The following is a 55,498-nucleotide window of genomic DNA, read 5'->3' as shown; positions in this document are numbered from 1 at the left end:
GACATAATCTGTGGGCGATACTGGGTTCGAACCAGTGACCTCTTCGGTGTGAACGAAGCGCGCTACCACTGCGCCAATCGCCCTTGCGGGAGTTGCCTTTGAACTGCTGCAACGTCTAAAGATGCTAGCCCACAATCGCCCCTCGTCAAAACCGGACACCGGCAACTCGCCGCAGGCAGCCCGATTGGACGAACTCCGATTCGTCCTATAGAGTTTTTCTTCGTTGGAAAGCGGCCGAACGCCGCATAAACGCCAACATGCGGACGTAGCTCAGCTGGCTAGAGCACCACCTTGCCAAGGTGGATGTCGCGGGTTCGAATCCCGTCGTCCGCTCGCAAGTCACTGTTTTTCCGGCCCTCAAAAGCTGGTCACGGTGGGGTGGCCGAGAGGCGAGGCAGCGGCCTGCAAAGCCGTATACGCGGGTTCGAATCCCGTCCCCACCTCCACGGTTACATGCAACACCCATTTATGGGCGCGATTGGCGCAGCGGTAGCGCGCTTCCCTGACACGGAAGAGGTCACTGGTTCGATCCCAGTATCGCGCACGAGGTTCAACACCTTGTGTCTCACACGAATGTTGGACATCCATTTGCGGACGTAGCTCAGCTGGCTAGAGCACCACCTTGCCAAGGTGGATGTCGCGGGTTCGAATCCCGTCGTCCGCTCTCCTGTACTGCAACGGCACCGGTTATCCTGAGCCAGGGCAGTATCAGGCGCGATTGGCGCAGCGGTAGCGCGCTTCCCTGACACGGAAGAGGTCACTGGTTCGATCCCAGTATCGCGCACGGACAACCCTGGTTGTCTTGTTTTGCGGACGTAGCTCAGCTGGCTAGAGCACCACCTTGCCAAGGTGGATGTCGCGGGTTCGAATCCCGTCGTCCGCTCGGATAAAAAAATACACGCAGAAGGAGCAGGCCAATACGGCCTGCTCCTTCTGCCTTAACCGCCCTCTGGCTGCTATCCCGCGTCGCTGGCCTGGCCTTGGCGATGTCCGTCAGTCGGCTTACTATTGGACGGAACGGGAAACGTCTGGTTTCCCCAGTGGAAGGAGGTGATCCGTGTCTGCATTTGACGAGCTCAAGGGCAAGGCCGGACTGCTGAAGGATAAGGCTGCCGAGTTTGTTGGGGAGAACTCCGACAAGGTCAAGGGCGGCATCGATAAGGCAGGGGACTTCGTCGATCAGAAAACCGGCGGAAAGTATTCTGACAAGATCGACGGTATCCAGGGCAAGGCCTCCGAAGCGGTAGATAATCTCGACCGCAAGCAGGGTCCCGACACTGGAAACCCGCCCGGACAGACTCCTCCGGCCGTCTAAAAGGCCCGAGCACGGCAAAAAGGCCCTGGTTCCGCTTGAGCGGGACCAGGGCCTTCGTCGTATTTGCCGGTTTCCTGCCGGAGAATCTAGGAGGCTTCTCCGGTCTGGCCTTCACGGGCCAGCGCGGTGAGGCGGGAAACGGCACGGAAGTACTTCTTCATGTACCCGCCGGCCATCATTTCCTTGGTGAAGAGCTGGTCGAACGGCACGCCGCTGGCAAGGATCGGAACGTCCTTGTCATAGAGGCGGTCAGCGAGGACCACAAAGCGCAGAGCCACGGACTGCTCCGAGATGGTGTGCACGTTGTGCCAGGCCACGGCGTCGATTCCGTCGATCAGCTGGCGGTAGCGGCTTGGGTGCACGTTGGCCAGGTGGTTGACCAGATCCGCGAAGTCGTCTTCCGCAACGGTCTTGCCGTTGAACTCTGCCGCAATCCGCTCCGCCATGCCGGCGTCGTCCAGCGGCGGCGGGGACTCCGGCAGGCCGCGGTGGCGGTAATCCTCGCCGTCGATCCGTACGACGTCGAACTGGTCCGCCAGAACCTGAATTTCGCGCTGGAAGTCCACGGCCGCAAAGCGGCCTTCGCCCAGGGAACCGGGCAGGGTGTTGGACGTCGCCGCCAGCTTGACGCCGGCGTCGGACAGTTCCCGCATGAGCCGGGACATCAGCACCGTGTCTCCGGGATCATCGAGCTCGAATTCATCGATGCAGACCAGTTTGTAGGCCGAGAGCGCTTCAACCGTCTTGCGGAAGGACAGGGCGCCCACGAGGTTCGTGTACTCCACGAAGGTGCCAAAGGCCTTGGGCCCCTCGACCGCGTGGAAAAGCGAGGCAAGGAGGTGGGTCTTCCCGACGCCGAATCCGCCGTCGAGGTAGAAACCGGCCTTCGTCTCGGGCTTCTTGGCGCCGAACAGCTTGCGGAAGCCACTGGGAGCGGGAGCGTCCACACTCTGCGCGAAGGCACGCATCGCTGCGACGGCCTCCGCCTGGGAAGGCTGCGACGGGTCGGGAATGTAACTGTCGAAAGAGACTTCACCGAACCTGGGCGAGGGGAAGAAGCCCTGAAGGAGTTCGTCCGTGGAAACCTGGGGAGTCCGCTTAGTCAGCTGCTCCACTTGTCCTGCTGCGCCCAAACCATCCATCCGATTCTGCTAGGGGTACCGGCATTTGCTGCCGTAGCAACGATACGCCACTGCAGACGGTGAGCAGTCCTCAAGGAAGTTTTGGGACGTGCACATCGTTAGGCTTGGTAGTAAACCCGCCGTCTTACCTAAAGGGGAACACCCATGCCGCTGCCTGCAGATCCGAATCCGAAGTTCGCCGACTACGCCCATCCGGAAAAGCTCGTGTCCACCGACTGGCTGGCCGGGCACCTGGATTCCCCGGACCTGGTGGTGCTGGAGTCCAACGAGGACATCCTGCTCTACGACACCGGCCACATCCCCGGTGCCCGCAAGATCGACTGGCACACGGACCTGAACGACGCCGATACCCGGGACTTCGTTGACGGCGCTGCTTTCGCGAAGCTGATGGGCGAGAAGGGCGTCAGCCGCGACTCCACCGTGGTGATCTACGGAGACAAGAGCAACTGGTGGGCCGCCTACGCCCTGTGGGTGTTCACGCTCTTCGGCCATGAAGACGTGCGGCTGCTCGACGGCGGCCGGGACAAGTGGATTGCCGAAGGCCGCGAAATGACCACCGAGAAACCGCAGGTCACCGCAACTGACTACCCCGTCGTCGAACGCCGGGACGAGCCGGTGCGCGCCTACCTCACCGACGTGCTGGGACACCTGGGCAACGGGCCGCTGATCGATGTCCGCTCCCCCGCCGAATACACCGGCGAACGCACCCACATGCCCGACTACATGGACGAAGGCGCCATGAAGGGCGGCCACATCCCGACTGCTGTGTCCGTTCCCTGGGGCAAGGCAGCTGCAGAAGACGGCACCTTCCGCAGCCGCACCGAACTGGATGCGCTATACGGCGAAGCCGGCCTCAAGGCGGGCGACGACGTCGTTGCCTACTGTCGGATTGGCGAACGTTCCAGCCATACTTGGTTTGTGCTTAAGCACCTGCTCGGCTTCGAATCAGTCCGCAATTACGACGGGTCATGGACCGAATGGGGCAACGCGGTGCGCGTGCCGATCGTCCGGGGCGCTGAGCCCGGTGCCGCCCCTGCTTCGCACTAGAGACCTGCCAGCAATCCACAACCGAAAGTACTTGGTTTATGAGCACCCCCATTCCCTCCTCAGCTGATCCGGCCGTACCGGAGCAGCTGCAGGAGATCGTTGACGACTTCCAGGCCATGACCGAGGCGGAGCGGCTTGAACTGCTGCTTGAGTTTTCCCGGTCACTGCCGGAGCTGCCTTCCCGTCTGGCAGACCATCCGGAAATGCTGGAGCAGGTAGTTGAATGCCAGTCCCCGCTGTTTCTGACGGTTGAGGTGGGCGACTCTCCGGAGCATCCGGTGGAGCTGTTCTTCTCCGCTCCCCCGGAAGCGCCGACCACGCGAGGCTTTGCCAGTGTGCTGCATGAAGGCCTGAACGGACTGTCTGCCGCCGAGATCCTGGCGGTTCCGGCTGATGTTCCGGACCGGCTTGGACTGACCCGGGCCATCACTCCACTGCGGATGCGCGGAATGTCGGCCATGCTGGGCCGCATCAAGCGGAAGGTCGCCGAGCAGGTTGCTGCCGGTTCCGCTGACGCGTCCGCCGCAGGACTGGCGAGGTAGGCCATGGCCGGCAGCAGCAGGAAAGGCGGGCACGGAGCGACGCCGGCCACCCAGGCACTGGATGCTGCCGGCGTCGCCTACCGGACCCTGAGCTACCACCACGACGCGTCCACTCCGTCCTACGGGCTGGAGGCGGCCGAGAAGCTCGGCGTCGCTCCGGAAGCGGTCTTCAAGACACTCATGGTTTCGCTGGGGAACCGCCTTGCGGTAGCTATGGTTCCGGTGGAAGCCATGCTCGATCTGAAGAAGGTCGCCTCCATGCTCGGCGTGCGGAAAGTTTCCCTTGCCGACAAGGCCGAGGCCGAGCGCCGCACCGGATACGTGGTGGGCGGCATCTCCCCGCTGGGGCAGCGGCACCACTCCCCTGCCGTGATCGACTCAAGTGCCGAAGCTCTCGACATGATCTACGTTTCCGGCGGCCGTCGGGGTTTTGAGATTGAACTCTCTCCCTTCGACCTCATCCGCCTCACCGAAGCGCAGACCGGTGCGATTGCGGTCTACAAGAACTAGTCGCTTGCGCTAGGAACGAACCTTTTGGATGAACTGCTCGGTGCGTTCGAGCAGCTTACGGATCCGTTCGGCCTTGACCAGTTCAGGGTCCGGGTGAATCGGCGTCGGGAGAACCTCTGCCCGTACGTTCCGTGAGCAGCTGAACGCGCTGTGGATGAGGGTTCCCACCGAGTTGCCGTTCTTTCCGGCAGCGCCTGCCTTCGGAGCGACGAAGAGGTAGACGTCGTCGTTGTCTTCGAGATCCTCGCAGAGGGCGCACATCGCTTTCCGGCCTGCTGAGACCAGATCGGGTGCGCGGAGCAGGATGGTTGTGGGCTTTCCGGCGGACTCGGTAACCAGGTAGGCGCGCTGCGGCATCTTGTGGTCCCGCCAGCCGTACTGGTCAATGTTCTCCCAGTCGATCTCGTCAAAGTCCGCGGGGAAGTTCACGGCGGCTGTCTGGGACTTGCTGGCGTTGATGAAGGACTTCCGGATGGCAGCTTGGGTTAGGGCTTTCATGTTCAGGCTTTCGTTTCGGGTGGCTCGTTTGAGCACTGGTGCAGGCGGATTGGCTTGTGGCTGGCTGCCGTGAGTGGCTCGAGCGGGACCGGCTGGCATAACAGAGCCGGGTAGCGCTGGGCGAGCTGGTTAGGGTCCGTATGGGCTGCGGCACGCCGTCCGTGGCAGGCCCCCATCGTGGGCGGGCGCACGACAGCTGCTAAGGCCAAACCTGCGTCTTCATTGGGCGGATGCTACAAGCGTGCCGCACAGCAGGGCCTGCGGCCCACCAGCCCTTCCGCTGCGCTTGCGCAGCCGGGTACCGAAACGATCATGCGAAAAAGCGTAACAGGTCTGCATTGTCCAAATGGCCGCCGGGTCCCCTACGGCCGGGTTCCCTTTATCCCAGTTTCCTGAAGCCGAGCTCCCGGCAGCGGCGGAGCCGTGGAGGTGTAAGTGTGGCCGGTTGGTGTGGTGATCCGGACCTTGTGCCGGCTGACGGGGTCGGTACGGGGTGTGGGCCTGGCTACGGTTGGTCGGGCCGGTGTCGGGGTCGATGCCGAACCATTGCCCGGAGGCGTGGTCCTGATGGTGGTGGCGTTCCAGCCGGGTGCTTCTTTGGCGTGGTTGCAGGCTTCGCAGAGTCCCTGTCCGTTGGTGTAGCTGGTGGGTCCGCCTTCCGCGTGGGGCTGGATGTGGTCGATGTGCCGGATCGGTGCGTCGCACCAGGGTGTGCGGCAGGTTTGGTCCCGGGTGCGGATCATCCGTGCCAGGCCTGCAGGGAAGGTTCGGGCCTTGGATTCCATGGCGGTCAGTTCCCCGGACACCGGGTCCAGGTACAGGCGTCGTAGGCTGACCAAGGACAGTTCTGCCGGTGGAGCTACCAGGCCGGCGGGTTCCGGATCTGGGAACCGTGCATTGTCTGTCGGCGGTTCGCTGGATGCCGCTGCACCAGGCGGCGGTTCGGTGAACAACCCTGCGCCGGATGGGGACTGGCGGCCTGCGGGAGGCGGTGGAGCCGCCCGGCGGTCACCGGCACCCAGCGCGGAGCGGATCAGTTCCCGCGCCCAAGCGCCGGGGACGATCCCGTAGCCAGGGAAGTACGCCGGCTTATCTGATTGTGCTGCCGTTCGTGCCGCTGGCATCCCCGGGACACCATCCTGATCACCCCAGCCCTGATCGCCCCAGCCCCGAGCGATCCGCCCCCGAGGGGCCACAACGCCGGCGAGGAGGGTCCGGTCGGTGATCACCAGCTGCACCTCAACCGGAATCCGGTCCGCTGCCGTCTGGCCGGTGACGCGTTCAACCAGGGTGTCGGCCATGATCTGGCCCCGCCCGCGTTCGTCCCCGGCAGCCCGCAGGGAATCCGCTGCCCGGGACAATGCCGCATACACGGCAACACCCTGCGCGACCGGGAGCAGACCGGTCAGGTAGGACATCGTGTCCGGTGCCGGACGGCAGGAGACATACCGCTCCGATACTGCTTTGGCGTTGCGCCGGACCTGGGACGCCGGATCAATGGTCTGGGTGATCGAACGGATCCGGGCAATGAGTTTCCGGTCGCCGAGTCCTTCCAGGCTGGACGGGTCAGCGCAGATCAGCTCATCGACCCGGTGCCGGTCCTCCAGATCCAGGCATGCTGTTTCCCGGACTATGAGGGTTGCCCGCCATTCGCTGAGCACCCCGGAAGACAGTGCCGCCAGGGTGTGGGGCATTTCGTGGACCAGGGCCTTTCCGAATCCCAGATGCCGGCTGCCCCGGTGCGGTGAGTCCCTGCGGGCCAGGGCAACCTGAGCGCCGATACCGCGGCCGAGATGCTCAGCCGGAACACCGGCACGGGACTGAGCCCGTCGCTGGGAGGCATCAAACACCGCCGCAGCACGGGCCTGCACCGCCGCAGCAGCAGACTTCAACTCCTCCAACACCCGCATCAAATCAATGAGCTTCGAGTCTGTGGTCTCAGAAGGATCGGCATCTGCGAGCGCCGCGGCAAAGGAACGAACGGTGTCCACGCAAACCGCCCCTGGGTGGGTAACTCCCGGGTCTGGGGACTCTCCGAGAGAAGGCATGCCGGGCTCGCCGTGTATCCACTCGAGTTGTTGCTGATTGGCCTGGCCCCACACAGGTTGGTTCCACACAGGTTGGTTCCGCACATCTTGGTTCCTTGCAAGGCCCGCAGTGTCTTCGGCGACCTTGAACCGACCCAGTATGTCCCACACATTTCCGCCCGCCTCAATCCCGCTGACCACACTTTGGCAGCCACCTCCACGGCCAGTGCCAGCGATGTGGGGAATTACGCCGATTAATTCGAACATGTGTTCGAGTCTATGTTTCAATTCACCTCACGGAAAGGCCAAAGCTACGGGTTCAGATACCCGCTTCGGTAACCCCGCAACGCTCAGTTCTCCGGCATACTCACGGCCGCAGCAAGGTCACGAGTCCCTGACGAAACTGGGGATATCCCGTCCCCTGCACGCCACGGCCCAAGCCTGTGCAGGACAGGTTGCGATAGTCCTGTCCTCCCGCCGCATCGCTGAGCCTTTCCGCTCCTTGTAACCCGCCTTCCCGGGCGGCATAGGGGCCCGATCCCACGAGCTCAGGCCCCACGCCGTATGGCAGCACCATCCCGCCATCCCGCCCAGCGGTCTGGGCAACCCACTCTCAGACCGAAGCCACAAGATGCTTAGCTTCCCTCCACACACGCCGAGCCGCAGTAAACGCCGCGACAGCCATAAGGCCAAGCACTGGAAGGACCACCCATCCAACGTCCAGGAACGTACTCACCACATACACAGCGAGTGCCATCACACCAGTCGCCACAGTCAGAGTGTCCCGGGTACGCACAGCCAGAGCGAGCAGGGATGTTCCGTACACACCGCTGAACGTTGCGCTGCCCAGCGGCAGCGCCAGGAACAAGGCAGCAAAGCCAAGGAGTACGAGCGCACCGCGCTGGCGGCGCACGTTCAGGCGGCTCTCCGTCCGAGCGACAAAGAAGTATGCGCCGAAGATCAGAAGAGCGGGCAGCAGCAGGATGATGCCAAGCGAATACAGCTCCCCTGGCAGGATCCCGGAGAGCTCGACCGGTTCCCAGGGAGGACTGAATCCACCATGCCCGCTGAGTTCATTCAGCAGCGCCAGCACGGCCCCGGCACCGACTGCACGCATAAGCCAGGCGCCGGCGGCAGCATCGGCGGTCTTCCCGGCCACCGGGCCCGCTTCAGCTTCCGCGCCCGACGCACTGTTCACCCCGGCAACCGTCGCTGATGGGCGCATCGCTCCGCCAGGCGTCTCATTCACGGCTCTCCCCCCACCAGTCAGTTCCACAAAACACCAAACATGCGAATGCAGGCGCACCAGGCCGCAATCTAGCACGGGCCGGCAGCTGGCCCGACGGCGGCGCGAACGGACATTGCCAGCACCTGTACGAAGATACGGCTGACAGGACCCTCAGAGTCCAGCGATAAGGAACACCAGGGCCAGAAGCGCGGGAACAGCCTGAATCAGGGCGGGACGGAGCATACGGGAGTCCTTTAACAGCAGCACCACTCCGGCGAGCATCATCGAGGCGGCAGCAAACCCCACCAGGGAAGCACCAACGGCCACATTCCCCATACCCAGCAGCAGCACGCCAAGGACTGCACCCACCGCAAGGAAGAGGTTGTAGAAACCCTGGTTGTAGGCGAGCGCCTGGGTGTGTGCCGCCTGCTCCCCGTTCGGGATCTGGAACAGTGCCATGGTCGCGGGTGCCGTCCAGCGGATGGACTCAAGCACAAAGATGTACACATGGATTGCAGCAGCAATGAGAGCGAAGACCGATGCAGCTACGAGCATGGTTCCTCCTTGCGGTACCGGAACACGCGGCTTCTCCCATGCTCGCACCCGGCCGCGCGCCTCACAATGAGCCGTCACAAGGAGCCGCCGGAAACCCGGCGGAACGGAAAGGACGGGAATTACCGGTGCTCAGCCGGACGGCGGGTACGCCCCAGAGCGGTCTGCAGCCATCCAGTGACCGTCTCCTCCCACCGTGCAGGATCCACGTTGTATTCGCGGGTGTGCCCGCCCTGCGGGAAGCGGGCAAAGGTCACCAGGTCCGGGTTCTTCTCCGCCAGGTCCGCTGACGGCCCCACCGGAACAAACTCATCCCGCTCACTGTGCACGATCAGCACCGGAGTCCGGATCTCCTCCGCACGGGAAACCCAGTCCATGCTCCGCAGATCCAGCGGCGCGGCAAGCCCGGTCAGTGTGCGCCCGGCCGTATTGGAGATCAGCCACTGGCCCAGCCGGCCAACCTGTGCGGGAATCCGGTTCAGCCGGGCATGGTGGGCCAGGACCTCCACCCAGTTCACCACCGGACCGTCCAGCACCAGTGCGCGGATATGCCGCTTCAGCGGGGAAAGGTCGGCGGTCTGCAGTGCAATGGCACCGCCCATGGACCAGCCGAAGAGCACGACGTCGCGTGCCCCGTTCTCCAGCGCGTAGCGGATGGCGGCTTCGACGTCGCGCCATTCCGTGAGCCCCAGGCCGTACCGGCCGTCCGAGGCATAGGGGGCTTCGCCGTCGTTGCGGTAGGAAATCAGGAGGCTGGTCATCCCCGCGCTCCGGGCAGCTCCCAGACCGCGGATCGTTTCCGTGCGCTGGGCGCCGCGGCCGTGGACCATAATGGCCCAGGTCCCCGTGTCATCCAGCGAGCGCACCAGCCAGGCAGGAGCCTTGCCGTTCTCGACGTCGATCTCCACGTCCTCCTGCGGGAAGCCCGCAGCCGAGGGCGACGGGTGTGTGGCGCCTGACCACCAGCCCCGCACTGCGGTGGCGATATCACCGGAGTGGACCTGTTCGACGTCGCGCTGCACCGTACCTTCACGCGGAACGTAGGAACGGATTTCGCCGATCCGGGCGTGCCCGGCGCCGCGGTCCCAGTACAACCCGTACGTACCGGGTGCAGTGGTGTCCTCGTTCGCGGGCAGGATAACCTGCAGGCCGTCCGGGGAGTCGATGACGGCGAGGATCTCAAGGTTCTCATCCCGCTCCTTGCGCGGAGTGACGACCTGCCGCGCGAAGTAGACGGCAAGGCCCGACGTCGCCGCCAGGACCGCGGTCGAGGCCGCAACACCCATCCCCGCACCGAAGGCAGTCCATTTGACCCATGGCGCAGTCAGCCCGGAGGCGGATTCGGTGACATCGGATGCGATAAGAACCATGTCTTTATTGTTACCGACTTTCCTCCCGTGCCGGTAAACGCCGGATCAGGACATTGCGGCTGGCACCGGCACGCACAAAAGCTAGGCTGGCGGGATGAACCCAACGATTCTTGTGCTTACCGAAGAAACGCTGAACGAGGCCGACACCCGCAACCTGGGCTATCTGGCGGAGGACAACCCGGTGCGGTTCGACGTCCTGGTACCGGCCGATCCGGGGCGGAACATGCTCGTGGACGTGCTGGATAACCTGAGCCTGCTGGATTTCGCGGCCGCCTACCGCAACATTGCCGGCCCGCATCTGAGCCGGAAGCAGGAGGTCAAGGCCGCTGAACAGGAGCTCGCGGAGTCGCTGGATCTGCTGCGCGGACTGGGTTTCGACGCCGAAGGCCGGGTCACCGGCGAGAACCCGGTTGAAGCGGTGGTTGAGGAAGCCAGGCGGGTCCAGGCCCAGCAGGTGGTGGTAATCACCACTCCGCACGCGGTGGAAGACACCTTCGGTACGGACTGGGCCAACGAGGCCCAGGACCGGCTGGGCGTCCCGGTGCTGCACCTCTACTCCGGATCCACGTTCATTGGGGACTCGTAGCAGGCTTTTCAGTCCGCAAAAGGAATACGGGGGCGGGACTTATTCGCCGGCTCCGGACGTTGTGGCGAACATGAGCAATATGAACAGTGAGGCGGCAATGAACAGCACCAATGACACCGGCACGCAGTTCCCGGTCCAGAAGTCCGACGACGAGTGGCGCCGGGAGCTGACACCGGAGGAGTACCAGGTACTCCGGAAGGCGGGAACGGAGCGCCCCTACACCGGAGAGTACTGGGACACGAAGACCGAAGGCGTGTATGCCTGCCGGGCCTGCGGAGCGGAGCTATTTACCAGCAGCGAGAAGTTCGACTCGCACTGCGGCTGGCCTTCCTTCTTCGCGCCGCTGGCCGAAGGCAAGGTGCGCTACCTGCATGACCGCAGCATGGGCATGGACCGCATTGAAGTCCGCTGCGCGAACTGCGACTCCCACATGGGACACCTGTTCGAAGGCGAGGGCTTCGACACCCCCACTGATCAGAGGTACTGCATCAACTCGGTTTCCATCAAGCTGGTCCCCAAGTCCGCTGACGGGAACTAACTCCGCACAGGGACAGTTGCCGCCCGGCCATTGTGCCCCCCGGTAGCCCGCCGTACGCTCGAATAACGGGTCAAACACGTTTTCGGCCCAGCGTCCGGCGGGCTTTTCCATGCCCCCGCGCTGGACTGGACAGCCAGGAGCTGCAATGGGAACAGACCAGTATCACGAGCCGCCGTCGGAGCTGTCGGCCGAAACACGGACATTCGCGAGGATGTGCGCCAGCCTGAGCGAAGAAGCCGAAGCGATCGGCTGGTACGTGCAGCGCATCTCCGTAGAGCCGGACGAAGCTTCCCGGGCGATCATGCAGGACTCCCTCGGCGAGGAGTTCAAGCACTTCTCGATGGAACTTGAGTTCCTGCTCCGCAAAACCCCCGAATGGCGCGAAATGGCCAGGGGCATCCTCTTTACCGACGGTGACATCGTCGCCCACGGCGAAGCCTCAGAGGCAGCGGCGACGGACAACGACTAGGTCCCAGCGCAGCAGCTTCTGGCTGCCGATCCCCGGAGGTGCATGAGCTTTGGCACGGCCAACCATTCTGGACCGGTTCCGTCCGGTCGGCGCACCAGGCCCCTCCGGGCCCGCGGGAGTCCCCTCGACGGACCAGGAAGGTCCCGACGCCGAGCTGCTCCCCGTCTTCGCGGCGCTCCAGCAGGACACCGACGAAGGGCGGGCCCAGGTCGAGGAGGCAGCTGCGCAGGCCCGGACGCTCCTGGCTGATGCGAGGCGGCAGGCCGACGCCGACGTGGCCCAGGCCCGGCTCGATGCAGGCTCTGTGCGTGCCCGGGCAGCCGAAGAAGTGACCCAGCAGGCCGCAGCCCGGGAGAAGGAACTGCTGGCGCAGGCGGGGAACCGTGCTGAACAGCTCAGCCAGGCAGCGCAGGAACGGCTTCCGGCACTTGCAGCGAAAATCGCCGGCTCAATTCCCCGGGACTACCTGGGCAGCGGGCAAACCCCGTGAGGTCGGACTGGGTGGCAGCAACCGTCCGTGCCAAGGCCATGGCCCGCAGGCGGGCCGGCGCCGGACTCTGCCGCGACGCCGCCGCACTGGGTTCCCTGTCCCAGGCCGTGGAGCTCTTCGAACAGACCGGCTACGGGCCGGAGCTGGTGGCGAACAGGAATACGGCCACCGGCCAGAACAGCGGCTCCGGGCCGGAGCTCGCCGCGGCCCAGCACGCAACGCGCCGCAGCGTGCTCTGGCAGCTGCGCGTCCTGGCCGGATGGCTGCCGGTCTCCGGTGCACGGATGGTCCGGGCCGCCGGGGCCGCATTCGAGCTGGCCAACATCACGGTGCTCTGCCGCCGGCTGCAGGAAGACGCCGCCGCAGAAGCCGGAACCCCGCTGCGCCGCAGCGCCGCCCTGCCTGAGTACTTTGAGCTGGGCGGGCTGGCCACCGCCTGGCCTCGGCTGTCCCGTGCCGGGAACATTCCCGAGCTGGTCGAGATGCTGCGCACCAGCCCCTGGGGAGACCCGGGCACCCCGGAGGACCTGGCGGACACCCTAAGCGTGGTCTGGATGCGCCGGCTGGCCGCAGCAGCACCCCAGACCCGCAGCTGGATGGTGGCTGGTGCAGCGCTGCTGGCGGCGCGCCGGGTGCTCGTCCGTCCCGGCACGGAGAACGATCCCGGGGCAGCAAACCGCCGCGAACCGGACAACCGGCTCAACACCCTGCTGCAGCCGATGATCGGCGGCACCTGGGCCGACGCGCAGGACCTTGCCTCCTTCCGGGCAGCGCTTCCGGCAGCAGCGGCGCCGGTGCTCGACGGCGTCGGGGAGCCCGGGGATCTCTGGCGGGCCGAAGCTGCGCTGCGGGCACGGGTCGAGGAAGATGCGTTCCGGCTGCTGCGCTCGGGACTGCCCGGACCGGATGTCGCCGTCGGCGCCGTCACCGTACTCGCCGTGGACGCCTGGCGCGTCCGCGCTGCCCTGGCCGCAGCTGCATCCGGCGGCGGAAGCGAGGTGCTTGATGCAGTGGCGTGAGACCCTCAGCCCGATCCGGATGGACCGCGTCGCGGTCATCGCTCCGGCGGACCGCACACGTGAAGCGCTTGAAGAAGTGGCCCGCAGCGCCGCAGTCGAACTGGAGCTTCCCTACACGCCCGGCGACGGGCCGGAGGAGCTGGACCGGGCGGCCGAAGCAGCGGTGGAGAACGGCGCCGTCTCCGGCCTGGTGGGCTGGGCGCCGTCGCGCCGGGTCCCGGAGCTGCAGCAGGCCCTCAGGCCGCTGGGCGCCGGTCTGGTTCCCCTGAAGACACCCCGCGGAGTCCAGCCGCCCACCCTGCTGACGGGCAACGAACGCCGCACCCGGCAGGCGCCGAAACTCTCCCGCCTGCTAGTGGACACCTACACCACGGTCCCGTACGCGGACGTCGACCCGGCGCGGCTGGCAGGACTGGCGTACGTGGTGATGTTCGGCATGATGTTCGGCGACGCCGGGCAGGGCCTGCTGCTGGTGATCGCCGGGCTGATCGTCCGCTCCGGCCGGATCGCCAGGATCCGGCGCTTCCAGCGGACCTGGCTGTTCATCTTCGGCGCCGGACTGGCTGCGGTGTTCTTCGGCGTGCTGTACGGCGAGTTCTTCGGCCCGACACACGTCATACCGGTGCTCTGGCTGGAACCGGTGGAAAACCCGATACCCCTGCTCATCGCCGCCCTGATCTTCGGCGCCGTGCTGCTGGCCCTGGCGTTCACGGTCGGCACCATCAACCGGGTCCGGGAAGGAGGCTGGGGTTATGCCCTGTACGCCCGGACCGGTCTGGCCGGAGCCCTGCTCTTCCTCGCCGTCGGAATGCTGGCCGGCGGACTGGTTGCCGGCTGGACCCCCATGGTCGTCGCCGCGGCGGTGCTGGCAGCCCTGGCACTGGTGCTCATCTTCACCGGCCTGTTCGTTGAAGCCGGCGGAGGCGGCACCGGCACCATGCAGGCCTCCGTGGAGCTGGTGGACACGGTCATCCAGCTCGCCTCCAACCTGGTGTCCTTCACCCGTCTTGCGGCGTTTGGCCTCACCCACGCGGCCCTGATGTCCATTGTCTGGCAAGGAACCACCGCCCTGTGGCATCCGGACTGGAGGGCCGTACTTGCAGTGGTGGTGTTCCTGGTCGGCAACGCGGTCACGTTCGCGCTCGAAGGGCTGGTCGCAGCGATCCAGGCGCTGCGGCTGGAGTACTACGAGCTTTTCTCCCGCATCTTCACGGACGAAGGCCGTCCGTTCAAACCCTGGAGCCCCCAGCTGCCCGAATCCGCGGCATCCGGTCCGTCCACCACTGAAAGGCAAACGCCATGAACCCCTGGTTTGCCGGCATCCCCCTGGCACTGATCATTACAGTCCTGCTGGCCGGCGGAGCGCTCTGGCTGCTCCGGCGCCGGCGCGGAGCGGGCATAAAGGTGATGCTCGGCGTGAACGGCCTGATCATGGCCGGTGCACTGGCCCTGCTGGCTGCAGCTTTCGCCGCAGCCCCGGCCTCAGCTTCCGGCGGAGCCGCAGGGACCGCGGTCTCCATGGCCACTGACGGCAGTGACAGCTCCAGCGCAGCCCTGCTCGGCGCCGCGATCGCCGTCGCCGGTTCCTCGATCGGCGCAGCCATAGCCGTGGCGTACACCGGCTCCGCCGCGCTCGCGGCCATGAGTGAGCGCCCGGAGATCTTCGGCCGCGCCATGGTGGTGGTTGGCCTGGCTGAAGGCATCGCCATCTACGGGCTGATCATTTCCATCATCCTGATCGGCCAGGCATGAGCGCCCGAACGGTCGTCGCCGCCCTGGGCGCGCCGGGGATCCTGGCCGGTTACGAACTGGCCGGCGCCCGGCTGATCCCGGCGAAGTCGGACGAGGACGTGCGGCAGGCGTGGTCGCAGCTGCCGGAGGACACCGCCGTCGTCATCCTGACCGCCGACGCCGCTGCCGCCCTCGCAGGGCACCTGGACGATCCGACGGCTCCCCTGACCGTGGCGCTGCCCGCATGAGCAGCCTTCCACGCGCCGCCGCACCGGCCCTGGTGCCGATCCGCGAAGCCATTCACGCCGGCGCCGCCGCCCAGGCCAAAACCATCCTGGATACGGCCGAACGGCAGGCTGCGGAGATCCGTGAACGCGGGCGGGCCGAGGCTGAGCAGATCCGCAGCCGTGCAGAGGCCGACGGCCGGGAAGCGGCGCGGGCCGAAGCCGTGCTGCGCTCCGCCCGGGCACGGCGGGCCGCCGGCGGCACGGTCCTGGCCCGCGAAGAGGAACTGCGCGGACAGCTGCGCCGGCAGGTCCTGGCCGAGGCAGCGAAACTCCGCGCCGACCCGCGCTACCCGGCGCTGCTGGACGCCCTGCGGGACCAGGCCCGCAGACTGCTGGGACCGGACGCGCAGGTCCAGGAAGCGGCCGCCGGCGGCATCACCGCCAGCCGCGGCTCGCGCAGTGTGGACCTGTCCCTGCCAGCCCTCAGCAACGCAGCAATGGAACGCTATGCCGGGGAGGTGCGGGACCTGTGGCAGGAGTGAACACCGGGGGAATTCCCGGCGACCAGCAGCCGGTTGAAAACAGCGCGGGCAGGATCCGCCGGGTCAGCGGACCGCTGGTCGAGATCAGCGGTCTGCCGGACCTCTCCATGCTGGAAGTGGTGGCGCTCGGGCCGGACCGGATCTCAGCGGAAACAATCGCGGTCAACGGCAATGACGCCGTCCTGCAGGCCTACGAGTACACCGGCGGGCTGAAAGCCGGCGACGCCGCCGAAGGCACCGGACACCAGCTCTCCGCGCTGCTGGGTCCGCACCTGCTGGGACAGGTCTTTGACGGCCTGCTCCGGCCGCTGTCCTCTGCGCCCCTGTGGCTCAGCGCGGACCGGGAAGACGCCGCGGAGGACCCGCAGGTCCTGGACCGGCAGTGGAAGTTCGAGCCGCAGGCCTCCGTCGGGGACACCGTAAGTCAAGGGCAGGTGCTCGGCACCGTGCCCGAAGCAGGCAGTGTCCCCTTCCGGGTAACCGTGCCCCCGGGAGTCGAAGGCGAGCTCACCTGGCTGGGCAACGGAATGCTGCGCCCGCTGGAGCTCGCCGCGGTGGTTGGCGGCACTGAGATTCACCTGGCCCAGCGCTGGCCGGTCCACCGGCCCCGCCCGGTCGCTTCCCGGCTCTCCGACGCGGTGCCCATGCACACCGGGCAGCGGGTGCTGGATCTGATGTTCCCGCTTCCCCGCGGTGCCGCTGCGGCAGTTCCGGGCGGCTTCGGCACCGGCAAGACGCTGCTGCTGCAGCAGATCGCCAAATGGTCCGACGCCGATGTGATCGTGTACGTGGGCTGCGGCGAGCGCGGCAACGAGATGGCCGACGTCCTCGACGGGCTCAGCCAGCTGGAGGATCCACGCACAGGCGGTGCCCTGCTGGAGCGGACCGTGATCATCGCCAACACCTCCAACATGCCTATGATGGCGCGGGAAGCCAGCATCAACACCGGGGTCACCGTCGCGGAGTTCTTCCGGGACATGGGCTACCACGCCGTGGTGATCGCCGACTCCACCTCCCGCTGGGCCGAGGCGCTGCGGGAGTTCGCCAACCGCAACGGGGACCTGCCGGCTGAGGAGGGCTATCCGGCGTCGCTCGCCTCGGAGCTCGCCGCATTCTACGAACGTGCCTCCCTGGCCATCACGCTGGGAGGGGAAACGGCATCGGTCACGGTCATTGGCGCCGTCTCTCCCCCGGGAGGCGACATGAGCGAACCGGTAACCACCGGCACCCAGCGGTTTGTCCGCTCACTCTGGCAGCTGGACCGGGACCTGGCGTACTCGCGGCACTATCCGGCAGTGAGCTGGCGCGGATCCTTCTCCCGGGACGCCGATGCCCTGGGACGCTGGCACGCAGCCAACGGCGACCCGGACTGGGCCTCCCGCCGCGCCCGTGCCGGGCTGATCCTGGCCGAGGCCGACCGGCTCTCCGCCCTGGCCGAAATCATCGGAGCGAACTCGCTGCCCGGCCACGAGCAGGTGGTGCTGCTGGGCGGGCGGCTGCTGCGCGACGGCGTGCTGGTGCAGAACGCGCTCAGCGCCAATGATGGCTATTCCTCTGCCGCCAAGGGCGCCGCCCTGCTGCAGGCTGTGCTGGACACGATCGACACCTGCCAGGACCTGGTGGCCCACGGAGTGCCGCCGGCCGCCGTTGATTCGTACGACTTCTCCCCGCTGCTGCGCCTGCGCGAGTCCGCCGGACCCTCCGACGCCGAGGGCGTCACCGAACGCGCCGCGGCCTTCCTGGCCGGACTGAAGGAGCTGCAATGACCGTCCCCAACCGGAACCTGGTTTCCCACCGCGACGTGCGTGAACTGCGCGGGCCGCTCATGGTGGTCGGCGATGCCGACGGCGTGGGCTGGGACGAGTTTGCCGGCGTGGACGTGGACGGCGGGCCCGAGCGGCATGCCCTGGTGCTGGAGGTCAACGGCGACCTGGCACTGCTGCAGGTCCTGGAGGGCACGGAAGGCATGCGGCTGGGGGGGATCTCGGTGCGGTTCCAGGGCCGGCCGCTGCACATCCCGGTGGGCCCCGAGTGGCTGGGCCGGGTCTGCAACGGGCGCGGCGAACCGCTCGACGGCGGTCCGCCGATTACCGCTGACACGGTGGAACCTGTGAGCGGGTGGCCGCTGAACCCGGTCTACCGGATTCCGCCCAAGGAAGCGGTGATCACCGGCGTTTCCGCCATTGATGCCCTCACCACCCTGGTCCGGGGACAGAAACTGCCGATCTTCTCGGTGGCCGGGCTGCCGCACCTGACCCTCGCTACGCAGATCGCCGCCCAGTCCCGGACCGGCGGCAAAAACTTCCGGGTGGTCTTCGCGGCCATGGGCATGACCCACGCGGACATTTCCTACATCCGGGACCGGCTGGAGGAACGCTCCGGGGCCGGGGAGCTGGTGCTGCTGCTCAATGCCGCTGATGATCCGGTGATTGAGCGGATCCTGACCCCGCGGATCGCGCTGAGCATCGCCGAGCATCTGGCGTATGAGGAAGGCAGCGACGTGCTGGTGGTCATGAGCGACATGACCAGCTACGCCGAAGCCGTCCGGGAAGTCTCCGCCGCACGGAAGGAAATCCCGGCGCGGCGCGGCTATCCCGGATACCTCTACAGCGACCTGGCGACCCTGTACGAACGCTGCGGACGGGTCCAGGGGCGGGAGGGATCCGTGACGATCGTTCCGGTGCTGACCATGCCGTCCGGGGACATGACCCATCCGGTGCCGGACCTGACCGGCTACATCACCGAGGGGCAGATCGTGCTCTCCCCGGAGGTCAGCGCGCGGGACATCTATCCCCCCGTCGATGTGCTCTCCTCCCTGTCCCGGCTGATGCGCTCCGGAGCAGGCAAGGGCCGGACCCGGGAAGACCATCTGGATGTGGCGGCACAGGTTCTCGCGGCCATGGCCCGGGCCCGGCAGGCCTCAGAGCTGGCGGAACTGGTGGGCCAGGAAGCCCTGGGTGATGCAGACCGGGCCTACATCGAGTTCCGGGCCGTGGTGGAGCAGAAACTGCTGAACCAGGGAGTGGATGAATACCGGTCCCTGGAACAGACCCTGGGCCTGGCGTGGGAGGCCCTGGGTATGCTGCCGCGGCGTGAGCTGAGCATGCTTTCCCCCGAGCTGCTGGATAAGTACCTGCCGGGACCGATTGGCGGAGCCCGGCTGTGAGCGGCAGCGGCCGGGCAGCACGGGCTGAAACCGAACGGCGGCTTGAAACAGCGCGGCGCGGAGCGGAACTGCTGGACCGCAAGCAGCAGATCCTGCGCATCGCCATCGGCAACCGGGCCGAACAGTCCGAGGAGAGCCTCCGCCGGTTCCATGAAGCGGCCGCCCGGGCAGCTCTCTGGCTGGGACGCTCACTCGCACTGGACGGGCTGGGCCGGATCAGGGAATCCGTTCCGGACACCCTCGCGGAAGCGGATATCCGCTGGGGCGGAGCGATGGGCATCTCCTTCCCGGAAGACGCCGCGGTGAACCTGCCTGGGCAGACGCCGTCCGCGGGTTCCTCGGCCCTGCTCTACGCCGCAGCCGCGCACCGGGAGGCGCTCGCCGCCGCCGTTGTCCATGCCGCAGACGCGCGGGCACTGCTGCTGGTCAGCCGGGAGCTTGCCGCGACCCGGACCCGGCAGCGCGCCGTCGAGCACCGCTGGATTCCCAAGCTGGAGGCGGAGCTGGGCCGGATCCAGCGCAGCCTCGCCGAACAGGAACTGGAGGAGAGCCTGCGCCTGCGCTGGGCTGCGGGAGCGGTCTAGGCGGAAACGTCCTCCCAGTCGAACGGCGTGATCTCCTGGTTGACCCAGTCCTGCCGCAGGATGGCGTAGGCAACCGATGCCAGCCGGGTGCCGTCCGCGGTGGGCCAGCCCTGGCGGTAATGCGCTTCCTTCAGGAACCCGGAACGCAGGAACGTCTTTCGCATCGCAATGTTGTCCTCGCGTGTCTGACCTTCGAACCGGACAATCTCCGGGAAACGGTCAAAGACCAGGGCACACAGCGCTGTCAGCACCGGCACCCCCAGCCTGCGGCCGCGAAACTCTTCCGCCAGCCGCAGGTCAAACATTGGGGTGTCTTCCTCCAGGTCATCCAGGACCACCAGACCGATCCGCTCCGCGCCGTCCTGGATCCAGAACCCAATGGACTCCTCACTCCAGAAACGGCCTCCATCCACGAGTTTGCGGGCGGACTCCGCCGAATGCTCCGGCCGAACATGGAAGGGAAAGCGGTTCGAGGTGAGGAACTGCACTACAGCCTGGGACTCGGAGGCGGACTCCACCAGGGGCACAAAACTAATAGCCATGTCCGGAGTCTAGGGAAAGCTGCAGCGTTCAGCCGAGCCGCTCGATGATTGTGACGTTGGCCTGGCCGCCGCCCTCACACATGGTCTGCAGGCCGAACCGGCCGCCGGTGCGTTCTAGCTCGTGCAGCAAAGTGGTCATCAGGCGGGCACCGGTGGCGCCGATGGGATGGCCCAGCGAGATGCCGCCGCCGTTGACGTTGACCCGGGACATGTCCGCCTCAAGCTCACGCTGCCAGGCCAGGACCACGGACGCGAAAGCCTCGTTGATCTCCACCAGGTCCATCTGGTCCAGGGACATCCCGGTGCGCTTAAGCGCGTGCCGGGTCGCTTCGATGGGGGCACTGAGCATCATAACCGGGTCGTCCCCGCGCGCCGAAATGTGGTGGATCCGTGCCCGGGGTACCAGGCCGTACCGGCGGACGGCGTCCTCGGATGCCAGCAGCAGGACGGCAGCGGCGTCGGAAATCTGCGACGACGTCGAGGCGGTGAGCTTCCCGCCCTCGCTCAGCGGCGCCAGGGACTCAATCTTCGCCCGGTTCGGAACGCGGGGCCCTTCGTCGGCAGCGAGTCCGGCCAGCGGCAGGATTTCGCGGTCAAAGCGTCCCTCGGCCTGGGCTGCGAGCGCCCGTTCATGGGAGCCGACGGCGAAGTCCTCCATCTCCGCGCGGCTCAGCCCCCAGCGGTCCACCATCATTTCCGCACCGATGAACTGTGAGATCGGCTGGGTTCCGTACCGGGCCTCCCAGCCGGCCGATCCGTCAAACGGGTTCTCGAACCCCAATTCCCGCGCAGCGGTGTTGGCGTAGGACAGCGGCACAGAGGACATGCTCTGCACCCCTCCGGCGATCACCAGATCCGCGGTTCCGCTCATCACCGCCTGCGCGGCATAGGAGATCGCCTGCTGCCCGGAGCCGCACTGGCGCTCAACGGTGGTTCCCGGAACCCGCTCGGAGAGTCCCGCTGCGAGCCACGCCGTGCGGGCTATGTCCATGGCCTGCGGGCCAACCTGGTCAATGGCGCCCAGGATCACCTCGTCGAACTCATCAGACCCGATGCCGGTTCGCCGGACCGTTTCGCCGATAACGGCCGCCGCCAGGTCTGCCGGATGCACGGCGCTCAGTCCGCCGCCGCGCCGTCCCACCGGAGTACGCAGCGCGTCGATAATGAATGCTTCAGCCATGGCCCGTCCCCTGCACCTTGATCCGCCTGTGTCCTGCACCACACTAAGCCAAAACACTGCCCGTCCGGGCTCCCTGCGGGCTCCGGGTAGAATGAAAACGCTGTGTTCGCAGCGAACCGGCTGCCATGCACCTGCAGCCCCACCCTCACACCCAAGTCTGAAAGCAGCGGAGTGTCCCAACAGGTTTCCACCACCGTCAGCGCCACCGCCTCCCGGGAAATCGTGAAGGAAGCCGCCCGCCGGCGCACCTTCGCAGTCATCTCCCACCCGGATGCCGGCAAGTCCACGCTGACCGAAGCGCTGGCCCTGCACGCCCGTGTCATCGGTACCGCAGGGGCGACCAACGGCAAGGACAACCGCCGCGAGACGGTGTCTGACTGGATGCAGATGGAGAAGGACCGCGGTATCTCCATCAGCTCCACCGCACTGCAGTTCGCGTACCGGGACACCGTCATCAACCTGCTGGACACCCCCGGCCACGCCGACTTCTCCGAGGACACCTACCGTGTCCTCGCCGCCGTCGACTGCGCCGTGATGCTGGTGGACGCAGCCAAGGGCCTTGAAACCCAGACCATGAAGCTCTTCGAAGTCTGCCGGTCCCGGAACCTGCCCATCATTACCGTGATCAACAAGTGGGACCGCCCCGGCCTGGACCCGCTGGCACTGATGGATGAAATCACCGAACGCACCGGACTGGCACCCATGCCGCTGACCTGGGCCGTGGGCATCGCCGGAGACTTCCGCGGCGTGTGGGACCGGACCAAGGACGAATACGTCCGCTTCACCCGGCAGAACTCCGGCGCGTCCCTGGCACTGGAAGAACACTTCAGCTCCCAGGACGCCGCCGCAGCTGAGGGCGATGTCTGGGACGAGTCTCTGGGCGAAGCGGAACTGGTGATCGACGGGCGTGAATTTGACCGCCAGGCCTTCCTGGACGCAAAAGCCACCCCGATCCTCTTCTCCTCGGCAGCCCTCAACTTCGGCGTCAAGCAAATCCTGGACACGCTGGTGGACCTGGCGCCCTCCGCTTCCCCGCGCGTGGACAACGACGGCGGGCAGCGGCCGGTGGACGCTCCGTTCTCCGGTTTTGTGTTCAAGGTCCAGGCCGGCATGAACAAGGCGCACCGCGACCACGTGGCCTTCATCCGCGTCTGCTCGGGCATCTTTGAACGCGGCATGGTTGTCACGCACTCCAATACCGGCAAGACCTTTGCCACCAAGTACGCCCAGCACCTGTTCGGCCGCGAGCGCGAGGTGATCGACCAGGCGTACCCGGGCGACGTCGTCGGGCTGGTCAACGCTTCGGCCCTGCGCGTCGGCGACAGCCTCTACGTGGAGGAGCCGGTCCAGTACCCGCCGATCCCGTTCTTCAGCCCCGAACACTTCCGGGTGGCCCGTTCCCAGGACCCCAGCCGGTACAAGCAGTTCCGCCGCGGCATCGACCAGCTCGAGCACGAGGGCATCATCCAGGTACTGCGCTCGGACCGCCGCGGAGACCAGGCCCCCGTGCTTGCCGCCGTCGGCCCCATGCAGTTCGAGGTGGTGGAGGACCGGATGAACCAGGACTTCAACGCCCCGATGCGCATGGAGCAGCTCTCCTACTCCATGGCCCGGCTCACCGACGCTTCGGCGGCGGAGATCCTCAGCAATGTTCACGGCGCCGAGGTCCTGCTGCGCACCGACGGCGCACATGTAGCCGTGTTCAACGACATCTGGGCACTGCGCCGGGTGGAGAAGAACCATCCGGAGGTTCCGCTGGCCGTCATCGGCACCGAGTCCCCGAACAGCCGCGGCTACTAGGAACGGATAGGGTCCGGACAAGTTTCGGCAGGACCTGTTGACCTTTACCTGCACGGCGTAGTTTTTACCCATGCAGGTAAAGCAGCCGTCCTTCACCGGAACCGCACGGCGCGCGCAGATCATCGACGCCACACTTGCGGTCATCGCCGAATCCGGCTTTGACCGCGCCTCCTTTGCCCGCATAGCGGAGCGCGCGCAGCTCTCCAGCACCCGGCTGATCTCCTATCACTTCGCCGGCAAGGCTGAACTCATCAGTGCCTGTGCCGCGCAGGTGATCGGCCGGATCGGAGAGTGGACCGGAGCAGCGGTCCATGCCGAGCGGACTGCTGCAGGCGCCCTGCATGCCTACATCACGGCGACGGTCGGTTTCATCGACCTCAACCGCGAGGCAATGACCGCGCTGACCCGAATAGTGCTCGCCGGGGCACTTGACTACACAACCGCTGACGACGCCGAAGCCGCCGCTCCGCTCGAAGGAATCCTCCGGAGCGGACAGGAGGCCGGCGAGTTCCGTTCCTTCGACCCGGCGGTGATGGCGCACGCCGTCCAGCGCAGCATCGACGGACTGCCGTTTGTACTTGAACGGGCGCCCGGGACGGACTGTGCCGCCTATGGACGCGAGCTCGCCGTGCTGTTCGAACTCGCTACCCGCGCGGGCACGCCGGACACCGCTTCACAGCAGCACTAAGGGAACTTCCATGCCGGGAGGCAGCTATGGGCAGCATCAACGCAAACCGCAGCAAACCAGCCCGGATCCTGCGAGCAGCTATTGAGTTTCTCCTTCCCGTCGCACTGTTCTACGGGCTCCGCGCGGCCGGCGTCAGCGCCTACGCGGCACTGCTGGCCGGGACCGCCGTCTCCGTCGCCGGATCATTGGTGGACCTGCTGCAGTCCCGGAAGGTTTCCCCGTTCGGCCTGTATGCCCTGACCCTGATGGTGCTAAGCACCCTGGTCTCACTGATACCGGGCGACGAACGCTTCCTGCTGGCACGGGGCGCGCTGGTCATTGGGGTCTCCGGGCTGTGGTTCCTTATCAGCGCTGCCACACGCAAGCCTCTGACCTATGTCATGACCCGGCCCATACTCGAAGGCCGGTTGGGCTGGCCGGCACAGTGGGAAAGGCTCTGGCTGCAGCTGCCGCGCTTCCGGAGGATCTGGCGGGTCACCAGCATCCTGTGGGGCCTTGGCCTGTGTGCCGACGCCGCGCTCCGGTTCGTCATGGCCTGGAACCTTCCGGTGGACGCTGTTCCGGGCCTTACGACGGCGCTGACCACGGCAACTACGGCGGCTCTGCTCGTTGTGGCCAACATTTACTACCAGGTGTCCGGAGCGGCCAGGGCATGGTCGCCGTTTTACGCCGGTGCACCCTGGGCGGCCGGGAGCTACCCGAAGGGGCGCGGGGCCAAACCCCGCGGCCCGCGGCAGAAAGCATAAGCATTGCTAATCTCATTCCGCTTTGAGACTAAGTTTGCTTGATTTGTGGCTACGCTGGGGCCATCACCTCTTCCCGGCCAGGGAGTTAGTGCAACCGGAAGGTCTCTGCTATGTCATCCACTGCTTTCTCCTCCCCCGCGGAACTGCTTGCTGCCCCCGAGGAATCAGCCGCCTGGCTGCGGCTGAAGGGCGCGGCGACCGAGTTCGCACAGTTCCAGGAGCAGGACGGTTCAGTGCCGCAGGAACACAAGGGCGCTGCCGCCGAGCTGCTGCACACCGTACGCGAAGCTGTCTCCGAACTGGCTCCGGCCTTTCCCCATGACGCGCAGTACCTGGAGCTTGTGGTCCGTGACCTGGACCGGTGGCTCGAAGCTGGCCTGGAAGTTCCGGATTTCCTCGATTCACTCATGGCCTTCCAGCCGCAGCTGAACCGCACCGACGGGCTCCTGCACCTGGTGGTATTCCCGATGTACACGCAGAACGGCTCCCGGTCCCGTCTGCTCGAAGCCGTGCTCGTCGAAGTAATCTGGCCGGACTTCATCGCCGAGCTCGAAGCCGGCGAATACTCCAACAAGCTCTTTGTGCCGATCCGCTTCCGGGACTTCACTCCCGGCTACGACACGAACTCCGCTGTCCTGTTCCCGGAAACCGTCGCCGTTCGCGAAACACCGACGTTCACGTGGGGCGCTATTTTCGCCGACCGCGAGGCGGCACGGTTCCGCCGAGTGCTCCGGGCCGCTGCGGAGATCACTTCCCTGGAGCTTCCCGACGGCGCGGCGGACATGCTTGATAACCAGGAACTCACCGAAGAAACCTTCGTGATGTGGGACCTGATCCACGACCGCACCCACATGCGCGGAGACCTGCCCTTCGATCCGTTCATGATCAAGCAGCGCATGCCCTACTTCCTGTACTCGCTGGAAGAACTGCGCTGCGACCTCACCGCCTTCCGCGAGTCGGTGAAGATCCAGAAGGACGACGACGCCGACCCCAAGGCCCGCAGCACCGCCCAGCTGGTGCAGTACGCGGTGATCTTCGACCGGATCTTCCGCTTCGCCATCACCGGCTCCCGGGTGCGCAACTACGACGGCCTCGGCGGGCAGCTGCTCTTCGCCTGGATGCACCAGCACCGCGTGCTGCACTGGACCGACGGCAAACTCAGCATCGACTGGGACGAGGCCCCCGCCGTCGTCGTCAAGCTCGGTGAGGAAATCGAAGACCTGTACTGGCGTTCCATCGACCGCCCGAAGACAGCCCACTGGCTCGCTGCGTACACTCTGGTGTCAGGCACGCTGACACCCCACCCGGCTTCCCGCTGGGCCAAGGGCCCGGATGCACTGCCGCTTGAGGGACCGCCCCGGGCACTGACGGACCAGGTGCTCGACGACGAATTCCCGCTGTCAATGTTCTATGAGGCGCTGTCGAAGAAGATGGCGCCGGTCATCGAATCCACCGCCGGAATCACGGGGAGCAGCACGTCATGAGCACAGCCGGAGCAGAGGACACCACCACACTGACGGGGCTGAGAGTCCTGGTGGCCGGAGCGTCCTCAGCTTCCGGAACAGCTGTCTGCAAAGCCCTGGCCGCCGCCGGCGCGAAGGTAGTTGCCGTCGGTTCAAGTGCCGGGCGCCTGGCCGAGGCACTGGAGGACGTCTCCGGTGTTGAACTCCGCACGTGCGATTTGAGCCGGCAGGGCGACGTCGACGGGCTCGCCCGGGACCTGCAGGACGAAGGCGGTGTGGACGGGCTGATCCACCTTGTGGGCGGCTGGCGCGGCGGCGGAACCCTGGCAGACCAGAGCGATGAGGACTGGGATTTCCTGCAGCAGAACATCCTGAGAACCCTGCGCAACGTGAGCCGAAGCTTCATTGGACAGCTGTCCGCGTCCCCGCGCGGCCGCCTGGCCATCGTGTCCTCCACAGCAGTTGAATCCCCCACCAGCGGCAACGCCGGATACGCCGCGGCCAAAGCCGCTGCCGAAGCGTGGGTGCAGGCCATCGCAGCCGAGTTCCGCGGCACCCAGGCAGCCGCCGCCGTCTTCGTCGTGAAGGCGCTGGTGAACGATGCAATGCGCGAGGCAGCGCCGGAGCGGAAGTTCCCCGGCTACACAGGCGTCGACGACCTCGCCGCAGCCTCTGTGCGGCTCTTCACCACCGACGCCGCACAGATCAACGGAAAGCGGATCAGCCTGGTGCCCCGCACCTGACCCATTTTCACCAATGACCCACCTTGAGGAATACTGACACCCGTGACTGATACTGCCTCCCTGCACGATCCTGCCCTGCGAGCCTTTGCCTCGGACAACTACTCCGGCGTTCACCCGGAAATCCTGGACGCACTCGCGGCTGCGAACCTAGGCCACCAGGTGGCCTACGGCGAAGACGTCTACACCGCCAAACTGCGCGAGGTCTTCACCGACCACTTCGGGAACCGGATGCGCGCTTTCCCCGTGTTCAACGGCACCGGAGCCAACGTCATCAGCCTGCAGTCACTGCTGCCCCGCTGGGGCGCGGTCATCTGCGCCTCCACCGCCCACATCAACGTGGATGAGAACGGCGCACCGGAACGCGTGGGCGGGATGAAGCTGCTCACCGTTCCCACCCCGGACGGCAAGCTCACTCCTGAACTGATTGACCGCGAAGCCTGGGGCTGGGGCGATGAGCACCGCGCCCAGCCGCTGGCCGTCTCCATCACCCAGTCCACCGAGCTTGGAACGCTGTACACCGTTGATGAAATCAGGGCCATTGCCGACCACATCCACGCCCGCGGCATGAAGCTGCACATGGACGGCGCCCGGCTGGGCAACGCCGCCGCCGCCCTGGGCGTACCGCTGCGGGCCATCACCGCCGACGCCGGCGTGGACATCCTCAGCCTCGGCGGAACGAAGAACGGCATGATGTACGGCGAGTGCATCGTGGCGCTTGACCCGGACGCCGCACCCGGCCTGGACTACCTGCGCAAGATGAACATGCAGCTGGCCTCCAAGATGCGTTTTGTCTCCGCGCAGTTCATTGCCCTCTACGGCACGGACCTCTGGGAGCGCTCTGCCTCCACGGCCAACGCCATGGCTGCACGGCTGCGCGCCGCAGTGGAAAAGATCGACGGCATCACCCTCACCCAGCCCACCCAGTCCAATGCCGTGTTCGCCACGCTGCCCGCCGGCGTCGCAGACAAGCTGCGGGACAAGTTCCGCTTCTACGACTGGGACCAGGCCACCGGTGAAGTGCGCTGGATGTGCACCTTCGACACCACTGAAGCTGATGTGGACGCGTTTGCAGCGGCGATTGCCGAAGAGGTTTCAGCCGTCCGCTAAACCCCCGCACTGTCGGTGCCGGTGTGCTCCTGCGTAAGCTGTAGCCACGTAACGAATAGGACACACCGGCGAGCCTGCGCATCCTGCGGGCAGGAGCGCCCGTAACCTTCGAGGGTGAGTGCGATTGGTGACCTGTCACAGGTGCCCCCTGATTTCCTGACAGCCCTGGGGGCGCTGCGCCGGGCAAAGTGCCGGCCCGAACTGCGGCTGGAAGAGATTCCGGCCCCTACACGGCTGGCCCCGTTTGCCGTTTCACTGGCGGCCGACGTGACGGCATCGGGTCCGCAGCCGGTCAACGGAACCTTCCACGGACCCGTGGGCCCGGTCCTGCCGGAAAGCCGGGAACTGGCCACCGGCCGCTTCATCCTGCTGCACGACCCGGACGGCAGCGACGTCTGGAACGGCACTTTCCGGATCGTCACGTACATCCGTGCTGAGCTGGAACCTGACATGGGCAACGACCAGATGCTCGGCTCCGTTGCGTGGACCTGGCTGGTGGATGCCCTGCAGGAACACGGCGCACAGTATTCCTCCGCCGGCGGCACCGCCACCCGCATCCTGTCCGAGAGCTACGGCACCCTCTCTGAGCGCAGCGACGCGATCGACATTGAGCTGCGTGCTTCCTGGACCCCGGCCGGTGCCGACGTGCAGGCACATCTTGAAGCCTGGTCGGACATGGTGTGCACGTTCGCCGGTTTGCCGCCGCTTCCCGACGGCGTGTCCCCGCTTCCCCGGCGGCGGCTGAACTAGGGCGGACAGGACATCTGCGAGTTCTCGATAGACTGAAGTTCTTATGACCGCGCAAACTTCCGGCAACCCCGCTTCCGAGCTGTCCGCAGACGAACCCGCTGCCGCGCCCCTTCCAGTCCTTGATGCGCCGCGCGAAGGCGTACCGCTTGTAATCGACACCTTCAGCGGGCTGGAACGTGCCGCAAAGGCCCTTGCCGCCGGCACCGGTCCCGCAGGAGTCGACGCCGAACGCGCCTCAGGCTTCCGCTACGGCCAGCGTGCCTTCCTGGTCCAAATCCGCCGTGAAGGCGCCGGCACCTGGCTGATCGACCCTGAACCGCTGCGCGACCTGAGCATTATCAACGAAGCCCTCTCCGGCGTCGAATGGATCCTGCACGCCTCCACCCAGGATCTGCCCTGCCTATCCGAGCTGGGCATGTGGCCGGACAAGCTCTTCGACACGGAACTGGCAGCGCGGCTGGCCGGCCGGCCGCGCGTGGGACTGGCCGCCGTGATCGAGAACCTGCTGGGCTTCAGCCTGGCCAAGGAGCATTCGGCAGCCGATTGGTCCACCCGGCCGCTTCCCGAGCCCTGGCTGCGCTACGCCGCACTGGACGTGGAGGTCCTGGCGGAGCTGCGTGAGGAACTGATCAAGATCCTCGAGGCAGACGGCAAGCTGGCCTTCGCTGAGGAAGAGTTCGAGGCCATCCGCACCGCTGATCCGGCGCCGCCGCGCACCGATCCCTGGCGCCGCACCTCCGGCATGCACCAGCTGCGTGACCGCCGGCAGCTGGCAGCGGTCCGCGAGCTGTGGCAGGAACGCGAGCAGCTGGCCGAGCGCCGTGACACCGCGCCGGGACGGCTGATCCCGGATGCTGCCATTGTTGCCGCGGCCAGGGCGATGCCCTCCACTGTGCCGCAGCTTCTGTCCACACCGGGATTCCACGGCCGGGCCGCCCACAAAGAGGCCCCCAGGTGGCTGCGCTGCATTGCCGCCGCCCGGGAAACCAAAGACCTCCCGCCGCTTCACATTCCCACCAATTCCCCGCCGCCGCCGCGGGTCTGGGCCAGGAATGACCCGGCAGCCGCTGCCCGCCTGCACACCGCCAAACCGCGCCTCGCCGCATTGGCGGACCGACTGAACATGCCGGTGGAGAACCTGCTGACCCCCGATCACCTGCGCCGGCTGGCCTGGCGTCCGCCGGCGGTGATCGACCTGGATACGATCACGGCTGCACTGCGCGGGCTTGGTGCACGCGAGTGGCAGATCCAGCAGACCGCCGCGGTGCTTACCGTCGCGTTCCTGGATCCTGATCCCCTGCCGGAAAAGGAAACCGAAAAGGACTAGCCAACTACTGCACCCGGTCGAGTTTGTCCGGGTTCCGCATGGCATAGACCCCGGTGATCAGCCCGTCCTCCCGTTCCAGCTGGAAGACGGTTGTCACTGTTCCCTCCTCCCGGAAGGCTACGGCGGGCAGCCCGTTCAGCTCGATGAACTCCGGCGCCGCACCGGCACCAAACTTGGAAGCCAGCCCAAGGAGCAGGGCAGCAACCTTTTCCGGCCCGTAGACCGGCCGGCGGGCTGCGCTTACCTTTCCGCCGCCGTCGGAGTGCAGCACAACGTTAGGAGCCAGCACGTCCAGCAGTGCCTGGGTCTGCCCGGTCAGCGCCGCCTCCAGGAAACGCTCGACGGCGGCACGGTGCTCGGCCTTGTCCGGCAGGGTCCGGGGAGCACCGGTCCGCACCCTTTCCCGGGCCCGGTGGACCATTTGCCGAACGGCGGCTGCTGAGGCATCGAGTACGGCGGCCACCTCCGGATATCCAAAACCGAAGACGTCCCGCAGCACCAGTGCCACACGTTCAGGCCCGCTCAGCTGCTGGAGAAGCACCAGCATGGCAGTGGACACCTCAGCCTCGGCGAGCGCAGCGGCCTCAGGATCATGGCGGGGGGGGGGGGGGCCCCCCCCCCCCCACTCCCCCTGATAATCCTCCCTGCGCCGTTCCGCGGACCGGACGGCGTTGAGCGCCTGCCGGGAGGCCGCCCGGGCCAGGTACGCCCGCGGATGCACCGGAGCCTGGGCAACCGCGGCGTAGCGCAGATACGTTTCCTGGACCACGTCCTCGGCGTCGGCCACTGATCCGGTGACGTCGTAGGCGATGGTGAAGACCATCCGGCGGTGGGCCAGGAACTCCTGCTCACGCTCTGCGTTCAGGCGGCCTGCAGGGCTGAGGTTGTTTCGGTCATCCGGGGTCCGGCCGGCCATGTGTACGCTCCGCTCCGCTTCGCTTCGCCGCGGATCCACCGAAGTGTCATGCGGCACACTACTTCTTTTAGCACCGCAGCGGTCCTCCCGTGCAGGTGGACCCTGCGCGGTGTGTAGCCGGGATGGAGGAATTGCAGGGCGCCGTCCGCCCTGCCCAGGGAGACGCATTGTGCCTGGAAACCGCTGTCATGGGCCGGCAGCGCCTCTCCCGCCAGGGCGCGGAGGATGTTCGACGCCGCCTCAGCCCCCATGGGCATGGCGGTGGCACAGGTCTGCGGAAGGTAGCCGTAGCCGGGATCGGTAATCACCGCGGCGTCGCCGGCGCCGAAGATCCTGTCCTGGCCGCGCACCCGCAGCCGCGAATCGACCGCCAGGCGGCCGCCCGCATCAACGGGCAGTCCGCTGTGCGCCGCCAGCCCGGGGACACCGAACCCGGCACACCACAGGACGGCAGCGGCGTCGGGCAGTTCCTCCGGATCAACCTGCCCGGTCTTCACCGTGACTCCGGCCCGGGCAAGGCTGCGCAGCAGGCGCGTCCGGGCGGCGGCGGAGAAGTGCGGAACCAGGGCCCCGGCGGCGTGAAGTGTCACCGGGTTCCGCGGATAGGCATGGGCAGTTTCCGCGGCCACCTCCACGGCGGTGAGGCCCCCGCCCACCACTGCAACGGGTTCGCCGGGCGCCAGGGACTGCAGCGCCTGACGGGCCGCCTGCGCACCGTTTAGGCGGTCCGGGGCGATTGCCCCGGCCGGGGCGCCTGCGTTGGCGCTGCCTACGGCGTAAACCAGCCAGTCATAGTCCAGCGGTGGGCTTGACCCCAGATGCACCCGGCGTGCAGCTGCGTCAATTTCTTCGGCTGCTGCCTCAACCAGATCCACGCCGGGGTGCAGCAGGGTGCTGAACGCCACGGTCGGATCCGTCCTGGTCCCGGCAGTGTATTCATGCAGCCTGATCCGCTGCGTAAAGCGGGAATCCGGGCTGACCAAACGGACATTCACTCCTTGTCCTGCCAGCCGGTTCGCGGCCATCACGCCGGCATACCCGGCGCCCAGGATTACTGCGTTGGTTTCCATGGGATGTTCCTCCTGCAACTGATCAGGGTGTGTTGTTCCACCCGCAGTTAAGACACCGCCGGGAGCCGTTTTGTGACGGAGGGAAGATCGGGTTTATCCGCCGCTGGCCTCTGGCTAGGCGTTTTCAGGATTTTCCTAGGAAAGTTCCGTAAGCTCATTCCTACTATGGACGATCCCTCTCATAAACCATTGCCCTCCTGTGTTCCAGATGATTTGGATCTAGGGGGGCACCCCAATTGAACGACTGGTATGAATGGCTCATGATCGGCGTCGGCTTGCTGCTGACTGTCGGTACCGGCCTCTTCGTCGCCTCCGAATTTGCCCTGGTCAACCTGGACCGCAGTGATCTGGAGGCCCGCCAGGCCGCCGGAGAGAAGCGTCTGGGTCCCACGATCAAGGCCCTGAAGATCACCTCGACCCACCTTTCGGGTGCCCAGCTGGGCATTACCCTCACCACCCTGCTCTCCGGTTACACCTTTGAACCGGCCATCAGTTCCCTGCTTCGCGGCCCGCTGACCTCGGTGGGCGTTCCCGAAGCCGTTGTTGGCGCAACGGGCACGGTAGTCGCCGTTGTCATTGCCACCCTGCTCTCCATGATCATCGGTGAACTGGTGCCCAAGAACTTTGCCCTGGCGCTGCCCAAGGCGACGGCCAAGGTGGTCGTTCCGTTCCAGGCGCTGTTCACCACCGTCTTCAAGCCGGTCATCCTGCTCTGCAACAACACTGCCAACAAGGTGATCCGTTCCTTCGGCATCGAACCCAAGGAAGAGCTTTCCGGGGCGCGCAGCGCCGAGGAACTGAGCTTCCTGGTACGCCGTTCGGCCCTTGAAGGTGTGCTGGACCAGGACCACGCCGAGCTGCTGCACCGCACACTGCGCTTTTCGGACCACACGGCTGAGGACGTTATGACCCCGCGCGTGCGGATGGTCGGCGTCCAGGCAACGGACACGGCTGAGGACATCATCGCCATTGCCGTCTCCACGGGTTATTCCCGTTTCCCCGTTCTTGGCCGGGACTCGGATGACATCCTGGGTGTGCTCCACGTCAAGCAGGCCTTTGCCCTGCCGCTTCAGGCACGGGGCAGCACAACGGCGGCAGACGTGATGGTCCCGCCGCTGCGGGTTCCCGAATCCATGGGTGTGGATTCCCTGCTGGGCATCCTGCGCAGCCAGGGACTGCAGATCGCCGTGGTGACGGACGAACACGGCGGCACCGCCGGCGTCGTCACCTTGGAAGACCTCGTGGAGGAGATTGTCGGCGAGCTGGAGGATGAACACGACCGCGCACGCGTCGGCGTCGTCCGCACCGGACGCTCGGTTACCTTCGATGCCTCGCTGCGTCCGGACGAACTCCTGGACCGCGCGGGGATCACCGTGCCGGAAGGCGAGGACTACGAAACGCTGGCCGGCTTTGTCACGCACAGCCTGGACCGGATGCCGGAGCTGGGCGATGAAGTGGAGGTCGACGACGGCGTCCTGCGCGTAGAGCGCGTTGTAGGAACGCACGTTGAGCGCCTGCGCTTCACCCCCAACCCCGGATCCGAATCCCCGCGCAGTGCGCACGACCGCCTGGTCGACACCCTGACGAAGGAAGCCATCCATGAGTGAGTATCTGCCCGGCATCATCTGGCTGTTCGTGCTTCTGGCCGTCAACGCCTTTTTCGTGGGTGCCGAATTCGCTGTCATTTCCGCCCGGCGTTCCCAGATTGAACCCAAGGCTGCCCAGGGCAGCAAGGCCGCCAAGACCACGCTGTGGGCGATGGAACACGCCACCCTGATGCTGGCCACCAGCCAGCTCGGCATTACCGTCTGCTCGCTGCTGATCCTGAACGTCTCCGAACCGGCCATCCACCACCTGCTTGAAATCCCGCTGGCGAACACACCGCTGACGCCGGAGGCCATCAGCATCACAGCGTTCATCGTGGCGCTGCTGCTGGTGACGTTCCTGCACGTGGTGGTCGGCGAGATGATCCCCAAGAACATCTCCTTCTCGGTGCCTACCCGGGCTGCGCTGCTTCTTGCTCCGCCGCTGGTGCTGGTGTCCAAGGTCTTCAAGCCGGTCATCTGGAGCCTGAACTCGATCGCCAACGGCGTGCTTCGCCTGTTCAAGGTGGAGCCGAAGGACGAGGCAACCAGCACCTACACGCTGGATGAAGTGGCCAACATCGTGGAGCAGTCCACCCGTGAGGGCGTACTGGACGACGCGACCGGCGCCCTGACCAACGCCTTCGAGTTCACCTCGAAGACGGTTGCGGATGTTGAGGTGCCCCTGGCTGAAATGGTGCTGGTTCCGGCCGAACCGACGCCGGCGGACATCCAGGCGGCGGTGGGCAGCCACGGCTACTCCCGGTACATTCTGGCCGATGCGGACGGCGGGCTGACCGGCTACCTTCACCTGAAGGACGTCATGGACCTGAATACTGCGGAGAAGTTCAATGCTCCGGTTCCGGCCAAGCGGATCCGCCGCCTCGCCTCCGCGTTCCGCGGCAGCGAGCTTGAGGACGCCCTGGATACCATGCGGCGGACCGGAGCGCACGTTGCCCGCGTGTTTGACTCCGAGGGCAACACCACCGGTGTGCTCTTCCTGGAGGACATCATCGAGGAATTGGTCGGCGAAGTTCAGGACGCCACCAGCGTCTAGCTCCTCCGTCCGGTCACAAGACCCGGAATCCGCGACTCGCGGGGTTCCGGGTCTTGCCGTATCTGCCGGAATTTGCTGGGCTGGAGGCGGCGTGCGCCACGCGGCGGCAACCCTTGCAGCTTAAGTTACTCGCTAGTAACATTGAGCGTGAGCTAATCCACATCTCAAAGAGGAGCAGTACGTGAGCCCACAGAGCCGAGCACGGCAGATCAGGGACGTAGTTTTCGTCGACGGCGTCCGCACGCCTTTCGGACGCGCCGGCGAGAAGGGCATGTACGCCGACACCCGTGCCGATGACCTGGTGGTCAAGTGCATCCGCGAACTCCTGCGCCGCAACCCTTCACTGCCGCCCGAGCGTGTGGACGAGGTAGCCATCGCAGCCACTACCCAGACCGGAGACCAGGGGCTGACCATCGGCCGTACGGCTGCCCTGCTGGCCGGGCTCCCCCGCACGGTTCCCGGCTTCGCAATCGACCGCATGTGCGCCGGCGCCATGACCGCGGTGACCACCACTGCCTCCGGCATCGGCTTCGGCGCGTACGACGTCGTCATCGCCGGCGGCGTGGAACACATGGGCCACCACCCGATGGGCTTCGATGCAGATCCCAACCCGCGCTTTGTCACCGAGCGCCTCGTGGATCCGGCTGCCCTGAACATGGGCAACACGGCAGAGAACCTGCACGACCGTTTCCCGAACATCACCAAGGAACGCACCGACGCGTACGCCGCCGCCAGCCAGGAAAAGCTCGCCAAGGCCTACGCCGGGAACCAGATCCAGCCGGACCTGGTTCCCGTTGCCACCAAAAAGGCCGGTGCCGGCTGGACCCTCAGCACGGTTGACGAAGGTCCCCGCCCGGGAACCACGGTCGAGGACCTGGCTACCCTGCGCACCCCCTTCCGCCCGCACGGCCGCGTCACCGCAGGCAACGCCTCCGGCCTGAACGACGGCGCCACCACCGCTCTCCTCGCATCCGCCGACGCCGCCGAGGAACTCGGACTGCCGGTCAAGATGCGCATGGTCGGCTACGCCTTCGCCGGCGTCGAGCCGGAGGTGATGGGCATTGGCCCGGTACCGGCCACCGAGAAGGCGCTGAAGCAGACCGGCCTCTCCATCGAGGACATCGGCCTGTTCGAAATCAATGAGGCCTTCGCTGTCCAGGTGCTCTCCTTCCTGGACCACTTCGGTATTGCCGACGACGATCCCCGGGTGAACCGCTACGGCGGTGCAATCGCAGTCGGGCACCCGCTGGCGTCCTCCGGCGTGCGCCTGATGACCCAGCTGGCCCGCCAGTTCGAGGAAGACCCCTCGGTGCGCTACGGCATGACCACCATGTGCATTGGCCTGGGCATGGGCGCCACCGTCATCTGGGAGAACCCCAACCACCCCGAGTACAACACCGAGTCCACGGAGGCTTCGAAGTAAATGACTGCCACTGATTTCAAGCGCCTCGCCGGGTTGTTCCCCAACGAGGTTGTCACCCACTCCTACGTCTCCGATGTGGAGCTGCCAGGCGGGGCCGGCACCTTCGCACTCATCACGCTGGACAACGACGTCGACCACTCCCGTCCCACCACGCTGGGCCCGAACACACTGCTGGAACTCGGCGGCGTGCTGGACACCCTCAAGGAACGCGCGGCAAAGGGCGAAATCGTCGGCGTCGGCGTCACCGGCAAGCCGCACTACCTGGTGGCCGGCGCAGACCTGTCCGCAGTGAAGACGCTCGGCGAGTACGAGGACGGCGTCGCTATGGCCGCCCTGGGCCACGACGTCTACGCCAAGCTCGGGAACCTGGGCGTTCCCAGCTTCGCCTTCATCAACGGTGTTGCCCTCGGCGGCGGCCTGGAAATCGCTCTGCAGTCCGACTACCGGACGGTCTCCACCGGTGCCGGGGCCCTGGCCCTGCCGGAGGCGTTCATTGGCCTGGTTCCGGGCTGGGGCGGCGTGTACCTGCTGCCGCGCCTGATCGGACCGGAGAACGCCGTGAAGGTCATGATCGAGAACCCGCTGAGCAACAACCGCACGCTCTCCGGTCCGGCTGCCTACAAGCTCGGTGTCGCCGATGCACTGTTCGAACCGGCCGACTTCCTGGAGCAGTCCCTCGCCTGGGCCTCCCGGGTGATCACCGGCACTGAGAACGTGAGCCGCCCCAACGCCGTCGAGCCTTCCGAGGTTGCGGACCGCTGGGACGCTGCCGTTGCAGCCGGGCGCGCTTTCGTGGAGGCACGGACCTCCAACGCCGCCCCGGCACCGGCCAAGGTGCTGGACCTGCTCGAAGCCGGCAAGACCTGGACCCGCGAGCAGTCCCGCGAAGCGGAGTGCGACGCACTGGCCGAACTGATGCAGACCCCGCAGTTCCAGTCCACCGTCTACGCGTTCCTGGATCTGGTGCAGAAGCGGGGCAAGCGCCCCGCCGGAGCCCCGGACAAGAAGCTGGCCCGTCCGGTGACCAAGGTCGGCGTCGTCGGCGCAGGCCTGATGGCCAGCCAGCTCGCCCTGCTGTTCGCCAAGCAGCTCAAGGTGCCGGTGGTCATGACGGACATCGACCAGGAGCGTGTGGACAAGGGCGTGGGCTACGTCCACGCCGAGGTGGACAAGCTGCTGGGCAAGGGACGCATCTCCCCCGACGCCGCGAACCGCACCAAGGCCCTGGTCACCGGATCCGTATCCAAGGAAGCGTTCTCGGATGCCGACTTCGTGATTGAGGCCGTGTTCGAGGAAATGTCCGTGAAGAAGCAGGTCTTCGCCGAGGTGGAGGCCGTCGTCTCCGCCGAGTGCATCCTGGCCACCAACACGTCCTCCCTGTCCGTCACCGAGATGGCAGCAGACCTGCAGCACCCCGAGCGCGTTGTGGGCTTCCACTTCTTCAACCCGGTGGCCGTGATGCCGCTGCTGGAGATCGTGCGCGCCCCGAAGACCGACGACGCTGTGCTTGCCACCGCGTTTGTCCTGGCGAAGCAGCTGAAGAAGACCGCTGTGCTGGTGAAGGATGCGGCAGCGTTTGTGGTCAACCGCATCCTGGGGCGTATGTTCGGCGAAATCACGAAGGTGTTCGACGAGGGCACCGATGCCGCCACAGCGGACAACGCACTGCGCCCCATGGGCCTGCCGATGACCCCGTTCAACCTGCTGGCCCTGGTAGGCCTGCCGGTGGGACAGCACGTGCAGGAATCCCTGCACGCTGCCTTCGGTGACCGGTTCTACGTATCGGAGAACTCGCAGAAGCTGATCGATGCCGGCATCAAGTCGCTGTGGCAGAAGGACGAGGACGGCAAGCCGTACGTGCCGCAGGAAACCCTGGACATGCTGACGTTCGGCGACTCACCGTCCACTTCCGAGGAAGTGCTGCGCCGCACGCAGGACGCCCTGGCTGAGGAAATCGGCCTGATGCTGGATGAAGGCGTGGTGGCTGGTCCGGAGGACATTGACCTCTGCGTCATCCTCGGTGCCGGCTGGCCGATGCACCTGGGCGGAATCACTCCGTACCTGGACCGGGTTGGCGCGTCGGACCGCGTGAACGGGAAGCTGTTCAACGCCGGTGCTGTTCCGGTGGCTGCTGCCTAGTTCTTCACCCGCTTCACCCCTTTTGCCCGCTTGGCACGCTTGGCCCGCTTGGCCCGCGCCGGGCGGACCGGAACGGCGGCAACGAAACTCCTTCGCTCGCAGAGCTCGCCGGAGTATTAAAGCCGCCTAACCCGGTCCGTCCGGCGCTTTTGCGTTCCCTAAGCCTTGGTGCCTGCGCGCCCCCAACGAACCTTCGGGGAGATAGCGCTGTTATGGGTCATTCTCGCCCAACCTTCGTTGAGGTAATGCTGTTCTGAACGAATCAAACCAGCATTACGTCACCGAAGGTTGCGCCGAAACGTCCCTAAAGGCCGTTATCTCCCCAGAGGATGCGGGGGTTATCGCTTTGGGCCTCTGAGGTGTTTGCCTCGGCTCGGACTGGGCAGCCCGATCGAGGGCATCTGGCGGCCCGGTGGAGCCGGCGGTATGCAAGGATGAGCGGATGAAAACGGAGCCGGGCCTGCTGCTCGAGGGTCCCCGCAGGCGGCGCCTGTGTCTTGAACTCGCGACGGAACTTGATTCCGGCGTTCGAAGCGCAGTCTTCCATCTTGGGTATGACCTGGACCCCGGCAAAGGAACCTCCACAGTCATGTTCGCCCTGTCCAGCTCCAGTTCAGACGGCGGTACACCCAGCGAGGACCCGTCCGTGGAGGGCCTGGCAACAACACTTCTATCGATCGATACGTCCAGCAACACGGACGAGAACGTCGCGCGGGCCCTGGAACGAGCTGTCGGTACGGCACGCTACTGGCAGGAGCCTGACGGTGAGGATGTGCTCGCCGGGATTCCAGCCATCGCCGACGCGCTCCGTCCGATCGCCGGGCAGGTCCTTGCCACCCATGCCGGGCAAACATGGTCGCAGGAGCATCAGGCAGGGCAATGGGCCATCGACTGGCGTTCCGCAGAGGATCCGGCACCGCCGCCCCGGAATCCGCAGGAGGTACTGAACAGGTGGGCGGAAGAAATCCGCGCCGACGAAGCGCAGGCCGCACAGGACCGCCCTGACAGTGTTTATGCCAACGTCTCCGGCAACTGGTGGTCTTTCCCCCTCGGCCTCCTCCGGACAACCGGTGCCATCCCCGCCGCCCTGAACCTTGTGGAGGACTCTATGGGCTGGCGGGAAGCAACAACCATTCCGGTCTACGCGGTCGGCCGGACTTTCGAAATCCGCACCGCCACTGACTGGAGTGCACTCTGCCGGCGCTATCCCCTGGACGTCACCGCTTCCCGCCGCCATGACTGGTTCCGCACCACCGGACGGGACGGCCCTTGGGTGATCCCGGATTGGCAGCGGGTTGCCAATGAATGGGACGCAGTACATCTGACGACTATGGGCTACCTGAACACGGCTGGCCGGGCGCTTGATGTGGACGCTGACACTGCCACAGTGCTCGCCGGGTGGGATCCCAACAGCACACTGTGGCTGACCGACGTCGTCCGGGAAGCAGAGGCTTCGCGGCAGATATGGTCCAAGGAGCCAAACAGTGAGACGTGGGTCCGGACCGCATAGCTCCCTGCCTTCAGCTAGCTCTCCCGGGCGGAGCGGCCGTGGATGAGACCTGTGGGAATTCCCAGGAAGGCAGGTTCCGGAGCGGCACAGCAGGATGACTCCACGGCAGCGGCAGGGACGGCATCCTCTGCCGGGCCGCAGCAGGATGATTCGGCTTCATCCTCAGCCGCAGGCGCATCACAGCAGCTGCCGCCGAGGTCAGTAGAGCAGACACCGGTTTCCGGCAGGACGAGCTCTACCTTGTCCGCGGCTTCCCGGTCTCCCGCCAAGGCTGCGGCAATGGAGCGGACCTGCTCGTAGCCGGTGGCCATCAGGAACGTGGGCGCCCGGCCGTAGGACTTCATGCCGACAATGTAGAAGTCTTTCTCAGGGTGGGCGAGGAGCCTGGCGCCGTGCGGCTCCACGGTGCCGCAGCTGTGGAACTCGGGGTCGATGAGCGGCCCGAGCTGTCGCGGGGCTTCCACCGCCGGATCAAGGTCCAGCCGGACCTCACGCAGCATGTCCAGGTTGGGACGGAAGCCGGTGGCGGGCACCAGCAGGTCTACGTTCAGCTGCATTTCCCCGGCCGGAGTACTTCCCACAACGGTGAAGCTGTCCGACGTCTTGAATCCGGTGATCCGGAATGAAGTGTGCAGTTCAATTCGTCCCGCTTCGACGAGGGCACGCAGCCGGGTTCCCAAAGCGCCGCGGGCGGGCAGGCCGTCCAAGTCGCCGCCACCGTAGACCCCGGCGGGCGAGCTGCTGCGGATGGCCCAGCTGATCCGGGTACCCGGCTCCAGTTCAGCCAGCTCCCCTAGTGCAAGGAGCGTATTGGCAGCAGAGTGTCCGGCGCCCACAACCAGGACATGCCTGCCCGCAAACCGGTCACGCTCACGGCCCAGAACGTCCGGAAGCGAACCCGTGATGACGCCGGCAGCGTAGGCCTCTGCTTCGCCGGCGGCAGGAAGTCCCGACTGGCCGAGCGGGTTTGGGGTGTTCCAGGTACCGGAGGCATCGATCACTGCGCGGACCCGGTAATCAGCCACACTGCCGGATGCCTCCCGGACCCGGAGGAGGAACGGAGCACTTTCCCGTCCGCCGGTTCGGGTCTTGTCCAGGCCGTCACGGGTGACGGCCAGGACTTCACTGTTCAACCGCAGGGCGGCCCTGAGTGCAGGGACGGCAGCAAGCGGGCGAAGGTACTGCTCCACGAGTTCGTTTCCGGTGGGCAGCGACTGCGCGTCCGGTTCCTGCCAGCCGGTGCCTTCCAGCAGGCGGCGGGCGGCGGCGTCGACGTCGTACTGCCACGGTGAGAACAGCCGGACGTGCCCCCAGGCGCTGACGGCGGCGACTGGTGAACTGCCAGCCTCGAAGATGACGGGATTCAGTCCGCGTTCGAGCAGGTGCGCGGCGGCAGCCAACCCCACCGGGCCGGAGCCGATGACAGCGACGGGAAGCTGGGACAATGCGGTGTCGGTCTGCGACATTGGATTCCTTAGGCGAAAGGGGTGGGTTGGGATGAGTCGCCGGCCAGCAGGTCGGCAACCAAGGCTTCGATGCGGGACCGGATGCTGTCGCGGATCGGGCGGACGGCGTCGAGGCCCTGTCCCGCGGGATCGTCGAGTTTCCAGTCTTCGTAGCGTTTTCCCGGGAAAACCGGACAGGTGTCCCCGCAGCCCATGGTGATGACGACGTCGGATTCCCGCACCGCGTCGGTGGTCAGGACCTTCGGCAGCTCGGCGGACATGTCGATGCCGTCTTCGGCCATCGCTGCAACGGCGGCCGGGTTGATCCGGTCCGCGGGCTCGGATCCGGCAGACCGGACGTCGATCCGCCCTTCGCCAAGGACCCGGAGGTAGGCGGCTGCCATCTGCGACCGGCCGGCGTTGTGGACACAGACGAACAGGACGGATGGTTTGGCTGCGGAGGTCATCGGCGTGCCTCTTCTGCCGGAGCTGCGGGTCCTGGAGCAGCAGCAGGCCAGAATTTCTTCTGCGCCCACAGGGCGACGTAGACAAGGGCTACCAGGACGGGAACTTCGATCAGCGGGCCGACGACGCCGGCCAGCGCCTGGCCGGAGGCGGCGCCGTAGGTTCCGATCGCCACGGCGATGGCGAGTTCGAAGTTGTTTCCGGCCGCGGTGAAGGCCAGCGTGGTGGTGCGCGGATAGCCCATGTTCAGAATCCGGCCGAGAAGCATGCCGGCACCGAACACCACGATGAAGTAGACCAGCAGCGGCAGGGCAACGCGTGCGACGTCGAGCGGGTTCGCGGCAATCTCGTCCCCCTGCATCGCGAACAGCACCACGATCGTGAACAGCAGCCCGTAGAGTGCCCACGGGCCGATCTTCGGCAGGAACCGGTCCTCATACCAGGCGCGCCCCCGGGCCCGTTCACCGAACGTACGGGTGAGGAATCCGGCCAGGAGCGGAATGCCGAGGAAGATGAGCACACTGAGCGTGATGGCCCAGAAGGAGAAGTCCGTGCTGGTTGTCTCCAGGCCCAGCCAGCCGGGCAGGACCTGCAGGTAGAACCAGCCCAGCGCGCCGAAGGCAAGGACCTGGAACACCGAGTTGATGGCCACCAGCACCGCCGCGGCCTCACGGTCGCCGCAGGCAAGATCGTTCCAGATCATCACCATCGCGATGCAGCGGGCCAGCCCCACAATGATCAGCCCGGTGCGGTATTCGGGCAGGTCCGGAAGGAAGATCCACGCGAGGGCAAACATAAAGGCAGGCGCCGCCACCCAGTTCAGGATCAGGGACGTGACCATGAGTTTGCGGTCAGCCACCACCTTGCCGGTCTCGCTGTAACGGACCTTCGCCAGCACCGGATACATCATCACCAGGAGCCCGACGGCGATGGGCAGGGACACGTCCACGACCTTCACGGAGTCCAGGGCGGCTCCAATACCAGGAATGAAGCGGCCCAGCAGCAGACCTGCCGCCATGGCAGCGACGATCCAGACCGGCAGGAACCGGTCAAGGGTGGAAAGCCGTGCGGCGGCGGGGTTGGGCACAGTGCTCCTCAGCGGGAAGGGGTTTGGCGCGGCCAGGAGCGGCCGGGGCCTATATCGATATCCGTCAATGTCGACTATCCCGCCTTATATCGAAGGATGTCAATCTCAGGCATAATGGTTCGGTGGACACTGCCCAGAGAGCTCCCGAGCCCGTCGCCGATGCCTGCTGCCCGTCCGTGACCCAGGAAATACTCAGCATCGAAGACGCCCAGCGGTTCGCCCAGCTGCTCAAGGCCGTGGCGGAGCCGACTCGGCTGCGCCTCGTGTCCATCATCGCCGCACAGGAGAACAAGGAGGCCTGCGTCTGCGACCTCACTGAACCCGTTGGCCTGGGACAGCCCACAGTCTCCCACCACCTGAAGATCCTGGTAGACGCCGGAATCCTGCGCCGCGAGAAGCGCGGAGTGTGGGCGTATTACGCCATCATCCCGGGGGCCCTGGAAAGGGCTGCAGCTGTCCTGTCCCCTGCTTCCTGAGCCCGGGAGACGGCGTCACACGGCCCGGATTTATCAGTAACCTTGCTAGAGTGGATGCCATGACTGCCCGCCGCCTTCTGTACACCCGTGCTTCTGCACAGGTGCTGACGGCGTACCTGAAGCGGCTGCTGCTGGCCAAGCGGGCCAGCGGGACCAACGGCTGGATGAGTTCCTGGGGCACCAACGCGCACGGCGAAATTGCCGGCTGCCCGCCGCCACGCACCTGCTAAGCACCTGCGTTCTGATCTGAGGACGGACAGGTGCGCTCTGCCATGCCCAGGTACCCCGCGTGAAAGAACCAGCCATGTCCCACTCTTCCCCTGCCCTACCCGAAAACCAGCGGCCGCACTCCATCTGGCGCGGCGTCCACCAGACCCTAAGCAAGGACACCACCGGGGGCGCCCTCCTGCTGGGCGCGACCGTGATTGCCCTTATCCTGGCCAACTCACCCCTGGCTGACTTTTATGAGTCAGTACGGGAGTTCTCCTTCGGCCCCGAAGCCCTGCACCTGAACCTCAGCGTTGCTGCCTGGGCGGCGGATGGCCTGCTGGCCGTCTTCTTCTTTGTGGTAGGCCTTGAGCTGAAAGAGGAGTTCGTCGCCGGCAAACTGCGGGACCCGCGCACCGCCGTCGTGCCTATTGTCGCCGCCATGGGCGGAGTCGCCGTCCCGGCGCTGATCTTCACGCTGATCAACCTCAATGCCGGTGGAGACGCCCTCAACGGGTGGGCGATTCCGGCCGCCACCGACATCGCCTTCGCTGTAGCCGTCATCGCAGTGGTGGGCAGGATGCTCCCGCCCGCACTCCGAACCTTCCTGCTGACCCTGGCCGTCGTCGATGACCTGCTGGCAATCTCCATCATCGCCGTCTTCTACACCGATGACATCGCGTTCCTTCCGCTGCTGGCCGCCCTGCTGCCGCTGGCGGTCTTCGCTGTGCTGGTCCAGCGCGGCGTCCGGACCTGGTGGGTGCTGATTCCCCTGGGCGTGAGCGTCTGGGCCCTGATCCATGCCTCCGGCATCCACGCTACGGTGGCCGGTGTCCTGCTTGGCTTTATGGTCCCCGTCATTGCGAAGGGCCGCGCCAAGGTCCCGGCCGGCACCCGGGAAGACGGCACCCCGCTCTTCGAGGGCCTGGCGGCCCACTTTGCGGACAAGTGGTCCGTGTTCTCCAGCGCCGTCGCCGTGCCGGTCTTCGCGTTCTTCTCCGCCGGAGTGACGGTCGGCGGCTTCAACGGACTGCTCGAGTCCCTCGGAGACAGCATCGCCCTGGGCATCATCGGGGGTCTGGTGCTCGGCAAAGCGATCGGCATTACCGGCGGGACGTTCCTGATCACGAGGCTGCGCGGGATCACCATAGACAAGTCCCTGGCCTGGATCGACATCGTGGGGATGTCGTTCATCGCCGGCATCGGGTTCACCGTATCCCTGCTGGTTGGCGAACTTTCCTACGATCCTGCCGGTGCGGCCTCGGACCACATGAAGGTGGGCGTGATTGTGGGGTCGATGATATCTGCGACGATCGGCGCCGTGATCCTAACCGCCCGGAACCGTCATTACCGCCGCTAGTCACCGGCGTCGAGCCCGGTCACCGGAGTCCCGGAACGTTCATAGACCATGCGGACAACGCCGGATGGGAAAGCCTGCGGTTCTGCGGCAAGGGTGAAGGCTGCCGGAACGCCGGCGCCGTCAGGGAAGATGCGCTTGCCGCTCCCCAACGTCACCGGGTACAGGAAGAGGTTAAGCCGGTCCAGGATTCCAGCAGCCAGCAGGCCTCCCGCCAGCGCGCCGCTGCCCACAACATGGATGTCCTCATGCCGGTCCTTCAACGCGGCTGCGTCTTCAGCTGCGGACAGGACAGCTGTTCCTTCCCAGTCTGCGTCGTGGAGGGTCCGGGACACGACGTACTTGTCCATGGCGTTGAACTTCTCTGCGATGGGATTGGAGTTCCCCCGCTGCGGCCAGTAACCGGCGAAGATGTCGTAGGTCCTGCGGCCCAGCAGCAGTGCGTCCATCTGGTTGATACCGGCCATAATCGCACTGCCGGATTCGGAGTCGGCAAAGGCGGCCTGCCAGCCGCCGAGGGTGAAGCCGCCGGAGGTGTCCTCCTCCGCACCGCCGGGACCTTGGTAGACGCCGTCCAGCGTCAGGAACAGGTCAAGGGAAATCGTTCCCATGGTTCACTCCCCTGCCTGCCGGCGGACGATCTCCGCAATCCAGATTGGTGCGTAAGGCGAGGTGCAGTTTGGCGGCGTCGGGTAGTCCTTGAGCACTTCAAGCCGTTCCCCGATGCCGATGGCGCGGTTGCGGAACTCCGGATGGGCTATGCCAATCTGCGCCAGGCAGGTGTTCATGGCCCACTGCAGCCGGTCCGGAGCATCCCGCATGTCCACCTCAATGGCATCCAGCAATTCTGAGAGATCCACGCCTTCGGGACTCTTCGAAACACGTTCACTGGTGAGCGCCCAGCCGGCACTCGCGGCCACCGGATCCGGATCGGAGAGCCAGCGAAGGCGGAGCTCCTCAGCATGGGGGCTCTTTTTTACCACGTAGTTCACAAGCCAGTCCTGCACCTTGGGACTGCGTGATTCGCGCAGCATGGCATCCAGTTCGTCCTGTTCGAACGACTTGGGCCGGCAGATCAGCAGTGCCAGCAGACGTGCCGCAGTGTCACCGCTCTGCCAGAGCTGGACGGACAGTGTGTGCTGAGTCTTGAGTTCCTTGGCGACGGCTCGGAGGCGACTGAGGTTCACCCCGTAGTCGTCGCCGTGTCTCTCATTCACTGCCCGCATTTTTGGATCTTCAAGAGCGGAAAGCTGGGCCATCACACTATCCACCGCCGTCCTGGCGGTTCCCGTCGCAGCCATTTCGGTTTCTCCTTTCACATGCTGTGCCCTGGACTGCGCAGGTCCGGGCCCGGTTCGGTGCTGAGTTGCAGGAATCTGTTCCGCAACGCGACCGCACCTGGAACGAGTGCCAGGCCGGCAACCAGCCCGAACAGCATCGCCGGTCCGCCTACGGCCGCCACAGACCCGGCGTGAGCGCATATCCCGGCCAGGGTTATACCCGTCAGACCGAGCGAAACTGCCATGACGTTTACCCATGTGGTCGTGCTCAGGGTCAAGGCGCCTTCCGCTACCACGGCCGTAAGTATCTGCCACCCGGCAAGCAGGGCGACTTCAAAGCAGGCAATCGCTGCAATGGCCGCGGCGGCATAGGGAACGGCGAGGTTGGCGGCCTGCGGATAGGCCGCGGCGTACCCGCCGGCCAGAAGCGGCAGCATGACCTGGGCAAATACCGCAGCACAGGCTATGGCTCCAAGGGCGACGCGCAGTGGAAGTGCTTCCTGTCTGGTCATAGCCGAACTCTCTCCGAGCGGTCAGCTGCTGTCAACCATCAAGCGCTGGTTCCTGCACGACCAGCTGCACCGGGAGAACCGCCCCGGCCAGGCATCAAGGACGGCACCTACGGCGTTTTGGCCCGGCAGATGCTCGTCCACGCGTACGACGAGCTGTCCGGCTACGGATACTGTGAATCAGCTCCGGGCCCAATGACAGATCCCGGGAGCATCTTCGGGCCGCTCGTACTCAGGGCCATGGTCCAGGCCCTGCGGCCCGTGACAGCCCTGTGCGCAAGGACTCCGGTGACGACAGCGCAAGCGGTCGCCGCCAGGAATGGCAGTAGGAAGAGCGCTTCGGACAGGACGCTCCGTCCTCGGGCCATTGATGAAAGGAACATCACCGGGCTCAGCACCACAAGCAGCACGGGGATGAAGGTGAACATCACGGCCCAGAGAACCAGCAGGGTTGGCCGGCCTGACCGCACAACCGGCTGGACACTCACAACAGTCCGTTCGCACGAATGCCGGGACGACCACGCCCCGCAGCGAGCAGCGTCATCTTTGGCTCCACAGCCGGCATCTGTGCCTCCCCGTGAGACTGCCCTCCCACACAGCCGGAGGGCGTGCAGGCAACCCCTGGCCGGCAGAATACACCAGGAATCGTCATGCGCCCCGAGCACAAACCGACCCTCCCGGGCCAGTATGGGCGGCAGGAGGGTTCGGGTTAGGCGGCTTTAATACTCCCTGCGAGCTCTGCGAGCGGGGAGTTTCGTTGCCGCCGTTCCGAACCCTCCGGCCGAACCGCCGTTCCGAAGCTTCCTGCCGCGTGCTCGACGTTCAGTGAATCCGTTCGAGTGCCGCAGCAAGGTACGGCGCCGTCCGCGACGCTTCGCAGGCAGCCACCTCCTCGGCGGTCCCGGCACAGATGATCCGGCCGCCGTCGTCGCCGCCCGCCGGACCCATGTCGATCACCCAGTCAGCAGAGGCCACCACGTTCATCGAGTGCTCCACCACCACCACGGTGTTTCCCGCGTCCACCAGCCGGTTGAGCTGGGCCAGCAGCAGTTGCACGTCCTGCGGGTGCAGACCCGTGGTCGGCTCGTCCAGAAGGTAGAGCGTGTGCCCGCGCCGGGCACGCTGCAGCTCTGTGGCCAGCTTGATGCGCTGCGCCTCACCGCCGGACAGTTCCGTTGCCGGCTGGCCGAGCCTTAGGTAACCGAGGCCGACGTCGAGCAGGGTCCGCAGACTGCGGGCTGCGGCCGGAACATCGGCGAGGAACTCCGCCGCAGTCTCCACCCGCATGCCCAGGACATCCGCGATCGACTTGCCGCGGTAGGTGATCTCCAGGGTCTCCTCGTTGTACCGGGCACCGTGGCAGTCCGGGCAGGGACCGTAGGTGCCGGGCAGGAACAGCAGTTCGACGGCGAGGAATCCCTCGCCCTGGCAGGTTTCGCACCGGCCGCCGGCAACGTTGAAGGAGAACCGTCCGGCGTTGTAGCCGCGCGCCCGCGCTTCGTCCGTACCTGCGTAGAGCCTGCGCACATTGTCGAACAGGCCGGTGTAGGTGGCGAGGTTCGAGCGGGGTGTCCGGCCGATGGGCCGCTGGTCCACCTTCACCAGCCGGTCCAGGTGTTCAAGACCCTGAATGCGCCGCACCTGGACGCCGGGGTCGTCAGTGGCGTCCCGGGCTTCGTCGTCGTCCTCAGCTTCCGGCGGCGCTCCGTTGACCTGGGTGCCTACCGCTTCGGCGAGGACCTGGCTGACCAGAGTCGATTTACCGGAGCCGGATACGCCGGTGACGGCGGTGAGCACGCCGAGCGGGATATCGGCGTCGAGCTCCCGCAGGTTGTGCCGCGAAATGCCCTTCAGTGACAGCCACCGCTCGGCCCGGCGCCGGGCGGGAACCGTATCTGCGGCTTCCCCGAAGAGGAACGGCCGGGTGGCGCTGTCCGGTACGTCTGCGAGTCCTGCCACCGGGCCGCTGTAGAGCACGGTGCCGCCGCCGTCGCCGGCCTGCGGACCGACGTCGACGATCCACTCGGCACTGCGGACCACGTCCATGTTGTGCTCGACGACGAACACTGAGTTCCCGGCGTCCTTGAGTTCCTGCAGAACGGCCAGCAGCGGTTCGGCATCCGCCGGGTGCAGACCCGCTGACGGCTCATCCAGCACGTAAACGACGCCGAACAGGCCCGAGCGCAGCTGCGTGGCGATGCGCAGCCGCTGCATCTCCCCTGGCGAGAGAGTCGGGGTCGCGCGGGAAAGGCTGAGGTAGCCCAGGCCCAGGGAGATCAGGATCTCCAGCCGGGACAGCAGGTCACGGGTGATGGTGACGGCAACCTCGGTGTCCTCGTTGGATGCCGCCGATCGGGAGGCAGTGCCCGCAGCCTTGAGTTCCGCCGTCGGCCGGATGATCTCGGCCAGCTCGCCGAGGGTTGCTCCGTTGAGCTCGGCGATGTTGCGGCCGGCGAAGGTGACAGCCAGTGCCTCAGGGCGCAGGCCCGCTCCTCCACAGACCGGGCAGGGTCCTGAGACCATGTACTCCAGGACCCGTTCGCGCATCTTCGCGCTGCCCGAATCGGCCAGCGTATGCAGCACGTAGCTGCGGGCGCTCCAGAAGCGGCCCTTGTACGGTTTGGCTACGCGGTCGCGCTGCGGAGTGATGGTGACCACGGGCTGCTCCTCGGTGAAGAGGATCCAGTCGCGGTCCTTCTTCGGCAGCTTCCGCCAGGGCACATCGACGTCGTAACCGAGGTGGATCAGGATGTCCCGCAGGTTCTTGCCCTGCCAGGCACCAGGCCAGGCAGCAATGGCCCCTTCCCGGATAGTCAGGGACGGATCAGGGACCAGGGACTCCTCGGTGACGGTGTGGGCAACGCCCAGACCGGAGCACTCGCGGCACGCGCCAGCAGCCGTGTTGGGTGAGAACGCGTCAGAATCCAGGCTGCCGGGCTCGGCGTCGGCCGGATAGGTGCCGCCGCGGGAGAAGAGCATCCGCATCGAATTTGAAAGCGTGGTGAGAGTGCCAACCGTTGACCGTGAGCTGGCAGTGCCGCGGCGCTGCTGGAGCGCGACGGCGGGAGGCAGGCCCGTAATAGCCTCCACCTTGGGATTGTGGCCCTGGGAAATCAGGCGCCGCGCATACGGCGCAACCGATTCGAAGTACCGCTTCTGTGCCTCCGCGTAGATGGTCCCGAACGCCAGGGACGACTTGCCGGAACCGGAGATCCCGGTAAAGGCAACAATCGCGTCTCGCGGAATGTCGACGTCGACGCTGCGGAGGTTATTCTCCTGCGAACCGCGGACACGGACCATACCGTTGCCGGCGGGATCGGACGTGGAGGTGGGAGCGGACTGGACAGCGGGTTGAGTGCTCACCCATCGACGCTAACAGGCAGCCTGCTTCCGGTTCAGTGAATCGTGCCGGGTTTCACCAACGGCGTGATTGGTGTCCAAGCGGATAAGTTGGAATCCATGAAGGACCAGATAGAGCAGATCCTGGCTCAGTGGACGGCGGAACGGCCGGATCTTGACGCCTCCCCGATGGCCGTCGTCGGGCGTATTTCCCGGGTGTCCCGGAAGGCGGACGTCCGGCTGGCAGGGACCTTTGCCGCACACGGACTCGACGCGGCTGCCTTTGACGTCCTGGCGACCCTGCGCCGGTCCGGCGCTCCGTACACCCTGAGCCCGTCGGAGCTGACGGCCAGCACCATGGTCACCTCTGCCGCCATCGCGCAGCGGCTGAACCGGCTGGAGGAACGCGGCCTGGTCTCCCGTACCAAAAACTCGGCCGACGGCCGGGGCAAGCGGGTCGCGCTTACGGCGGACGGACTCGCACTCATCGACCGGGCCTTGCCGGACCATCTCGAGACTGAGGAAAGGATCCTCGCCGGGCTGAGTCCGAAGGAGCGGGCGCTCCTTGCCGGTCTGCTGGCCCGCATCGAGGCGACCCTGGACGAGAAGTAGTCTCTATCGTCCGCGGCGGAACGGCATTCTGCCGCCCCTTGGCGTTGCAGAACACCGCACCGGCGCTGCACAACTAGCGCCTGCTCTGGTTGACTACCGGTCATGGCATCCCGAAGCAGCTCTTTCGTCTGGCCGGCAGTACACGAGGAACGCCGTGCGCTGGTTAGAGACCTGGCGGACCTTCCGGGCGATGCATGGGAGACGCCGTCGTTGTGTCCCCGCTGGACCGTGCATGACGTCGTCGCACACCTGCTGGACACAGCTCTGACAACACGGCTGGGGTTCCTGCGCGGCATGATTACCGCCCGCTTCGACTTCGACCGCAGCAACGACGCCGGTATCCGGAAGCACCGTGGAAACAGTCCCGCTGAAACCCTGGAGGCGTTTCGCTCGGTTCAGCACCGGACCAGCGGACCCCCGGCGCCCCGCGCCACCCGACTGGTTGAAGCACTGGTCCACGGTGAGGACATCCGCCGGCCGCTGGGGATTGTCCGCGGGTACCCCTTGGATGCTGTCGCCGTAGCCCTGGACCACCAGTCGGCGGCTTCCGTGAAAATCGGCGGCGGCCGGGAACTGGTGGACGGCCTGCGGCTGGCAGCGGACGACGGCGCCTTCCGGCACGGCAGCGGCGCCGAGGTCCGCGGGTCTTCCATCGCGCTGCTGCTCGCGGTCTCCGGACGGCCGGTCCGGGACGATGAGCTGTCCGGGCCCGGAGCCGGCACGCTGCTGGAGCGCCGCTCAATACAGCGGAATGCCTAGCGTTCGGCCGGCAACCACTGAACGTCAACGATCTAGAATCGCCCCACCATCTTCCGTCGACCGTGAGGGGAACACAATCTCATTTCAGGCGTACCTGGACACTATCGAGAAAAAGACGGGGCGGACTCCCCGCCAGCTCGTGGACGAAGCCCGGGCAAAGGGTTTCGACAGGCCTGACGTTAAAGCCGGTGAAATCCTTGAATGGCTGAAGACCGATTACGGACTCGGCCGCGGCCACGGGATGGCGCTGGTGCACGTGATCCGGAACGGCCCCTCGATCGATGCCAGGCATGTGGGGACCTCCGGGCCGCACCAGGACGAATCCGACACGCTCTGGCTGGACGGGATCGCAACCAAACCTTCGTGAGGCCCCGGAGGGCACGGGGTTTCAAGCGCGAAGGCCACGACAGCGCAGGCCGGAGGGCCCGGGGGAAGGCGGCTTTAATACTCCGTGCGAGCTCTGCGAGCAAAGGAGTTTCGTTGCCGCCGTCCCGGGCTCCCCGGCGCCCAGGGCAGCACCGAGAGCGACGCCCAGGAACTCCTAGAACAGAGCAACCTTCGGGACCTGCGGGAAGATCCGGTCCAGTTCCTCAAGGTCCTTCTCCGATGGCACCCACGAGGCTGCTTCGGCGTTCTGCTGCACCTGCTCCGGTTTGGTGGCTCCGGCAATGACCGAAGAAACCGAGGGACGCGAGGCCAGCCAGGAGAACGCCACCTGCACCTCGGTCAGGCCACATTCCCGTGCGAACTCACCGAACTCACGCAGCTGGTCAAAGTCGGCGTTCTGCAGCAGGTTGGTGCGCGAGTGCGTCAGCCGGCTTCCCTCGGGTGCCTGACCGGAACTGTACTTGCCGGTGAGCAGGCCGTTGGCCAGCGGGAAGTACGGCAGCACCCCGAGCCCGTAGGCTTCGGCGGCAGGAGTGACTTCCAGTTCGGCGCGGCGGTCCAGCAGGTTGTAGTGGTTCTGCGCAGAAATGAAGCGGGTGCTGCCCTTGATGCGGGCTGTGAACTCAGCTTCGGCGATCTGCCAGCCGGAACGGTTCGAGTGGCCGATGTAGCGGACCTTGCCACTGGTAACCAGGTCATCCAGGGCGGCCAGGGTCTCGTCGATGGGGGTCAGCGGGTCCGGGGTGTGGAACTGGTAGAGGTCGATCCAGTCCGTTCCCAGCCGGCGCAGGGAGGCTTCGGCAGCGCGCACAATGTAGCGGCGGGATCCGCGTGCACCGAAGTCCGGTCCGTTGGCGCCCCGCATGTCCATGCCGAACTTCGTGGCCAGGACAATGTCTCCGCGGCGGGCACCCAGGGCCTTGCCCAGCCGGGTTTCGCTCAGGCCGGGTTCGGCACCGTAGGTGTCGGCAGTATCAAAGAGGGTGATGCCGGCGTCGATCGCGGCATGGACGACGGCGTCTGTCCCCTCCTGGGATTCGGTGACGGTACCCGTTCGGCCGAGGTTGTTACAGCCCAGGCCGACGGTGGAAACGGTCAGCCCGGAATTGCCAAGTCTGTTGTAGGTGGTCATCCTGCCACGCTATCAATTGCCGCCGCGCAGCCAGGGCCGCGACAGGCTAGGAACCGAAGGTGCTCATGGGACCGTTCGGGCTCGGAGGCTTATCCGTTTCCAGGATGTACTGGATTGGAATTGGCCCCGTGGGAAGCATCCCGGGATAAATGCTCTCGTGGTTGCGGCGGCGGGGATAGTTACCGCTCTGCCGCAGCTGGCGTGAAAACGAGTTCGAGGATACGGGGTCCAGCTGGCCCTGCTCACACCAGATGATGTACATCCCGTACAAGTCCGCCGCGGGGGTGGCTTCGCTCTCGCTGAGGCCGGTGATGGTGCATTCCTGCAGAAAGTCCTCGACGGGACCGGATTGTGCCTGTTCCATACTGTTGACACTAGCCACGCCGCCTGCGGGTGGGAAGAGTCCTTAGGGTGAACTCTTGCCTTCGCTGCGCAGGTAATCCTCAAAGCTCTCCGGCGCCGCACCGGTGAGTTCCGCGACGTCGTCACTGACCCGGTCCATTTCCCCGGTGGCGATGGCTGCGTAGCTGGTGGCCCAGGCCACCGCCTGCCACTGCGTCGCTCCCGCCGCGAGGCGTGATTCAACGGCTTCGTCCAGGGACTCGGCGTAGTAGGTGATGCGCTCCCCTGTCACGCGCGAGAGGATCTCGGCTACCTCCGCCATGGACAGGGACTGGGGCCCGGTCAGCGTGTAGGTCCGGTGGGCATGCGGCACGGGATCGGCCAGGATCCGGGCAGCCGCCCGCGCGACGTCGGTTCGCGCCACGGGAGCGAACCTCCCGTCAGCGGCGGGGCCGCGGATGACGCCGTCGCGCCCGACGAAGGACGGCAGGATGTCCTGGTAGAAGGCGTCACGCAGGAACGTGTACGCCAGGCCGCGTTCCTTGATGTACTGCTCGGTGTCCCAGTGGTCCCGGCCCAGGGTGAAGACGTCGTTCTCCGCCGCGCCCATAAAGGACGTATAGACAATGTGCTTCACCCCGGCGTCGACGGCGGCATCCACGAACGTACGCTGGTCCTGTGCCCGGTACGGGTTCTCCGCCGCGGACACCATAAACAGGGTCTGCGTTCCGCGCAGCGCGCGTTCGGCATGCTCCTTGTCCGCATAGGAGACTGCGAATGTTGGGGTATCCGGCTGCTGCGGGATCCGCGCCGTATGCCGCGCCAGCAGGCGGACCGGAATACCGGCGTCACCCAGCAGACGTGCGACCATACCGCCAAGTGCACCGGTGGCTCCCGTGACGGCGAGAGGAGGGAGGTTGTTCGGCATAAAAGCCACCTGCTTTCCTTTGCCCCGCCGGGCCTGCGGGGCTTACTTGATCTTGGGTATCTGTCCTGTGGGCGCCTGCTGCCCGGGCAGCGGACGGGCGAAGGGAACCTTTGTTCCCAGCACCTGCGCGACGACGTCGTTGGCCACCTGGCGGGCCGTAAGGCCCACCCGCTCCAGGACCTCCGCGCGGGTGCCGTGGTCCAGGAACTCGACCGGCAGGCCCACCTCGTTCAGGGCGGTATCAACGCCCGCCGCCCGCATTTCCTGGCGGATCCGGGAACCTACTCCCCCGGCCCGCACGCCGTCTTCGATCACGATCACGATCCGGTGTTCGGCGGCCATGCAGACGATCGAGCGGGGCACGGGGAGCACCCACCGCGGATCTACCACGGTGGAGCTGATGCCCTGGGCGCCCAGCCTGTCGGCCACTTCCAGCGCCATTTCCGCCATGGCTCCAACACTGACGATGAGCACGTCGTTGCTGGCATCCCCGGAGGGGCGGCGGGCCAGGATGTCCACACCGTCCTCGGTGCGTTCCTCGGCATCGACGTCGGGCCCGACGGTTCCCTTGGAGAAGCGCACCACGCTGGGTGCGTCGGAGATGGCCACGGCTTCGCGCAGTTCTTCGCGCAGCCGGGTGGCATCCCGCGGTGCGGAAAGGTGCAGTCCCGGGACGATCTGCAGCATGGACATGTCCCACATGCCGTGGTGGCTGGCGCCGTCCGGTCCGGTTACCCCGGCGCGGTCAAGCACGATCGTCACCCCGGCCTTGTGCAGGGCGACGTCCATCAGCAGCTGGTCAAACGCCCGGTTCAGGAACGTGGCGTAGAGCGCGACGACGGGATGCAGCCCGCCGTAGGCCATTCCGGCAGCGGAGGTCAGGGCATGCTGTTCGGCAATGCCGACGTCGAACACGCGTTCCGGATGCCGTTCGGCGAAGCGGTGCAGTCCCACGGGAATAAGCATGGCGCCGGTGATGCCGACGATGTCTTTGCGCTCGTCGGCGATGTCTGCGATCTCGGTGGCGAAGACGGAGGTCCAGGACTGCTTGCCCCCGGCGGAGACAGGTGCGCCGGTTTCCGGATCAATCACGCCGACGGCATGGAACTGGTCTTCCACGTGCGCACGGGCCGGGGCGTAGCCATGGCCCTTTTCGGTGATCGCATGGACGATCACGGGTCCGCCGTAGTTCTTGGCCTTCTCCAGTGCCTGCTCAACGGCTGCCAGGTCGTGGCCGTCGATCGGCCCAACGTACTTCATGCCGAGGTCCTCGAAGAGTCCCTGCGGTGCCCACCAGTCCTTGATGCCCTTCTTGGCTGCATGCAGGCTGTGGTAGGTGAACCGGCCCACCGGACCGGAGCTCTGCAGCCGGCCCTTCCACCAGTCCATGGTGTTCTCATACATGTGGTGGGTGCGCACGGCGTCGATGGTCGGCCGCAGCGACGCCAGGTAGTCTGCCACGCCGCCGATCGTGGGTGCGTAGGAACGGCCGTTGTCGTTGACAACGATCACCACGCGCCGCTTCTGGTCGGCAGCGATGTTGTTC

56 protein-coding genes and 7 tRNA genes (1 of these 63 running past the window's edge) are annotated in these 55,498 nt (G+C 66.1%); 41 read left to right on the top strand and 22 right to left on the bottom strand.

What is annotated here, in order from left to right; translation table 11 throughout:
* Positions 1–11: 11 nt before the first annotated feature.
* A tRNA-Val gene (locus TVC13_RS00560) sits at positions 12–83 on the bottom strand.
* A gap of 176 nt (positions 84–259) precedes the next feature.
* Between TVC13_RS00560 and TVC13_RS00555 the strand changes: the two genes are divergently transcribed.
* From TVC13_RS00555 to TVC13_RS00525, 7 genes are all read left to right on the top strand, one after another.
* Positions 260–333 (top strand) — tRNA-Gly (locus tag TVC13_RS00555).
* A gap of 39 nt (positions 334–372) precedes the next feature.
* A tRNA-Cys gene (locus TVC13_RS00550) sits at positions 373–446 on the top strand.
* A gap of 26 nt (positions 447–472) precedes the next feature.
* Positions 473–544: transfer RNA gene (locus tag TVC13_RS00545), tRNA-Val, on the top strand.
* A gap of 46 nt (positions 545–590) precedes the next feature.
* Positions 591–664, top strand: a tRNA-Gly gene (locus TVC13_RS00540).
* Positions 665–712: 48 nt separating this feature from the next.
* Positions 713–784: transfer RNA gene (locus tag TVC13_RS00535), tRNA-Val, on the top strand.
* A 25-nt stretch (positions 785–809) separates the two neighbouring features.
* A tRNA-Gly gene (locus TVC13_RS00530) sits at positions 810–883 on the top strand.
* A 174-nt stretch (positions 884–1,057) separates the two neighbouring features.
* Positions 1,058–1,315 carry an antitoxin gene (locus TVC13_RS00525; RefSeq protein ID WP_422399295.1) on the top strand — a complete coding sequence of 86 codons (258 nt, stop codon included), beginning with the start codon at positions 1,058–1,060 and terminating at the stop codon, positions 1,313–1,315.
* An 86-nt stretch (positions 1,316–1,401) separates the two neighbouring features.
* Here TVC13_RS00525 and zapE read toward each other — a convergent pair whose 3' ends face one another.
* Entirely contained in the window at positions 1,402–2,457 is a 1,056-nt protein-coding gene (gene zapE, locus TVC13_RS00520) for a cell division protein ZapE (RefSeq protein WP_422399294.1), read from the bottom strand.
* A 144-nt stretch (positions 2,458–2,601) separates the two neighbouring features.
* Between zapE and TVC13_RS00515 the strand changes: the two genes are divergently transcribed.
* From TVC13_RS00515 to ybaK, 3 genes are read left to right on the top strand one after another with little or no spacing between them, the layout of a single operon-like run.
* A complete protein-coding gene (locus TVC13_RS00515; protein ID WP_422399293.1) occupies positions 2,602–3,504 on the top strand; it encodes a sulfurtransferase in 903 nt (300 codons plus the stop codon).
* A 38-nt stretch (positions 3,505–3,542) separates the two neighbouring features.
* Positions 3,543–4,046: a SufE family protein gene (locus tag TVC13_RS00510; RefSeq protein ID WP_422399292.1), complete on the top strand. Its 504-nt coding sequence runs from the start codon at positions 3,543–3,545 to the stop codon at positions 4,044–4,046.
* A gap of 3 nt (positions 4,047–4,049) precedes the next feature.
* Positions 4,050–4,556: a Cys-tRNA(Pro) deacylase gene (gene ybaK, locus TVC13_RS00505; protein ID WP_422399291.1), complete on the top strand. Its 507-nt coding sequence runs from the start codon at positions 4,050–4,052 to the stop codon at positions 4,554–4,556.
* Between the two features lie 9 nt (positions 4,557–4,565).
* On the opposite strand, the gene TVC13_RS00500 is transcribed toward ybaK, so the two are convergent.
* From TVC13_RS00500 to TVC13_RS00480, 5 genes are all read right to left on the bottom strand, one after another.
* Positions 4,566–5,054 (bottom strand): FBP domain-containing protein, encoded by a 489-nt coding sequence (locus TVC13_RS00500; protein ID WP_422399290.1) that lies wholly within the window; start codon positions 5,052–5,054, stop codon positions 4,566–4,568.
* 362 nt (positions 5,055–5,416) lie between these two features.
* On the bottom strand, positions 5,417–7,045 hold the full coding sequence (locus TVC13_RS00495) for a DUF222 domain-containing protein (RefSeq protein WP_422399289.1): 1,629 nt from the start codon (positions 7,043–7,045) through the stop codon (positions 5,417–5,419).
* Between the two features lie 649 nt (positions 7,046–7,694).
* Positions 7,695–8,330: a hypothetical protein gene (locus TVC13_RS00490; RefSeq protein WP_422399288.1), complete on the bottom strand. Its 636-nt coding sequence runs from the start codon at positions 8,328–8,330 to the stop codon at positions 7,695–7,697.
* A 150-nt stretch (positions 8,331–8,480) separates the two neighbouring features.
* Entirely contained in the window at positions 8,481–8,864 is a 384-nt protein-coding gene (locus tag TVC13_RS00485) for a DUF1304 domain-containing protein (RefSeq protein ID WP_422399287.1), read from the bottom strand.
* A 119-nt stretch (positions 8,865–8,983) separates the two neighbouring features.
* The gene (locus TVC13_RS00480) at positions 8,984–10,231 is read right to left on the bottom strand and encodes an alpha/beta hydrolase family protein (protein WP_422399286.1); all 1,248 of its coding nucleotides are present in this window, start codon (positions 10,229–10,231) and stop codon (positions 8,984–8,986) included.
* Between the two features lie 94 nt (positions 10,232–10,325).
* Here TVC13_RS00480 and TVC13_RS00475 point away from each other — a divergent pair, with 94 nt between their 5' ends.
* The 12 genes from TVC13_RS00475 (at position 10,326) to TVC13_RS00420 (ending at position 19,583) form a co-directional block, all read left to right on the top strand.
* Positions 10,326–10,817, top strand: coding sequence for a hypothetical protein (locus TVC13_RS00475; RefSeq protein WP_422399285.1), 492 nt, complete (start codon positions 10,326–10,328; stop codon positions 10,815–10,817).
* Positions 10,818–10,914: 97 nt separating this feature from the next.
* On the top strand, positions 10,915–11,355 hold the full coding sequence (gene msrB, locus TVC13_RS00470; RefSeq protein ID WP_422399284.1) for a peptide-methionine (R)-S-oxide reductase MsrB: 441 nt from the start codon (positions 10,915–10,917) through the stop codon (positions 11,353–11,355).
* A 145-nt stretch (positions 11,356–11,500) separates the two neighbouring features.
* On the top strand, positions 11,501–11,824 hold the full coding sequence (locus TVC13_RS00465) for a hypothetical protein (protein WP_422399283.1): 324 nt from the start codon (positions 11,501–11,503) through the stop codon (positions 11,822–11,824).
* A 49-nt stretch (positions 11,825–11,873) separates the two neighbouring features.
* The gene (locus TVC13_RS00460; protein ID WP_422399282.1) at positions 11,874–12,314 is read left to right on the top strand and encodes a hypothetical protein; all 441 of its coding nucleotides are present in this window, start codon (positions 11,874–11,876) and stop codon (positions 12,312–12,314) included.
* Between the two features lie 11 nt (positions 12,315–12,325).
* Complete coding sequence (locus TVC13_RS00455; protein WP_422399281.1) at positions 12,326–13,333, top strand: hypothetical protein; 1,008 nt, start codon at positions 12,326–12,328, stop codon at positions 13,331–13,333.
* Positions 13,320–14,636, top strand: coding sequence for a V-type ATPase 116kDa subunit family protein (locus tag TVC13_RS00450; protein ID WP_422399280.1), 1,317 nt, complete (start codon positions 13,320–13,322; stop codon positions 14,634–14,636). The genes TVC13_RS00455 and TVC13_RS00450 overlap by 14 nt, the downstream gene beginning before the upstream one ends.
* Complete coding sequence (locus TVC13_RS00445) at positions 14,633–15,085, top strand: ATP synthase subunit C (RefSeq protein WP_422399279.1); 453 nt, start codon at positions 14,633–14,635, stop codon at positions 15,083–15,085. The genes TVC13_RS00450 and TVC13_RS00445 overlap by 4 nt, the downstream gene beginning before the upstream one ends.
* On the top strand, positions 15,082–15,312 hold the full coding sequence (locus TVC13_RS00440; RefSeq protein ID WP_422399278.1) for a hypothetical protein: 231 nt from the start codon (positions 15,082–15,084) through the stop codon (positions 15,310–15,312). The genes TVC13_RS00445 and TVC13_RS00440 overlap by 4 nt, the downstream gene beginning before the upstream one ends.
* Entirely contained in the window at positions 15,309–15,833 is a 525-nt protein-coding gene (locus TVC13_RS00435; RefSeq protein ID WP_422399277.1) for a hypothetical protein, read from the top strand. Before TVC13_RS00440 ends, TVC13_RS00435 begins: the two co-directional genes overlap by 4 nt.
* A complete protein-coding gene (locus TVC13_RS00430; protein ID WP_422399276.1) occupies positions 15,821–17,599 on the top strand; it encodes a V-type ATP synthase subunit A in 1,779 nt (592 codons plus the stop codon). Before TVC13_RS00435 ends, TVC13_RS00430 begins: the two co-directional genes overlap by 13 nt.
* Complete coding sequence (locus TVC13_RS00425; protein ID WP_422399275.1) at positions 17,596–18,999, top strand: V-type ATP synthase subunit B; 1,404 nt, start codon at positions 17,596–17,598, stop codon at positions 18,997–18,999. Before TVC13_RS00430 ends, TVC13_RS00425 begins: the two co-directional genes overlap by 4 nt.
* Positions 18,996–19,583 carry a V-type ATP synthase subunit D gene (locus TVC13_RS00420; protein ID WP_422399274.1) on the top strand — a complete coding sequence of 196 codons (588 nt, stop codon included), beginning with the start codon at positions 18,996–18,998 and terminating at the stop codon, positions 19,581–19,583. Before TVC13_RS00425 ends, TVC13_RS00420 begins: the two co-directional genes overlap by 4 nt.
* Here the strand turns inward: TVC13_RS00420 and TVC13_RS00415 are convergent.
* Positions 19,580–20,125, bottom strand: a complete 546-nt coding sequence (locus tag TVC13_RS00415) for a GNAT family N-acetyltransferase (RefSeq protein WP_422399273.1) — start codon at positions 20,123–20,125, stop codon at positions 19,580–19,582. The two genes, TVC13_RS00420 and TVC13_RS00415, sit on opposite strands and share 4 nt — an antisense overlap.
* A 28-nt stretch (positions 20,126–20,153) precedes the next feature.
* A complete protein-coding gene (locus TVC13_RS00410) occupies positions 20,154–21,305 on the bottom strand; it encodes an acetyl-CoA C-acetyltransferase (protein ID WP_422399272.1) in 1,152 nt (383 codons plus the stop codon).
* Positions 21,306–21,476: 171 nt separating this feature from the next.
* Here TVC13_RS00410 and TVC13_RS00405 point away from each other — a divergent pair, with 171 nt between their 5' ends.
* The 8 genes from TVC13_RS00405 to TVC13_RS00370 all read left to right on the top strand — a co-directional run bounded on the left by TVC13_RS00405 (position 21,477) and on the right by TVC13_RS00370 (position 29,929).
* Positions 21,477–23,105: a peptide chain release factor 3 gene (locus tag TVC13_RS00405; RefSeq protein ID WP_422399271.1), complete on the top strand. Its 1,629-nt coding sequence runs from the start codon at positions 21,477–21,479 to the stop codon at positions 23,103–23,105.
* A gap of 70 nt (positions 23,106–23,175) precedes the next feature.
* Positions 23,176–23,793: a TetR/AcrR family transcriptional regulator gene (locus tag TVC13_RS00400; protein WP_422399270.1), complete on the top strand. Its 618-nt coding sequence runs from the start codon at positions 23,176–23,178 to the stop codon at positions 23,791–23,793.
* 26 nt (positions 23,794–23,819) lie between these two features.
* Positions 23,820–24,539: a VC0807 family protein gene (locus tag TVC13_RS00395; RefSeq protein ID WP_422399269.1), complete on the top strand. Its 720-nt coding sequence runs from the start codon at positions 23,820–23,822 to the stop codon at positions 24,537–24,539.
* Positions 24,540–24,649: 110 nt separating this feature from the next.
* Entirely contained in the window at positions 24,650–26,023 is a 1,374-nt protein-coding gene (locus TVC13_RS00390) for a DUF6421 family protein (RefSeq protein ID WP_422399268.1), read from the top strand.
* Complete coding sequence (locus TVC13_RS00385; RefSeq protein WP_422399267.1) at positions 26,020–26,745, top strand: SDR family NAD(P)-dependent oxidoreductase; 726 nt, start codon at positions 26,020–26,022, stop codon at positions 26,743–26,745. Before TVC13_RS00390 ends, TVC13_RS00385 begins: the two co-directional genes overlap by 4 nt.
* A gap of 42 nt (positions 26,746–26,787) precedes the next feature.
* Positions 26,788–27,852, top strand: a complete 1,065-nt coding sequence (locus tag TVC13_RS00380) for a threonine aldolase family protein (RefSeq protein WP_422399266.1) — start codon at positions 26,788–26,790, stop codon at positions 27,850–27,852.
* 123 nt (positions 27,853–27,975) lie between these two features.
* Positions 27,976–28,602, top strand: a complete 627-nt coding sequence (locus TVC13_RS00375; protein WP_422399390.1) for a DUF3000 domain-containing protein — start codon at positions 27,976–27,978, stop codon at positions 28,600–28,602.
* A 43-nt stretch (positions 28,603–28,645) separates the two neighbouring features.
* A complete protein-coding gene (locus TVC13_RS00370; protein WP_422399265.1) occupies positions 28,646–29,929 on the top strand; it encodes an HRDC domain-containing protein in 1,284 nt (427 codons plus the stop codon).
* 4 nt (positions 29,930–29,933) lie between these two features.
* On the opposite strand, the gene sigJ is transcribed toward TVC13_RS00370, so the two are convergent.
* The gene (sigJ, locus tag TVC13_RS00365; RefSeq protein WP_422399264.1) at positions 29,934–30,845 is read right to left on the bottom strand and encodes an RNA polymerase sigma factor SigJ; all 912 of its coding nucleotides are present in this window, start codon (positions 30,843–30,845) and stop codon (positions 29,934–29,936) included.
* On the bottom strand, positions 30,791–31,915 hold the full coding sequence (locus TVC13_RS00360) for an NAD(P)/FAD-dependent oxidoreductase (protein ID WP_422399263.1): 1,125 nt from the start codon (positions 31,913–31,915) through the stop codon (positions 30,791–30,793). Before TVC13_RS00360 ends, sigJ begins: the two co-directional genes overlap by 55 nt.
* A gap of 260 nt (positions 31,916–32,175) precedes the next feature.
* On the opposite strand from TVC13_RS00360, the gene TVC13_RS00355 reads away from it, so the two are divergent.
* The 5 genes from TVC13_RS00355 (at position 32,176) to TVC13_RS00335 (ending at position 39,627) form a co-directional block, all read left to right on the top strand.
* Positions 32,176–33,522 (top strand): hemolysin family protein, encoded by a 1,347-nt coding sequence (locus tag TVC13_RS00355; protein ID WP_422399389.1) that lies wholly within the window; start codon positions 32,176–32,178, stop codon positions 33,520–33,522.
* On the top strand, positions 33,515–34,555 hold the full coding sequence (locus TVC13_RS00350) for a hemolysin family protein (protein WP_422399262.1): 1,041 nt from the start codon (positions 33,515–33,517) through the stop codon (positions 34,553–34,555). The genes TVC13_RS00355 and TVC13_RS00350 overlap by 8 nt, the downstream gene beginning before the upstream one ends.
* 181 nt (positions 34,556–34,736) lie before the next feature.
* The gene (locus TVC13_RS00345; protein WP_422399261.1) at positions 34,737–35,978 is read left to right on the top strand and encodes a thiolase family protein; all 1,242 of its coding nucleotides are present in this window, start codon (positions 34,737–34,739) and stop codon (positions 35,976–35,978) included.
* Positions 35,979–38,117 carry a 3-hydroxyacyl-CoA dehydrogenase NAD-binding domain-containing protein gene (locus tag TVC13_RS00340; protein ID WP_422399260.1) on the top strand — a complete coding sequence of 713 codons (2,139 nt, stop codon included), beginning with the start codon at positions 35,979–35,981 and terminating at the stop codon, positions 38,115–38,117.
* A 442-nt stretch (positions 38,118–38,559) separates the two neighbouring features.
* A complete protein-coding gene (locus TVC13_RS00335; RefSeq protein ID WP_422399259.1) occupies positions 38,560–39,627 on the top strand; it encodes a hypothetical protein in 1,068 nt (355 codons plus the stop codon).
* 14 nt (positions 39,628–39,641) lie between these two features.
* On the opposite strand, the gene TVC13_RS00330 is transcribed toward TVC13_RS00335, so the two are convergent.
* From TVC13_RS00330 to arsB, 3 genes are read right to left on the bottom strand one after another with little or no spacing between them, the layout of a single operon-like run.
* The gene (locus TVC13_RS00330) at positions 39,642–41,093 is read right to left on the bottom strand and encodes an FAD-dependent oxidoreductase (protein WP_422399258.1); all 1,452 of its coding nucleotides are present in this window, start codon (positions 41,091–41,093) and stop codon (positions 39,642–39,644) included.
* An 8-nt stretch (positions 41,094–41,101) separates the two neighbouring features.
* Positions 41,102–41,539, bottom strand: coding sequence for an arsenate reductase ArsC (locus tag TVC13_RS00325; RefSeq protein ID WP_422399257.1), 438 nt, complete (start codon positions 41,537–41,539; stop codon positions 41,102–41,104).
* The gene (gene arsB / locus TVC13_RS00320) at positions 41,536–42,555 is read right to left on the bottom strand and encodes an ACR3 family arsenite efflux transporter (protein ID WP_422399388.1); all 1,020 of its coding nucleotides are present in this window, start codon (positions 42,553–42,555) and stop codon (positions 41,536–41,538) included. Before arsB ends, TVC13_RS00325 begins: the two co-directional genes overlap by 4 nt.
* Positions 42,556–42,746: 191 nt before the next feature.
* Between arsB and TVC13_RS00315 the strand changes: the two genes are divergently transcribed.
* The 3 genes from TVC13_RS00315 to nhaA all read left to right on the top strand — a co-directional run bounded on the left by TVC13_RS00315 (position 42,747) and on the right by nhaA (position 44,667).
* Positions 42,747–43,100 (top strand): ArsR/SmtB family transcription factor, encoded by a 354-nt coding sequence (locus TVC13_RS00315; RefSeq protein WP_422399256.1) that lies wholly within the window; start codon positions 42,747–42,749, stop codon positions 43,098–43,100.
* Positions 43,101–43,159: 59 nt separating this feature from the next.
* Positions 43,160–43,330 carry a hypothetical protein gene (locus tag TVC13_RS00310; RefSeq protein WP_422399255.1) on the top strand — a complete coding sequence of 57 codons (171 nt, stop codon included), beginning with the start codon at positions 43,160–43,162 and terminating at the stop codon, positions 43,328–43,330.
* A gap of 74 nt (positions 43,331–43,404) precedes the next feature.
* The gene (nhaA, locus tag TVC13_RS00305) at positions 43,405–44,667 is read left to right on the top strand and encodes a Na+/H+ antiporter NhaA (protein ID WP_422399254.1); all 1,263 of its coding nucleotides are present in this window, start codon (positions 43,405–43,407) and stop codon (positions 44,665–44,667) included.
* On the opposite strand, the gene TVC13_RS00300 is transcribed toward nhaA, so the two are convergent.
* The 4 genes from TVC13_RS00300 to uvrA form a co-directional block, all read right to left on the bottom strand.
* The gene (locus TVC13_RS00300; protein ID WP_422399253.1) at positions 44,664–45,275 is read right to left on the bottom strand and encodes a dihydrofolate reductase family protein; all 612 of its coding nucleotides are present in this window, start codon (positions 45,273–45,275) and stop codon (positions 44,664–44,666) included. The two genes, nhaA and TVC13_RS00300, sit on opposite strands and share 4 nt — an antisense overlap.
* A gap of 3 nt (positions 45,276–45,278) precedes the next feature.
* Positions 45,279–45,965, bottom strand: a complete 687-nt coding sequence (locus TVC13_RS00295; RefSeq protein WP_422399252.1) for a DNA alkylation repair protein — start codon at positions 45,963–45,965, stop codon at positions 45,279–45,281.
* A gap of 14 nt (positions 45,966–45,979) precedes the next feature.
* Entirely contained in the window at positions 45,980–46,456 is a 477-nt protein-coding gene (locus tag TVC13_RS00290) for a DUF2975 domain-containing protein (RefSeq protein WP_422399251.1), read from the bottom strand.
* Between the two features lie 819 nt (positions 46,457–47,275).
* Positions 47,276–49,753, bottom strand: coding sequence for an excinuclease ABC subunit UvrA (gene uvrA / locus TVC13_RS00285; protein WP_422399387.1), 2,478 nt, complete (start codon positions 49,751–49,753; stop codon positions 47,276–47,278).
* A gap of 159 nt (positions 49,754–49,912) precedes the next feature.
* On the opposite strand from uvrA, the gene TVC13_RS00280 reads away from it, so the two are divergent.
* The 3 genes from TVC13_RS00280 to TVC13_RS00270 all read left to right on the top strand — a co-directional run bounded on the left by TVC13_RS00280 (position 49,913) and on the right by TVC13_RS00270 (position 51,530).
* Positions 49,913–50,404, top strand: coding sequence for a MarR family winged helix-turn-helix transcriptional regulator (locus TVC13_RS00280; RefSeq protein WP_422399250.1), 492 nt, complete (start codon positions 49,913–49,915; stop codon positions 50,402–50,404).
* A 102-nt stretch (positions 50,405–50,506) separates the two neighbouring features.
* Positions 50,507–51,163, top strand: coding sequence for a maleylpyruvate isomerase family mycothiol-dependent enzyme (locus tag TVC13_RS00275; protein WP_422399249.1), 657 nt, complete (start codon positions 50,507–50,509; stop codon positions 51,161–51,163).
* A gap of 76 nt (positions 51,164–51,239) precedes the next feature.
* Complete coding sequence (locus TVC13_RS00270; protein WP_422399386.1) at positions 51,240–51,530, top strand: DUF4287 domain-containing protein; 291 nt, start codon at positions 51,240–51,242, stop codon at positions 51,528–51,530.
* Between the two features lie 174 nt (positions 51,531–51,704).
* Here the strand turns inward: TVC13_RS00270 and TVC13_RS00265 are convergent, their stop codons facing one another.
* The 4 genes in view from TVC13_RS00265 to dxs are tightly spaced (at most 46 nt apart) and all read right to left on the bottom strand, a layout consistent with a single transcriptional unit that may run on beyond the window.
* Positions 51,705–52,682: an aldo/keto reductase gene (locus tag TVC13_RS00265; RefSeq protein ID WP_422399248.1), complete on the bottom strand. Its 978-nt coding sequence runs from the start codon at positions 52,680–52,682 to the stop codon at positions 51,705–51,707.
* A gap of 46 nt (positions 52,683–52,728) precedes the next feature.
* Positions 52,729–53,046 (bottom strand): primase-like DNA-binding domain-containing protein, encoded by a 318-nt coding sequence (locus tag TVC13_RS00260; protein ID WP_422399247.1) that lies wholly within the window; start codon positions 53,044–53,046, stop codon positions 52,729–52,731.
* Positions 53,047–53,088: 42 nt separating this feature from the next.
* The gene (locus tag TVC13_RS00255; protein WP_422399246.1) at positions 53,089–53,952 is read right to left on the bottom strand and encodes an SDR family oxidoreductase; all 864 of its coding nucleotides are present in this window, start codon (positions 53,950–53,952) and stop codon (positions 53,089–53,091) included.
* Between the two features lie 42 nt (positions 53,953–53,994).
* Positions 53,995–55,498: the 3' portion of a 1-deoxy-D-xylulose-5-phosphate synthase gene (gene dxs / locus TVC13_RS00250; protein ID WP_422399245.1), read on the bottom strand. It continues 470 nt past the right edge of the window; the window shows 1,504 of its 1,974 coding nt (coding positions 471–1,974); the start codon falls outside the window, past its right edge; the stop codon is at positions 53,995–53,997.

This window comes from Arthrobacter sp. 3Tela_A (assembly GCF_049311025.1).
GTDB lineage: Bacteria > Actinomycetota > Actinomycetes > Actinomycetales > Micrococcaceae > Arthrobacter_B.
Note: the sequence above shows the minus strand (reverse complement) of the source record. Positions and strands in the feature narration are given on the sequence as shown.

Coding starts and splice junctions, on each gene's coding strand:
- zapE (WP_422399294.1), bottom strand. CDS start 2,457: ATGGATGGTTTGGGCGCAGCAGGACAAGTGGAGCAGCTGACTAAGCGG.
- TVC13_RS00515 (WP_422399293.1), top strand. CDS start 2,602: ATGCCGCTGCCTGCAGATCCGAATCCGAAGTTCGCCGACTACGCCCAT.
- TVC13_RS00510 (WP_422399292.1), top strand. CDS start 3,543: ATGAGCACCCCCATTCCCTCCTCAGCTGATCCGGCCGTACCGGAGCAG.
- ybaK (WP_422399291.1), top strand. CDS start 4,050: ATGGCCGGCAGCAGCAGGAAAGGCGGGCACGGAGCGACGCCGGCCACC.
- TVC13_RS00500 (WP_422399290.1), bottom strand. CDS start 5,054: ATGAAAGCCCTAACCCAAGCTGCCATCCGGAAGTCCTTCATCAACGCC.
- TVC13_RS00485 (WP_422399287.1), bottom strand. CDS start 8,864: ATGCTCGTAGCTGCATCGGTCTTCGCTCTCATTGCTGCTGCAATCCAT.
- TVC13_RS00480 (WP_422399286.1), bottom strand. CDS start 10,231: ATGGTTCTTATCGCATCCGATGTCACCGAATCCGCCTCCGGGCTGACT.
- TVC13_RS00475 (WP_422399285.1), top strand. CDS start 10,326: ATGAACCCAACGATTCTTGTGCTTACCGAAGAAACGCTGAACGAGGCC.
- msrB (WP_422399284.1), top strand. CDS start 10,915: ATGAACAGCACCAATGACACCGGCACGCAGTTCCCGGTCCAGAAGTCC.
- TVC13_RS00465 (WP_422399283.1), top strand. CDS start 11,501: ATGGGAACAGACCAGTATCACGAGCCGCCGTCGGAGCTGTCGGCCGAA.
- TVC13_RS00450 (WP_422399280.1), top strand. CDS start 13,320: ATGCAGTGGCGTGAGACCCTCAGCCCGATCCGGATGGACCGCGTCGCG.
- TVC13_RS00445 (WP_422399279.1), top strand. CDS start 14,633: ATGAACCCCTGGTTTGCCGGCATCCCCCTGGCACTGATCATTACAGTC.
- TVC13_RS00440 (WP_422399278.1), top strand. CDS start 15,082: ATGAGCGCCCGAACGGTCGTCGCCGCCCTGGGCGCGCCGGGGATCCTG.
- TVC13_RS00435 (WP_422399277.1), top strand. CDS start 15,309: ATGAGCAGCCTTCCACGCGCCGCCGCACCGGCCCTGGTGCCGATCCGC.
- TVC13_RS00425 (WP_422399275.1), top strand. CDS start 17,596: ATGACCGTCCCCAACCGGAACCTGGTTTCCCACCGCGACGTGCGTGAA.
- TVC13_RS00415 (WP_422399273.1), bottom strand. CDS start 20,125: ATGGCTATTAGTTTTGTGCCCCTGGTGGAGTCCGCCTCCGAGTCCCAG.
- TVC13_RS00410 (WP_422399272.1), bottom strand. CDS start 21,305: ATGGCTGAAGCATTCATTATCGACGCGCTGCGTACTCCGGTGGGACGG.
- TVC13_RS00400 (WP_422399270.1), top strand. CDS start 23,176: ATGCAGGTAAAGCAGCCGTCCTTCACCGGAACCGCACGGCGCGCGCAG.
- TVC13_RS00395 (WP_422399269.1), top strand. CDS start 23,820: ATGGGCAGCATCAACGCAAACCGCAGCAAACCAGCCCGGATCCTGCGA.
- TVC13_RS00390 (WP_422399268.1), top strand. CDS start 24,650: ATGTCATCCACTGCTTTCTCCTCCCCCGCGGAACTGCTTGCTGCCCCC.
- TVC13_RS00385 (WP_422399267.1), top strand. CDS start 26,020: ATGAGCACAGCCGGAGCAGAGGACACCACCACACTGACGGGGCTGAGA.
- TVC13_RS00370 (WP_422399265.1), top strand. CDS start 28,646: ATGACCGCGCAAACTTCCGGCAACCCCGCTTCCGAGCTGTCCGCAGAC.
- sigJ (WP_422399264.1), bottom strand. CDS start 30,845: ATGGCCGGCCGGACCCCGGATGACCGAAACAACCTCAGCCCTGCAGGC.
- TVC13_RS00360 (WP_422399263.1), bottom strand. CDS start 31,915: ATGGAAACCAACGCAGTAATCCTGGGCGCCGGGTATGCCGGCGTGATG.
- TVC13_RS00355 (WP_422399389.1), top strand. CDS start 32,176: ATGATCGGCGTCGGCTTGCTGCTGACTGTCGGTACCGGCCTCTTCGTC.
- TVC13_RS00350 (WP_422399262.1), top strand. CDS start 33,515: ATGAGTGAGTATCTGCCCGGCATCATCTGGCTGTTCGTGCTTCTGGCC.
- TVC13_RS00340 (WP_422399260.1), top strand. CDS start 35,979: ATGACTGCCACTGATTTCAAGCGCCTCGCCGGGTTGTTCCCCAACGAG.
- TVC13_RS00335 (WP_422399259.1), top strand. CDS start 38,560: ATGAAAACGGAGCCGGGCCTGCTGCTCGAGGGTCCCCGCAGGCGGCGC.
- TVC13_RS00330 (WP_422399258.1), bottom strand. CDS start 41,093: ATGTCGCAGACCGACACCGCATTGTCCCAGCTTCCCGTCGCTGTCATC.
- TVC13_RS00325 (WP_422399257.1), bottom strand. CDS start 41,539: ATGACCTCCGCAGCCAAACCATCCGTCCTGTTCGTCTGTGTCCACAAC.
- arsB (WP_422399388.1), bottom strand. CDS start 42,555: ATGGCGGCAGGTCTGCTGCTGGGCCGCTTCATTCCTGGTATTGGAGCC.
- TVC13_RS00310 (WP_422399255.1), top strand. CDS start 43,160: ATGACTGCCCGCCGCCTTCTGTACACCCGTGCTTCTGCACAGGTGCTG.
- nhaA (WP_422399254.1), top strand. CDS start 43,405: ATGTCCCACTCTTCCCCTGCCCTACCCGAAAACCAGCGGCCGCACTCC.
- TVC13_RS00300 (WP_422399253.1), bottom strand. CDS start 45,275: ATGGGAACGATTTCCCTTGACCTGTTCCTGACGCTGGACGGCGTCTAC.
- TVC13_RS00295 (WP_422399252.1), bottom strand. CDS start 45,965: ATGGCTGCGACGGGAACCGCCAGGACGGCGGTGGATAGTGTGATGGCC.
- TVC13_RS00290 (WP_422399251.1), bottom strand. CDS start 46,456: ATGACCAGACAGGAAGCACTTCCACTGCGCGTCGCCCTTGGAGCCATA.
- uvrA (WP_422399387.1), bottom strand. CDS start 49,753: ATGGTCCGTGTCCGCGGTTCGCAGGAGAATAACCTCCGCAGCGTCGAC.
- TVC13_RS00280 (WP_422399250.1), top strand. CDS start 49,913: ATGAAGGACCAGATAGAGCAGATCCTGGCTCAGTGGACGGCGGAACGG.
- TVC13_RS00275 (WP_422399249.1), top strand. CDS start 50,507: ATGGCATCCCGAAGCAGCTCTTTCGTCTGGCCGGCAGTACACGAGGAA.
- TVC13_RS00265 (WP_422399248.1), bottom strand. CDS start 52,682: ATGACCACCTACAACAGACTTGGCAATTCCGGGCTGACCGTTTCCACC.
- TVC13_RS00260 (WP_422399247.1), bottom strand. CDS start 53,046: ATGGAACAGGCACAATCCGGTCCCGTCGAGGACTTTCTGCAGGAATGC.
- TVC13_RS00255 (WP_422399246.1), bottom strand. CDS start 53,952: ATGCCGAACAACCTCCCTCCTCTCGCCGTCACGGGAGCCACCGGTGCA.